47 protein-coding genes and 2 tRNA genes (1 of these 49 running past the window's edge) are annotated in these 57671 nt (G+C 50.5%); 24 read left to right on the forward strand and 25 right to left on the reverse strand.

The features are described from left to right. The first annotated feature begins 96 nt into the window (after nt 1-96). Genes IX84_RS21950 through IX84_RS21965 form a run of 4 tightly spaced genes read left to right on the forward strand, consistent with a single transcriptional unit; the run spans nt 97 to nt 4465 of the window. Nucleotides 97-1098, forward strand: coding sequence for a 5'-methylthioadenosine/S-adenosylhomocysteine nucleosidase family protein (locus tag IX84_RS21950; RefSeq protein WP_044225952.1), 1002 nt, complete (start codon nt 97-99; stop codon nt 1096-1098). Nucleotides 1099-1141: 43 nt separating this feature from the next. Further along, on the forward strand, nt 1142-2320 hold the full coding sequence (locus IX84_RS21955) for a hypothetical protein (protein WP_152605193.1): 1179 nt from the start codon (nt 1142-1144) through the stop codon (nt 2318-2320). A 14-nt stretch (nt 2321-2334) separates the two neighbouring features. Next, nucleotides 2335-3552 (forward strand): hypothetical protein, encoded by a 1218-nt coding sequence (locus tag IX84_RS21960; RefSeq protein ID WP_152605194.1) that lies wholly within the window; start codon nt 2335-2337, stop codon nt 3550-3552. Nucleotides 3553-3562: 10 nt separating this feature from the next. Further along, the gene (locus tag IX84_RS21965; protein WP_044225959.1) at nt 3563-4465 is read left to right on the forward strand and encodes a hypothetical protein; all 903 of its coding nucleotides are present in this window, start codon (nt 3563-3565) and stop codon (nt 4463-4465) included. A gap of 160 nt (nt 4466-4625) precedes the next feature. Here the strand turns inward: IX84_RS21965 and IX84_RS21970 are convergent, their stop codons facing one another. The 3 genes from IX84_RS21970 to IX84_RS21980 all read right to left on the reverse strand — a co-directional run bounded on the left by IX84_RS21970 (nt 4626) and on the right by IX84_RS21980 (nt 8832). Then, the gene (locus IX84_RS21970) at nt 4626-5534 is read right to left on the reverse strand and encodes a sulfatase-like hydrolase/transferase (protein WP_052516299.1); all 909 of its coding nucleotides are present in this window, start codon (nt 5532-5534) and stop codon (nt 4626-4628) included. Between the two features lie 203 nt (nt 5535-5737). Next, on the reverse strand, nt 5738-7288 hold the full coding sequence (locus IX84_RS21975; protein ID WP_044225960.1) for a glycoside hydrolase family 28 protein: 1551 nt from the start codon (nt 7286-7288) through the stop codon (nt 5738-5740). Next, on the reverse strand, nt 7285-8832 hold the full coding sequence (locus tag IX84_RS21980; RefSeq protein ID WP_044225962.1) for a sulfatase family protein: 1548 nt from the start codon (nt 8830-8832) through the stop codon (nt 7285-7287). The genes IX84_RS21975 and IX84_RS21980 overlap by 4 nt, the downstream gene beginning before the upstream one ends. Before the next feature lie 264 nt (nt 8833-9096). Between IX84_RS21980 and IX84_RS21985 the strand changes: the two genes are divergently transcribed. From IX84_RS21985 to IX84_RS22000, 4 genes are all read left to right on the forward strand, one after another. After that, nucleotides 9097-10575, forward strand: coding sequence for a Gfo/Idh/MocA family protein (locus tag IX84_RS21985; RefSeq protein WP_044225964.1), 1479 nt, complete (start codon nt 9097-9099; stop codon nt 10573-10575). A 27-nt stretch (nt 10576-10602) separates the two neighbouring features. Continuing rightward, nucleotides 10603-11418 carry a 3-keto-disaccharide hydrolase gene (locus IX84_RS21990; RefSeq protein WP_044225966.1) on the forward strand — a complete coding sequence of 272 codons (816 nt, stop codon included), beginning with the start codon at nt 10603-10605 and terminating at the stop codon, nt 11416-11418. A 300-nt stretch (nt 11419-11718) separates the two neighbouring features. Then, complete coding sequence (locus tag IX84_RS21995; RefSeq protein ID WP_044225969.1) at nt 11719-12219, forward strand: hypothetical protein; 501 nt, start codon at nt 11719-11721, stop codon at nt 12217-12219. Further along, nucleotides 12216-13037, forward strand: coding sequence for a tetratricopeptide repeat protein (locus IX84_RS22000; protein WP_044225972.1), 822 nt, complete (start codon nt 12216-12218; stop codon nt 13035-13037). Before IX84_RS21995 ends, IX84_RS22000 begins: the two co-directional genes overlap by 4 nt. 54 nt (nt 13038-13091) lie before the next feature. Here the strand turns inward: IX84_RS22000 and IX84_RS22005 are convergent, their stop codons facing one another. Next, the gene (locus IX84_RS22005; protein WP_238578321.1) at nt 13092-14312 is read right to left on the reverse strand and encodes a vanadium-dependent haloperoxidase; all 1221 of its coding nucleotides are present in this window, start codon (nt 14310-14312) and stop codon (nt 13092-13094) included. 442 nt (nt 14313-14754) lie between these two features. Here IX84_RS22005 and IX84_RS22015 point away from each other — a divergent pair, with 442 nt between their 5' ends. Beyond that, nucleotides 14755-15141: a GxxExxY protein gene (locus tag IX84_RS22015; protein WP_044225977.1), complete on the forward strand. Its 387-nt coding sequence runs from the start codon at nt 14755-14757 to the stop codon at nt 15139-15141. Between the two features lie 163 nt (nt 15142-15304). On the opposite strand, the gene IX84_RS33085 is transcribed toward IX84_RS22015, so the two are convergent. The 6 genes from IX84_RS33085 to IX84_RS22045 all read right to left on the reverse strand — a co-directional run bounded on the left by IX84_RS33085 (nt 15305) and on the right by IX84_RS22045 (nt 27026). After that, the gene (locus tag IX84_RS33085) at nt 15305-19693 is read right to left on the reverse strand and encodes a GH92 family glycosyl hydrolase (RefSeq protein WP_052516300.1); all 4389 of its coding nucleotides are present in this window, start codon (nt 19691-19693) and stop codon (nt 15305-15307) included. After that, the gene (locus IX84_RS33090; RefSeq protein ID WP_052516301.1) at nt 19630-19974 is read right to left on the reverse strand and encodes a sulfatase-like hydrolase/transferase; all 345 of its coding nucleotides are present in this window, start codon (nt 19972-19974) and stop codon (nt 19630-19632) included. Before IX84_RS33090 ends, IX84_RS33085 begins: the two co-directional genes overlap by 64 nt. 145 nt (nt 19975-20119) lie before the next feature. Beyond that, nucleotides 20120-21700: an MGH1-like glycoside hydrolase domain-containing protein gene (locus tag IX84_RS31375; protein WP_052516302.1), complete on the reverse strand. Its 1581-nt coding sequence runs from the start codon at nt 21698-21700 to the stop codon at nt 20120-20122. Further along, complete coding sequence (locus IX84_RS22030) at nt 21670-22827, reverse strand: alpha/beta hydrolase family protein (RefSeq protein ID WP_052516303.1); 1158 nt, start codon at nt 22825-22827, stop codon at nt 21670-21672. Before IX84_RS22030 ends, IX84_RS31375 begins: the two co-directional genes overlap by 31 nt. A gap of 11 nt (nt 22828-22838) precedes the next feature. Beyond that, complete coding sequence (locus tag IX84_RS22035) at nt 22839-25349, reverse strand: alpha-galactosidase (protein ID WP_044225980.1); 2511 nt, start codon at nt 25347-25349, stop codon at nt 22839-22841. Between the two features lie 462 nt (nt 25350-25811). Further along, on the reverse strand, nt 25812-27026 hold the full coding sequence (locus IX84_RS22045) for an arylsulfatase (RefSeq protein ID WP_202965283.1): 1215 nt from the start codon (nt 27024-27026) through the stop codon (nt 25812-25814). 188 nt (nt 27027-27214) lie between these two features. Here IX84_RS22045 and IX84_RS22050 point away from each other — a divergent pair, with 188 nt between their 5' ends. The 9 genes from IX84_RS22050 (at nt 27215) to IX84_RS22090 (ending at nt 38798) form a co-directional block, all read left to right on the forward strand. Next, entirely contained in the window at nt 27215-28543 is a 1329-nt protein-coding gene (locus IX84_RS22050) for a M16 family metallopeptidase (protein WP_044225986.1), read from the forward strand. 45 nt (nt 28544-28588) lie between these two features. Next, complete coding sequence (locus tag IX84_RS22055) at nt 28589-30679, forward strand: insulinase family protein (protein WP_052516305.1); 2091 nt, start codon at nt 28589-28591, stop codon at nt 30677-30679. 228 nt (nt 30680-30907) lie between these two features. Further along, a complete protein-coding gene (locus IX84_RS22060; RefSeq protein ID WP_044225989.1) occupies nt 30908-31402 on the forward strand; it encodes an asparaginase domain-containing protein in 495 nt (164 codons plus the stop codon). Between the two features lie 4 nt (nt 31403-31406). Further along, a complete protein-coding gene (locus tag IX84_RS22065; protein ID WP_044225992.1) occupies nt 31407-31631 on the forward strand; it encodes a hypothetical protein in 225 nt (74 codons plus the stop codon). Between the two features lie 165 nt (nt 31632-31796). Continuing rightward, on the forward strand, nt 31797-33419 hold the full coding sequence (locus IX84_RS22070; protein WP_044225994.1) for a CotH kinase family protein: 1623 nt from the start codon (nt 31797-31799) through the stop codon (nt 33417-33419). Between the two features lie 121 nt (nt 33420-33540). After that, nucleotides 33541-35175 (forward strand): CotH kinase family protein, encoded by a 1635-nt coding sequence (locus tag IX84_RS22075; RefSeq protein WP_152605195.1) that lies wholly within the window; start codon nt 33541-33543, stop codon nt 35173-35175. Further along, nucleotides 35162-36130, forward strand: a complete 969-nt coding sequence (locus IX84_RS22080) for a YheT family hydrolase (RefSeq protein WP_044226000.1) — start codon at nt 35162-35164, stop codon at nt 36128-36130. The genes IX84_RS22075 and IX84_RS22080 overlap by 14 nt, the downstream gene beginning before the upstream one ends. A 71-nt stretch (nt 36131-36201) precedes the next feature. Further along, nucleotides 36202-37359, forward strand: coding sequence for a galactokinase (gene galK / locus IX84_RS22085; protein WP_044226003.1), 1158 nt, complete (start codon nt 36202-36204; stop codon nt 37357-37359). A 5-nt stretch (nt 37360-37364) separates the two neighbouring features. Continuing rightward, nucleotides 37365-38798, forward strand: a complete 1434-nt coding sequence (locus IX84_RS22090) for a pyridoxal phosphate-dependent decarboxylase family protein (RefSeq protein ID WP_044226006.1) — start codon at nt 37365-37367, stop codon at nt 38796-38798. A 42-nt stretch (nt 38799-38840) separates the two neighbouring features. On the opposite strand, the gene IX84_RS22095 is transcribed toward IX84_RS22090, so the two are convergent. The 5 genes from IX84_RS22095 to panB all read right to left on the reverse strand — a co-directional run bounded on the left by IX84_RS22095 (nt 38841) and on the right by panB (nt 44451). After that, nucleotides 38841-39824 carry a potassium channel beta subunit family protein gene (locus IX84_RS22095; protein ID WP_044226322.1) on the reverse strand — a complete coding sequence of 328 codons (984 nt, stop codon included), beginning with the start codon at nt 39822-39824 and terminating at the stop codon, nt 38841-38843. A 76-nt stretch (nt 39825-39900) separates the two neighbouring features. Continuing rightward, a complete protein-coding gene (locus IX84_RS22100; protein ID WP_044226009.1) occupies nt 39901-40599 on the reverse strand; it encodes an outer membrane beta-barrel protein in 699 nt (232 codons plus the stop codon). A gap of 36 nt (nt 40600-40635) precedes the next feature. Then, nucleotides 40636-42486 carry a patatin-like phospholipase family protein gene (locus IX84_RS22105; protein ID WP_044226012.1) on the reverse strand — a complete coding sequence of 617 codons (1851 nt, stop codon included), beginning with the start codon at nt 42484-42486 and terminating at the stop codon, nt 40636-40638. Between the two features lie 80 nt (nt 42487-42566). Next, nucleotides 42567-43601 carry an endolytic transglycosylase MltG gene (gene mltG, locus IX84_RS22110; RefSeq protein ID WP_044226014.1) on the reverse strand — a complete coding sequence of 345 codons (1035 nt, stop codon included), beginning with the start codon at nt 43599-43601 and terminating at the stop codon, nt 42567-42569. 34 nt (nt 43602-43635) lie between these two features. Beyond that, the gene (gene panB / locus IX84_RS22115; RefSeq protein ID WP_044226017.1) at nt 43636-44451 is read right to left on the reverse strand and encodes a 3-methyl-2-oxobutanoate hydroxymethyltransferase; all 816 of its coding nucleotides are present in this window, start codon (nt 44449-44451) and stop codon (nt 43636-43638) included. Between the two features lie 204 nt (nt 44452-44655). On the opposite strand from panB, the gene IX84_RS22120 reads away from it, so the two are divergent. From IX84_RS22120 to IX84_RS31380, 4 genes are all read left to right on the forward strand, one after another. Beyond that, nucleotides 44656-45666, forward strand: coding sequence for a DUF4249 family protein (locus IX84_RS22120; protein WP_044226021.1), 1011 nt, complete (start codon nt 44656-44658; stop codon nt 45664-45666). A gap of 102 nt (nt 45667-45768) precedes the next feature. Next, on the forward strand, nt 45769-47955 hold the full coding sequence (locus tag IX84_RS22125) for a hypothetical protein (RefSeq protein ID WP_044226025.1): 2187 nt from the start codon (nt 45769-45771) through the stop codon (nt 47953-47955). Nucleotides 47956-48069: 114 nt separating this feature from the next. Then, nucleotides 48070-48636 carry a hypothetical protein gene (locus tag IX84_RS22130; RefSeq protein ID WP_044226028.1) on the forward strand — a complete coding sequence of 189 codons (567 nt, stop codon included), beginning with the start codon at nt 48070-48072 and terminating at the stop codon, nt 48634-48636. Between the two features lie 19 nt (nt 48637-48655). Next, entirely contained in the window at nt 48656-48826 is a 171-nt protein-coding gene (locus tag IX84_RS31380; RefSeq protein WP_052516306.1) for a YqaE/Pmp3 family membrane protein, read from the forward strand. Between the two features lie 63 nt (nt 48827-48889). Here the strand turns inward: IX84_RS31380 and pgm are convergent, their stop codons facing one another. From pgm to rseP, 6 genes are all read right to left on the reverse strand, one after another. Continuing rightward, nucleotides 48890-50530 carry a phosphoglucomutase (alpha-D-glucose-1,6-bisphosphate-dependent) gene (pgm, locus tag IX84_RS22135; RefSeq protein WP_044226031.1) on the reverse strand — a complete coding sequence of 547 codons (1641 nt, stop codon included), beginning with the start codon at nt 50528-50530 and terminating at the stop codon, nt 48890-48892. 151 nt (nt 50531-50681) lie between these two features. Beyond that, nucleotides 50682-51107 carry an HNH endonuclease gene (locus tag IX84_RS34700; RefSeq protein WP_044226036.1) on the reverse strand — a complete coding sequence of 142 codons (426 nt, stop codon included), beginning with the start codon at nt 51105-51107 and terminating at the stop codon, nt 50682-50684. Continuing rightward, nucleotides 51100-51513 (reverse strand): hypothetical protein, encoded by a 414-nt coding sequence (locus IX84_RS22145; RefSeq protein ID WP_044226038.1) that lies wholly within the window; start codon nt 51511-51513, stop codon nt 51100-51102. The genes IX84_RS34700 and IX84_RS22145 overlap by 8 nt, the downstream gene beginning before the upstream one ends. A 111-nt stretch (nt 51514-51624) precedes the next feature. Continuing rightward, nucleotides 51625-51708, reverse strand: a tRNA-Leu gene (locus IX84_RS22150). Nucleotides 51709-51861: 153 nt separating this feature from the next. After that, a tRNA-Leu gene (locus tag IX84_RS22155) sits at nt 51862-51945 on the reverse strand. Nucleotides 51946-52090: 145 nt separating this feature from the next. Beyond that, nucleotides 52091-53431, reverse strand: a complete 1341-nt coding sequence (rseP, locus tag IX84_RS22160; protein WP_044226041.1) for an RIP metalloprotease RseP — start codon at nt 53429-53431, stop codon at nt 52091-52093. 153 nt (nt 53432-53584) lie between these two features. Here rseP and IX84_RS22165 point away from each other — a divergent pair, with 153 nt between their 5' ends. Further along, complete coding sequence (locus IX84_RS22165; RefSeq protein ID WP_044226043.1) at nt 53585-54289, forward strand: 16S rRNA (uracil(1498)-N(3))-methyltransferase; 705 nt, start codon at nt 53585-53587, stop codon at nt 54287-54289. Nucleotides 54290-54292: 3 nt separating this feature from the next. Further along, a complete protein-coding gene (locus IX84_RS22170) occupies nt 54293-54958 on the forward strand; it encodes a DUF4159 domain-containing protein (RefSeq protein ID WP_052516307.1) in 666 nt (221 codons plus the stop codon). Nucleotides 54959-54961: 3 nt separating this feature from the next. Here IX84_RS22170 and IX84_RS22175 read toward each other — a convergent pair whose 3' ends face one another. The 4 genes from IX84_RS22175 to IX84_RS22190 all read right to left on the reverse strand — a co-directional run. After that, complete coding sequence (locus IX84_RS22175; RefSeq protein ID WP_044226048.1) at nt 54962-55177, reverse strand: PspC family transcriptional regulator; 216 nt, start codon at nt 55175-55177, stop codon at nt 54962-54964. 230 nt (nt 55178-55407) lie between these two features. Continuing rightward, complete coding sequence (locus IX84_RS22180) at nt 55408-55599, reverse strand: hypothetical protein (RefSeq protein ID WP_044226051.1); 192 nt, start codon at nt 55597-55599, stop codon at nt 55408-55410. 731 nt (nt 55600-56330) lie between these two features. Further along, a complete protein-coding gene (mltA, locus tag IX84_RS22185) occupies nt 56331-57524 on the reverse strand; it encodes a murein transglycosylase A (RefSeq protein ID WP_052516308.1) in 1194 nt (397 codons plus the stop codon). A 41-nt stretch (nt 57525-57565) separates the two neighbouring features. Further along, nucleotides 57566-57671: the final stretch of a methyltransferase domain-containing protein gene (locus IX84_RS22190; RefSeq protein WP_044226054.1), read on the reverse strand. Its footprint extends 773 nt past the window's final position; only the last 106 of its 879 coding nucleotides appear in the window; its start codon lies beyond the right edge, outside the window; its stop codon occupies nt 57566-57568.

The raw sequence follows: 57671 nt of genomic DNA on the forward strand, positions 1-57671 counted from the left end.
CGCTGTTCCAGCCGTATTCTTTCGGCCTACGGCCTACAGAATACGGCTGGAACAGCGTGACAGAATAACTAGTTTTTAACCCAGAGACACACATTATTGAACATTACCAATCGACTTTGGATAGAGAAAGCGGAACAGCAGGCACTACAAAAAACATGGAAGCTTGACCTCCCTCCTTCAGCTGCCTCAACCCCCAAAGTATTCTTTGGCCCTGTGGCCAGTGGTGACAAAGTTTTACAATCTAACACAGCGCCTCTTGCACAGATGCTTAGAGAAAGATTTAATGATGCAATAGCACTGGAGATGGAGGCTTACGCTTTTTTATACGCTGCCAGTAAGTATCCAACTGTTGATACCTTAATGATTAGGGGTATTGCAGACCGGCTTGAAGACAAAGTGGATGCCAACGCTAATAATTCCAGAGAACTGGCTGTAGCTAATGCGGCTGTATTTTTAAAGTGTTTATTGGAAAAAAATCCAAAATGGATCCCTGTTATTCCTTTGGGTGTATACAGCCGAAATTTAGCTTGGGTAGTTTTTTCAGTAGGGGCATTAATTACTGGGGTTTTAGTATTTCCTGATTTGCAAAAACCGGTGGTTACTCTTGGTGCTTTTCCAATGGCAACGGAGGTGCTGGAACGAGATACGATAAAGGCTGAACCCATAAATAAGACAGAAAGAACCGCGGTTTTAAAAACGAAAGCTGAGCCAGTTGTTTCGAGGGATACAACTGCACTATTAGAGGAGGTTGAGGAATTGAAGTCCGATACAACTATTAATTTTGCTGAAGCAACAACAGATAATGTAAAGCCTGATTCAATAAGGACTGCACCGCCACCTCTCCCAACTGATGAAAAACCGGAAGATGAAAAACTATTTCTATACAAAATTTATGTTTTTAACTCAGCAGGCAGACGGATTCCTGGGGCTTCTTATATTATTGATGGCGAGCCCGCTTTAAGAGTCGGGAATAAATTCAGGCTATCTGCTGGCAAACACGAACTTGAAATTATTGCCGGACAACAGCCACCATTCAGAACAATTATAAATGTACCCTCTCGTGACAATGGACAAACTATTATTAATTGGGAGTTTTAGGAGAATTAGGGCAGTCTTAGGAATCCTATTATTCCTAACCTCGATGCCTGATACCATTATTGCCCAATCGGATAGCTTATCTGAAAGCGTCAAGCTGTTGGTCGTTGATTTTGAGGGAGGAAGTGGATATGATCCATTTTTGCTCAGGCAAATGGGGCAGATGCTCTCCTATGAATTGGAACAGTTTGCGTTGCCGGTTTTGTCATTGGAAGAACGTAATCGGCGGATCAATCTGCTTGCCCATTATCAAGATGATGTACCTGACTCCACGAAATGGGATGAATCTCATCCCAGGCCTGACTATCTTTGCAGGGGTATAGTAACGGAGGAGTACCTTACGGTTAATATTGTTCAATTTCGTGACGAAAAGCAAATAGCCAGAGCTATTATCCGAAACAGGGGCAGGCTCGAGCATAAAGTCAGTCGGTTGGCAGGAGAATTAGTCAGGGAATTATTAAAGACCAGGTATCAAAATCTATCGTTAGACCAATTAAGCCTTATGGGCGTGAGATTGCCAAAGGGGCAACAGTATAACTGGCTGGATCCTGATTTTAAAAAGTCCAGCGGGACAAATTGGATTGAGGTTGATCGTAACGTTCACGCATTAAGAATATTCTTAGAAACGCAGGGCGGCGATACGGTTCAAGTTGGGCCTTACCCCGGTCTGCAGCCAAATACGCATCAGCTATGGACGGTCAGGCCAAATCAGCTCGAACCTGGCAGTCTTCGGCCAAAAATTCATTCTTTAAGCTTGAGCAGCCAGTTTTTTACCTACCAGCAGCACGCAAGTGTAGGCCTGTCTCTCGATTATCACCTTGCTTTGACCGGGAAGCTATCTTTGGGAGCAGGAGTCAAGGGGCTGCGATTGCCTGTTGAAACCCGGGTAACTCCGCTTCCTGGCTTTGAGGCGGAGCCTGTGCTGGAAGAAGAATTGCTATTGCTCCCATCTGCTTCAGTGGTTTACAAACGCTATGCTTCTCAGAGTGGATTATTTTATGGTGCTGAACTGGGGGTATTTTTTCTTCATGCAGGGGGGCATGCTTCTTTCTTCGCTGGTTTTGGACGCTTCCCGTGGTTGCGGTTGAAAGCCGGGTTTAATTCATTCAATGCCAACTTGCCAAACCGGTCTTTTCGCCTTAATCATCAGAATGCTAACCTTGACTCAATAAAAGAGCGTGTATCCCTCTTTTCTGTTGGTTTACAGTGGAATATCTACCTTTAAAAGCTATTGATACTATGAAAATACCCCAAATTGTTTTTTGGTTTCTGGCTTTGTTCGCGTCGTTTGGACTGGCTTCATGTAGTGAGGAGCCCACAACTCCGGGTGAAAACTCTGCGCTTTTATATCCTCAATCCACAGAAATGAATATAATCCAACGATTAAGCCCGGAAGGGCAGATCCTCTTTGAGCTTTCAGAGCCGGGAGTTCAACTGGCTTTTGTTGGGATATTTGATTCGCCGCCTGAGGTGGAGGATGGGGTTTTAATTTCAGAAGAGGACATGATTTGGGAATGGTTTGGAGAGGTGGGGCCCAATTCAGAAATTCATTTAGAGGAAGGAGATTTACTAGATAGCACGTTGGTTTTTTCACAGGTGTTCTTTCAGTGTGATTCTTCAGATTATTTCTGGGCGGCTTGGGGCTGGGATGATACGGCCCAGTATATTACACATTCAACACCCAAAAGTCAAGCGCTTCAAGTACCCGATGAAAAACCGAAATTACTTTTGATAGAAACTACTAAAGTAGGGGTTGCTCCCAATGACACGCTCTTAGTTCCCGGGGCCGATATCAATTTAAGATTCGTTTTTGAAAATATAGGTGATGCGAAGGCTATTGACCCGGTAGTACGAATCACAAACAGTAGTATTTCGGAGTTCCCTGTCACCCTGGCTTTGGATGAATTGGAAGCAGGAGCTTCAGCCAGCCAGACTGTAAACTTTACTATTCCACCGGATTTTAGTTTTGCAGATACGCTGGTTTTGCAAATAGAAATGCTTTACAACAATTGTCTGAGCAGTCAGACGGAGGTTGCGTTGGTCGTCAATGCATTAAGCGTTTGTATTACGGATGTAAAGTTGATTGATATTCGTTATTTGCCGCCAACTATTTTATGGGACCCACTTGCAATATTGCCTATATATTTTCCTCCTGATATTTACTATGAAGTCATAGGACCAGGCGAAACACAGATGTACCTTTCTTCAATTATAGAGGATGCAGACGATGATTTTCCGAACACGCCCGTTATGGGAGATTGGCCTGATCTTTCCCCCTGCCTAAGTCTGAGCTTAGATTCAACTTACATCATCAAGTTTTGGGATGATGATTTTGATGATGATGATTACATCGGAACCTACAGCTTCAAACCAGCAGATTTTTTGAGCACACAACAAGAGCTGGTCGAGGTTATCAATGATGAAATACAGATGGAATTATATCTAAATTGGGAATAAACTTAAGCTTATGTCCATTCGTGAACAGCATCTTGAGCTCTTCAGGGCTGCTATGGTTCATCTGACCAGTCGGGAAGAAACACTTTATACTCAAGTTGTTATTTGCCAAAAGCTAAAAACGCTTGGTATCCAGGTTTCTACTTCTCTATTTAGTAAGATGGTTAATACCCCGAAGTCAGTTGGTTTACGTTCGGTACAGCGCATCAGTGAAGGGGTGCAGGAACTGTTGCGCCTTGAGTTAGGTTTGAGATATGATCATGCCCAGAAAGTGTTTGTTGAGACAACCAGGCATTTCTCTAAAAAAGTAGTGCCGACTCAAGATGGGAACCTTTTTTTAAACGGTACAAATGAGCTTCTCTTCCACGCTGACGGGAGGCGCTCCATTGCCGAGAAAGTTGAATTTATCAGTAAAGCACAGGAGGAAGTGATTTTTCTAGGCGTGCGGTTGCGTCAATTGGTCAGTTATTTCACGCACCGAAAAGATGCAGAGTTCAAAGAGCCTTTGCTTAAGCTGCTTGATTGTGGAGTACGGGTAAGTTGTTATTTAGCTGATCCTGACCACAATCCTGTACGATTTTATTTCAGTGATCTGGCTACGGCATTACCTGAAGAGCGCTTTGGAGAAAAAGCTATTCCTGGTCTGATCATGCACCTTCAAAAAGTTCAGGTCGAGATCAGGCAGATTTTACCAGGAGCTCCTTTCCATATCTTTAAATACAGGCATCTGCCAACCGCCCACTTCCTAGCCGTAGATACGGATAGTGTGTACGGTAAAATTTTGGTTTCCAATTATATTTTTGGAGTGCCCAGAAGCAAAGCGCCGGTAATTGAAGTACATCATAGTTCGAAACTATATGGTTATTATCAGTCAGCCCTTGAAGCACTTATTAAGGATGCAGTGGAAGTCGTTTAAGTGTTTATTCTTCTAGTGGTCTGTCAAGTGTTAATTTATGGGTTGAGTGGGAGCGAATTTTGAGGCTAATCAAGGCGGATGTTCCCGCGCATAGCAGCGCTACGCAAGGGGTTATCCAACGAAGAGTAGCCTCAAAAGTCGCCGCAGGCAACCCCTAGTTTTAGCCTTGACAGACCACTAGTTTCCTCCTTAGGGCATTTATAACTATTCGATACTCCTCCCGCCCCGCCAAATTATCCCACTGATAAACATCCCTCTTCAAATCATAAAGCTCCTCACCATGCTCCCCCCAGTCCATATAAGACCAATCCGGCGTGTAAACCGCTTTGCCCACCACACCCTGATGCCGGGTTTCCACAATAGCGTAGTTTTTCCAGCCCTGAGGCTGCCCCTGCATGAGTGCAGTCATGTCTCGCCCTTCCAGATTAGCCGGGGCATTTAGCTCTGCCATCTTCGCCAAGGTAGGGTAGAGGTCGAGCAATTCCAAGACTTTCTCTACGATGCCTGGCCCTATACCCGGATGGCGGATAATCATTGGCGCTATGGCCGATTCCCGGAACAGGAAATTCTTAAACCATAAGCCGTGCTCGCCCAGCTGATAGCCGTGGTCGCTTACTAAAACGACAATGGTGTTGTCGTATAATCCTTGGTTTTTCAGCGCAGCGATTAGTCGTCCCACCTGATCATCTACAAATGCAGTGCAGGCATAGTAGGCACGCATCGCTTCCCGGCGCTCGGTTTCCGGCAGATTGAAGTGCCCTGCCCAGGTGTCATAGGCGATTTTGGGCATATCCTCCCGATCGGTAGCAGGTACCGGTATGGGTTGGATATCCACACTGTCAAATTTTTCAAAGTACCGCTTCGGCGCTACCCATGGCACATGCGGCCGGATAAAGCCGGCGGCCATGAAAAAGGGCTGGTCCTTGGTTTCCTTCATCAATCGGATCACTTCCGTGGTTACATTGTAAACGTGATGGCGCTCGTCGCCCTTTTCTGCCCTCAACCAGGCCACAGCTCCCCCAGCGCCCACGCGGTGGGTTTCCCAGGGGGGCGTTGTAGTAATAGCCATTATTGTTCAACTCGTAGCCCGGTACATCAATTGCCAATTGATCAATGTGTGGAGTTTGTGCCAGCGAGTCGCCGTAGCAGCCCAGCCGGTCGTTGAGGTCGTCCACGTAGATGAGCAGCACATTGGGGCGTTGCTGCGCAATCAGAACCGAGTAAAAAAGGAGTGATATGATGGCAAAAATGTACCGCATCTTTCTGTTCTGGTTATTGATTAATCACCTCACAATCCTCCAGGTCATAGTAGGGCTGTTGACCATCTGAAGATTTGGCTAGCGGAGTGTTAAGTATAGCGTTTTTCAGCCCGCGGCCATATAGTACCTTAAGTTCCGCCTGCCGGGCTTCGGTCCGGGTAGGGTAGAAGGCTTTCAGGGTGCCGTTGGCGATCTTTTTAGGGAACTGCCAGTCCGCCGGGACTTCCTCCGTTTCCGGCCAGTTGATCATTACATTGTCCAGTACGAAGTTGTGGATATTTTCGGTGACAATTGCCGCTTTGGCAACTTTGGCAGCGCGCTTGACGGGTGCAAACTGCGAACTTGTGACTTCATCCACATGAGGTGCCGGGTCCTCAATCCAGGGATAAGTGAGGTTGACGTTACGGAGGGTCAGGTTTTCAATGGCGTACCCGTCGCCGGCGGTCATGAGGATGCGCCCGCCGGTTTTGGCGTGGAAATTGGTGATGGTCACATTGCGCAGGCGGGGTTTGCGGCCCTCGTAGTCGTACTGCTTTTTTTCAAGGTGCATCCAATCTCCATTGCGGCCGCCGGCACCGGGCTCCGGCAGGTAAAGACTCAGGTGGATGGGGCGGTTGTAAAGCAGCGGGGCACGGGAGTCGGTGATGATGTTGTCGACTACGATGTCCTCAACGGTCCCGGCGCTTTCGGCGTAAATGGCGAAGGCACGGGAGGAGCCATAAATCACACTATTACTAAAAGTTACTTGCTTAATATCCCGAAAGGTTTCATTACCAATCTTCAGGGCAGCGCAGGAGCACTCGATGACGCAGTTGGTGACGGTGACGCGCTTGCAGTCGCGGGTATCCACCATAGTTTTCAGGCAGATGGCATCGTCGCAGGTTTTGATGATGCAGTCGCTGATGGTCACATCGTGGCAGCCGGAAATGTCAATGCCATCCCCGTTCGGTGCAAACAGGTCATTGATAATTTTAACCCCCTGAACCTGTATGCGGTCGCTGTCGTACAAATGCAGGGTCCAGCCACCTCCGGTGAGCAGCAGGACATCCTTGATCCGCACATCCTGGCAATCCTGTATTTCCACCATCGGGCTGATCTTAAGTGGCTTGGCCATTTTCCACTGCGGGTCTTCTGCCGGGTCGAAGTCTTCCCAAAAAGCGAGCCCGTTGCCATCAATTGTGCCGCCGCCAATGATGGCGATATTGCGGGCGTCCTTCCCAACAATAAGGTGGCGGGGTTGCCGGTCTTTGTTGTGCCCCCAGATCATGACTGCATAGTCTTCGATATTGGGGGAGCCCAGTATTTTGGCGCCGGATTGGACATCCAGGGTGGTATTGTCCTTCAGGAAAATGGTACCGCTGAGGTATACCCCCGGTGGAACGGTCACCGTGCCGCCGCCCTGGGCAGCAGCAGAGTCAATGGCGCTTTGGAGGGCAGTTGTGTTCAGGGTTGAACTGTCGCCCAACGCCCCAAAATCCTTTACATTCAGGTAGCCATTGTAGTGCTGTGCATGGCTTAGCGTAGATACAGAAAAGAATAAAGCGAGAAAGGTAATCCTTGTCATTGGTCTAGGTTTTGAATGCGTTCGAGTTCGGCAGCCATGGCTTGCACTTTTTCAGGATAGGTGGCAGCGAGATTGTTTTGCTCCCCGGGGTCTTCCGACAGGTTGTACAACTGCGGCTCCGTAGAGATGCCACCTTCAATGTCCTTGATGCCCTTAATCCAGGGGAATTCTTTCTCGGTAGGGACGATGTATTTCCACTGCCCCTGCCTAAGCCCAAGGGTGAAGGCTTCTTCCAGCATCACCGACCGCCCTTCATCAGATTGCCCTGAGAGTGCGGGCCACAGGGCTTTGCTGTCTTTAGCCTCGGCTTCCTGCAGTTCATGCCCCAGCAGCTCCGCAATGGAGGCATAAAGGTCTACCTGATTCCAAAGGGCCGTACTGCGCCCTGGCGTGATTTTACCTGGCCAGCGCAAGATTGTCGGCACCCGGTTGCCACCTTCGTAGATGCTGTACTTGCCGCCCCTGTATGGGCCGGCGGGCTGATGATCGCCCAGCTTTTCCACGGCCTGGTCTGTGTAGCCGTCATCCAGTACAGGACCATTATCACTGCTAAAAAACACCAGCGTATTTTCGGCTATGCCAAGGGAATCCAGGGTTTTCATTAACTGGCCCGTTACCCAGTCCATTTGCAGGATGGCATCGCCTCTGGGGCCCATCTTACTTTTGCCTTCAAACCGGGGGTGGACAATGCGGGGCACATGGATGTCGTGAAAGGCATAATACAAAAAGAAGGGCTGGCCTTTCTCCTGAGCCATAAACTGTATCGCTTTTTCCGGAAAGGAATAGGGAAAGTCCTCATCACGGAAGTGCGCCGCTTCTCCGCCTGCCATAAAACCAATGCGGCTCACGCCATTAATTATGGTACCACTATGTTGCGTATCGGCCGGCATTTTCAATAATTCAGGATGGCTGAGCCCGGTGGGCGTGTCATAGGGGCTACCTCCTGACGGATCATCTGTAAAGCTGACTTGCAGCGGGTCGGCGGGGTCAAGGTTGAGGACTTCGTGCTGTTCAACATAAACGCTCGGTACCCGATCACCGGTAGACGGCAGCAGGAAACAATAATCGAAGCCAATCTCCAACGGTCCGGGTTTGATCTCCTCATTCCAGTCCAGGTCGCCATCGCCCAGCCCAAGGTGCCATTTACCAACCACACCGGTACGGTAGCCCTCTTCTTTAAGCATGGCAGGCAGGGTAGGTGTCCCCGGCCGGATCATCAATGGAGCATCCCCCGGCAATACCGCAGCTTTTTGCCGAAAGGCATAGTTGCCCGTAAGCAATGCATAGCGGGAAGGGGAGCAGGTCGCTGCCGCACAGTGGGCATCGGTAAACAACCGCCCTCCGGAAGCCAGGCGGTCGATATTCGGGGTTTGAATGTCGGTAGCGCCGTAGCAGCTCAGGTCACCATAGCCCAGGTCATCGACATAAATGAAAAGGATATTGGGTTGGGCATTAGCGGTTGGCTCTTCAGGCGCTGCACCAGAACTGCAACTTAGGCATAAGGATAGCAGGAAAAGACTATACAGCAAGGTCGGTTTTAACATCAGTGAATGCTTTGGGAACAGGAATCGTGCGGAAGTGGGGTGTAACCGGCTCACAGGTACAGCAAAAAATATTTTTAAAAAAGTTAGTGTAAAGATTACACCTAGCAGGGGTCGATAACTTGCTGTTGGATAGTAAGTTGTTGCCCGGTTTCCTAATCTGGCTGTACAATAATTCATAAATTGAGCCATCAAATCCTGCCCATAAAGTTGGGAATTGTACAGATTTGCTTATTTTAATTTCCAAAATCAAAACAATCAGATTCAATGAAAGAACCAGGAAAAAAAGGATCAAAGGGACTGGATCGCCGGACCTTTATTCGTCAGGCTGGTGTTGCTGCGGCTGGTATGACCATTGTGCCCAGCACCGTAGTTTCCGGACTGGGGCATGTGATGCCAAGTGACAAATTAAACATTGCAGGTGTTGGTGTAGGCGGTATGGGCCGTTCTAACCTGCGCAATATGAATTCTCAAAATATTGTTGCGCTTTGTGATGTAGACTGGAAGTATGCTGCCAAATGCTTTAACGATTATCCAGATGCTGCGGTGTACAAAGACTACCGCCGCATGATGGACGATATGGGCGATGAAATCGACGCCGTAGTGGTAGGTACGCCTGACCATACGCACTACGTAGTAACCGCCGATGCTATGCGTGCCGGCAAGCACGTCTACGTACAGAAACCACTGACCCACTCGGTCTACGAATCCCGTATGCTGGCTAAGCTGGCAAAAGAAACCGGCGTAGCCACACAGATGGGTAATCAGGGCAACTCCGGAGAAGGTATCCGTCAGGTTTGCGAGTGGATTTGGAATGGTGAAATCGGTGAGGTGAAGGAAGTCCACGCCTGGACTAACCGCCCGATCTGGCCACAGGGGCTGGAGCGGCCGACTGAAACGCCTTCTGTACCACCTACTCTGGACTGGGACCTTTTCATCGGCCCGGCTAAATGGCGCCCTTACCACCCGGCTTATACGCCATGGAACTGGCGTGCATGGTGGGACTTCGGTACAGGTGCACTGGGTGATATGGGATGCCACATCATTGACCCGGTATTCAAAGCGCTGAACCTTGGGCAGCCTACTGCTTTCGAGGGTAGTTCTTCACAGGTTAATACGGAGAGTGCACCGATTGCTGAAAAGGTAACGTACTACTTCCCTGAGCGCAAGAAGATGGGCAAAGTTAACATGCCAGCCGTTGAGTTTACCTGGTATGATGGGGGCTTGCTGCCTGATCGACCTAAGGGTATTCCTGAGGGTAAAATCCTTGGTGACGGTGGCGGTGGTGCTATGTTCGTAGGCTCCAAGGGCACACTCATTTGCAGTACTTACGCCCGTGATCCCTACATCGTAGGCCGGGAGAACGACCCTCCTAAGGCAACCAACGAGCTGCGCCGCGTAGAAACCAGCCACGAAATGGACTGGGTGCGTGCCTGCAAGGAAGACAAGAGCAGCCGTACGGAAGCCTCTTCTCACTTTGGCTACTCCGCTCCATTGAATGAGGTGGTGGTAATGGGTAACCTGGCGATCCGCCTGCAGGACCTCAAGCGTAAGCTGGAGTGGGATGGTGCGAATATGAAGATTACCAATATTGCTGATGACGAAGAAATCCGGGTGGTTTCTTCTGATAAGTTTACGGTAGTGGATGGCGACCCGCGCTTCGACACGCAGTACGCAACCATCAATGCGAAGCAGGCGATGGAAGAGTACATCAAGCGTCCGTACCGCAAAGGTTGGAACTATTAAGCATCAACGAAAAACAAAACTTCGATTATGAAATTCAAAATTCTTTTGTTCGCTGCTTTGGTGTTTGCCCTGGCTTCCTGTCAGAGCGGTGCCCCGGAAGCTACCGAAGGGGAAGCCACAGAAGCTGAGGCTACTGATGGAGCCACAGAGGCTGAAGCTCCGGCAGCGATGAATACGCTTTCCGAGAAGGAAAAAGCCGATGGCTGGATGCTCTTGTTTGACGGCGAAAGCACCGATCAGTGGAAAGGTTACTGTAAAGAGGGTTTCCCGGAAAAAGGCTGGGAAGTCGTGGACGGCATCTTAATGTGCAAAGCTTCCGGTCAGGGCGAAGCTGGTGGTGGTGGCGACATCATCACTAAGGAGGCCTTTGGCAACTTTGAACTGAAACTGGAGTGGAAAATTTCCGAAGGTGGCAACAGCGGAATCTTCTATCTGGCCCGCGAAAAATGTGGCGAAGATGGGCAGGCGATCTGGAAATCCTCTCCTGAAATGCAAATCCTCGATAATGAGAAGCACCCTGATGCCCGTCTTGGCAAAGATGGCAACCGGCAGGCTGGCTCGCTCTACGACCTGATCCCGGCGAAACCGCAAAATGCGGTACCAGCTAATAGTGGTTGGAACGAGGTGACCATTCTTTCCTACGATGGCACCATCGTACATACCCAAAATGGTGAGAATGTGGTAGAGTACCACCTCTGGACAGACGACTGGAAAGAGATGGTGGCCAACAGTAAGTTCAAGGATTATCAGGACTTCATTGACGTCGCTAAGGAAGGGCATATTGGCCTTCAGGACCACGGCAATGATGTTTGGTTCCGCAATATTAAGATCAAGAAGCTGTAAATCAGGCAGTGCTCTTGATTAAGTTTAAACCGGCTGTGGGCATTGGGCTTGCAGCCGGTTTTTTGTATAAATGCACTTAATTACCCTTTTATACTACGATATGTTTACCGCGCTAACACCAGCGGTATGGTTTAGACCGTACCTGAAGGAATGGTTTTTCATTTGATTTGAAAGTTATCTCCGAAAAACCTCAGGCATTATTGACATGCCCTTAGAATGACAAGTAGTAGAATTGAACCAGAGCCTAAATTGAGGTTATCATTTAATACTTGATCAATCGTACTGTCAAATGTCCTGTAAATGAAAAAAATAATCATCATAGCCATAGCACTTCTGGCAGGGTGTACCCGTAGCGACCAGGATTCTAAATACTTAAGATGGGTTGGCGACGCTGAGCCCGACCCTGAAATAGATGCCAGCGATTTCCAGTTGTGTGGCAGTGAGAAAATGGTTCAGCAGTACTTCCATTTCGGGCAGGGGCTTCAGTATGAAGGGGAGAAGATAGCGCTGCGCAAACGATTTGAAGAAGCGTACCGGTCAGTAGAAACCGCTCAAAGTGGTTGGATAAGAATCCGTTTTATTGTCAACTGCCAGGGACTGGCTGGAAGATTTAGAATGATAGGCTCCGATTTAGACTATCAGGAACAAATTTTTGATGAACGGATCACCGAACAGTTATTAAAGATTACCCAATCATTGGATGGTTGGGCCGTGCTCTCAAAAGGTGGTAAGCCCCGGGATTATTACCAATACCTAATCTTTAAGATCAACAACGGAGACCTAACTGATATTTTGCCATGAGAATGCTTCTGATTTTTGTTTTAGCCATCATGTCCTCTTGTTTAGCTGCTCAGCCCAACTGTAATGTCTATATGTACAACGGAGACGAGTTGAAATATAAGGCTTGTAGAGCATTGGAAAAAACAAGAGGGCATTATCAGTTCAGCAGAGCGTACCAGGAAGCACTGGATGAGGTTCTGGCGATCGACTCTACCTTTGCTTACGCATACAGGGTTAAATCCACCGCATATCTGAAGAGTGGTGATTTTATCACCTGGAAAAAGCTAATGGACAAAGCCGTGAAGTACGATCCGGAGGAAGAACTATTCTACCGGGCGTCGTGCCGCTATCAGTTTTTTAGAGATTATGCGGGAGCAATAGAAGATATTGAACTATTAGATAGCTTGGTTGACTACGACATTGGTTATTCCCAAAATGGGGATTATCACCTCAATATTATCAAAGCTTTGTCCTATAAGGCTATAGGGAAACTGAATGAGTCCTTACAGCTATTCGAGCGACAACTAAGTGATAGCATGTATAGCGTTGGTATTTACGATTATTTGCATTTGGGGGTTCTTTACCTGGAAATGGGAAAATTTTCATTGGCTCTGCGTGCTTTAAAGCAGCAGGCATTAGAAAATGATATCGCGGAAAACAGGTACTATATGGCTTTAGTTTATAAGGCACTGAGGGACGAAAAGAGGTATATGGAAAACATAAAACTTGCAAAAGAAAAATACGAAAATGGAGTAAAAATGTTTGACCCCTACGTTGAAAAAATGGATCAAATATTTCTAACCGACATCATAGATGCTATGAAAACCGAGGGCTTTTGAAAAGGTTAAAGCCTTTAAGTTGGCTGGATTTCAGATTATATCGTGCTATTCCATCTAATTTCCTTTTGAAGTAAATGCTTTGATCACCTGTCGGCCGACCTGATCACCTACTTCCAGCCCCACCTCATTGTCGGTGCGGAAATGCACGCCTCCCTCAAAGCGGGATTCTGAACACTCTTTTGCCAGTGTTTTAAACAAGGCTTTGTCTCCGGGGAACAGGAACGAGAGCACTCTGGCTATGGACCCGGCAACGGTCGTATGCCCGGCAGGATAGCCCGGGAAGTTCGGCGTGTCAATCAGAATAGGTTTAAAGGAAGGATCGTACTGAAAAGGTCGGATGCCCCAGTAGTGGTATTTCCCATCCCATGCCGCGATGATGGCATCGAATCGGGCGGTGTGGAAAACGGCATTTGCAAAGGCAGCTGCTAATGGGTTAAGGCCGTATTCCAAAATCTTGCGTTCGACCAATAGGTCCCATACCGGTTCACTTTTCCACTTCCAGGCTATGGTGCTGCTTTGGTGGGCGGCGTTGAATTGCCGGAGCTCCTCCATATCTGCAGTCCAGTCGGTGGGCGGTGGGCCGGGCCGGAACTGATCGGCTTGCTCGAGGGTGAGCGGCTTCCATTGCCTTTTCATCGGGTCCCAGGGGCTGGGGTTGCCTGACCACAGGCTATCCGCCTGAGGTACCTGCCCTTCCCACCGGCGGTCTGTGCGGTCGGTTTTCGCATATTCGATGTACTGTTGGGCTATATTCCGGCCAATTTCCAATCCTTTTTCAATATCGGAGGGGAATACCAGCCCTGTAGCCAGGCGGGCAGACTTGAAGGCAATGAGATGACTGTCCAGCATCGCCTGCTGCTCCGGAAAGTAATATCCGATAACCTGATGCGCCGCACCGGCTGCTGCACTCCATTCACAAAGGGAGGAGGAATACTCTGGTTCCGCCCCAAGCTTTTTCACCCTTTGGTCGTAATGGTAGGCTGCTTTCCGGAAATGTGCCTGTTTGTGTTCCCAAACTTCCACCGTAGCGTCATAGACCGCAAGGTGTAGAATGGCCACCCGGCCTCCATTTTTATGTCCTTTATGGTTCCGGCTCGCCTGCATAAGTAATTGGTGCCAGCGGTATACGGGATAGGCGTTGTTCCAGTACCGTACAGCCCATAAACTCTCCGTTTCCATCTGTTGCTGGGCTGCTGTGATATCTGGGATTTCATCCCGTAGTACTTCTTCACTGATTGGAAGAACAGGTTCGTCCAGTTCAAACTTGAAGGGCATGAATTCGGAGGCAGTCATTTGCCCGTACCCTGGGGATGGAGCTATCAGTATGATTATCAGGCAAAATGTGGGTGCGAATAGTAGGGCAGAGTAATGAGCAGATGTGTACATGAATCGTTTATTTTTTTTGAGAAAGGGGATACTTCATATTAACCAATACTGGGTGGAATGGCTTAAAATTCTTTTGGGAATTTTGGATATTTAGGATTGGAAATAGGGGGTGGGGTGACCACGGAATACTCGGAAAACACGGAAATGGGGGGTGGGGTGACCACGAAATATGCGGGAAACACGGAAATGGGGGGTGGGGTGACCACGGAATACGCGGAAAACACGGAAATGGGGGTGGATGACCACGAAATATGCGGGAAACACGGAAATGGGGGGTAACCACAGAATACACAGAATACACGGAAATTAGGGAGCTTTAAAAATATAGAATATGGACAATCACGAAGGATTATTATACAAGGAAGAAAGTTACCGGATTCGGGGTGCTGTGTTTGAGGTGTACAGGGAAATGGGTGCTGGTTTTTTGGAAGCGGTTTATCAAGAGTGCCTGGAAAAGGAATTGCGTAGTCAGCAAATCCCCTTTATTGCACAGCCTGCCCTTGATCTTTTTTATAAGCAGGAAAAGCTAGATACTACTTACAGGCCAGACTTGATTTGTTACGGCAAGATTATCGTAGAGCTGAAAGCGGTAAAAGAAATCGCGGATGAGCATCGGGCCCAGTTACATAACTATTTGAAGGCTACTGGTTTTCGGCTAGGGTTTTTGGTGAATTTTGGACATTACCCCAAAGCGACAATAGAAAGAATTATCAAATAGCCTACTGCCACCATAGCTAAAGCCTTCCGTGTATTCTGTGTCTTCTGTGGTAGAAAAAACAACTCCATGCCTTCCGTGTCATCCGAGTATTCTGTGGTAAAAAGAAAACTCCATGCCTTCCGTGTATTCCGCGTCTTCCGTGGTAAAAAAGAAACTTACCAACCTACAGCATCCCCATCACCTCCACCGCCGCCAGCAGAAAAGCACCCAGCCCAAAAGGCTCCGTATGATCAGTATCAATTTGTTCGGGGGCATGGCCTACGCGTTGTACGCTGCCGAGGCTGCCATCCGGACGGATATGCCGCAGCAAGCCTTCCCATGCCCGCTCCATGACCGGACGGTAGGTCGCCTCATCCAGATAACCATTGCGGATGCCATTGGCCAGGGCGTAACAGAACAGGGCTGTACCGCTTGTCTCCGGCAATGGGTAGTTTTGGGTATCGGTCAGACTGACCCTCCAGAGCCCGTCTTTGCCCTGTAAGGGAGCGATACCGGCTGCCATCTGTTGGAGTAATTCGATGTAGTACGACCGCCTCGGGTCACTTTCCGGCAGATGCTCCAAAACCCGGACAATGCCGCCCATTACCCAGCCATTACCGCGCGACCAGAATACCTTGCCGCCGTCTTTGCCGTGGGTTTCAGGTTTATCGGGGGCGTAGACGTATTTAGCATCCCGGAAAAAGAGACCGGTGGCGGGATCTTGCAGTGCTTTTGTGGCTTGCACCCATTTTTCGTGCATGAAATCGAGATATTTGGGATCACCGGTGATTTCGGTAGCCAAAGCGAAAGTAGGCGGTGCCATGAAGAGCGCATCACACCACCACCATTCGGTACGCCCTTCGTAGGGGAGGCGCATAAAGCGGTCGAGCTCCGTCAGGCTCGGTTCCAGGTAGGCTTTGTTTCTGGTTTCCTGATACATTTCCAGCCAGGTGTGGGCAGCAAGGTGATTGTTGGCAATGTCAGGGTCGTACTTTAGCGGGGTGAACCGCTCCCGCTTGCCCCAGTCAGCCATATGTTTGAAAAAAGGAGCATGTCCCGTTTTTTCATAAAGTTTCCAAAGCCCGGTATAAAAGGTGGCCGCATTCCAGTAAGCGTTCTTGGTCCAGGCGCCTTCCATGACCGGGACGTAATTGAGCTTTGGGTAAATCTCCCGCAGGTGGTAGTCCACCATATTCCAGCAAATGGCCTGAATATCTTCCGGAGCATAAGGGGATACTTGTGTTAGTGAGGGCGGTACCTGCACCTTTCCCCATTCGGAGGGCGCTGATCCCATGATAAGCTCCAGTGTGCCGCCCTGCATCAGCTCCCGGTGGCGAAACCACGCCCGGTCGATCGGGATACCATTCAGTTTGGCCGATTGTACATAAATGTTTTCAGCAGACCGGCGGTGTGCCACCACGCTAAAGGTCTTTCCATTTTCCAATCGGATACGGCTACGGTCAAACAGCGGGCTGCCGATGAGGTAAACATCCTGCCCGGCAACGGGGAAGAAGCCCATGCTGCTGAAGACGTACCAGGAAGAGATCGCACCGGAGTCGTCCTGTCCGGGAAGACCGTTATGCCCGGCAGCGTACTTCCTTCTCATTAGATGCTGAACGGCTTCAGCGGTTTTATCCGGCCTACCCGCATAAATGTACTGATAGGGCAACAGGAAGAGCGGTTCATTACCGAGGTCAAACCCGGGGTCCAACAGCAAGCGGTCCAGGTACTTGATATAGGCTTCCGGGCTCCCATGACGTTGGATAAGCCCCCGAATATCGTGGGGCACATAGCTGCTGTAGGCAAGGGGCGTAGCTTCGTAAAAGTAGGGATCATTCCAGTGGTCTTTGCGCAGGTTTTCGGTGGTGATGCCAGGTTGCCAGTTGCCGGTTTGGTCTTTTGCCCAAAAATGCCCGGCTTCTTTGTTAAATAGCTTGTAAACGCCCTGTGAGCGCTTCCTGTACTCCCGGGCAGTTGCCGTGTCCCCTGCTGCTTCGGCAACTTTGGCAATACAGAAGTCATTGTAGGCATACTCCAGAGAGCGGGAAGTCGCCCCTTTGGCAGATGCTGAAGTGACATAGCCCAGTTTTAGGTAATCTTCCAGGTGGCGGCCGTGTTTTTTGGGATTATCAGAGGGATGTTCGGCATGATGCCGCAGGGCTTTTAACGCCTGTTCCAGGTCAAATCCACCCAGTTCTTTGGCAACGGCATCCGCAAAGGCGACATCCACATTTGTCCCGCCCTGTATGCTGCCGAAGTCGCCGGCTATCCAGGCATCCGGCAACCAGCCCTCCTTTTCGTAAATGGCCAAAAGGCTCTGAAGTATGCCTCGTTGTTGCTCCGGTGCAATCAGCGTATGCAGGGGCATAACGGTGCGGAAAACATCCCAAATACAATAATGGTCCCAGTAATGAGGCTGGCTTTCGGACCAGTCTTCGGTAGCGCCAGTGACTTCGGTGGGCATGAGGAAGGTATTGCGAAGAGTAGAATAAAACATCCGCTGATGCTCGGGCAGCCCACCTTCCACCTCAATACGGGAGAGCCGTTTGTCCCAGGACTGATCGGCAGCAGCTCTTGCTTGGTCAAATGAATTTTGCTTTTCCTCATCCAGAAATTTCTTGGTATTTTTTATACTTTTAAATGAAAGCCCAACCCTTGCTTCCACCTGCTGCCGCTGCGGTCCTTTGAAGGTTGCCCATGCGCCCATGCGGCGGCTTTTGACCGGCTGATCGTCCGGGAAGCGGATTGATAAGTTTTGCTGGCTGGGTAGGAGGGTGGTGTCTTGCCAAACACCTGCTGCATCAAAGGGGCGGTCGAACTGGGCGAAGAAATATACCTTATACGGGTTTTGCCCGCCCCAGCCACCGGCGAAATGGCCCCAGCCCTGAATGGCGTTTTCTCCAACAATCTCCACTTCGGCTTCGAGGCAACGGCTATCTTCCAGCTCCGTCCGGCCAATGGCATGTGCGACATCAATAATCACCTGCCCTTCGATTTCCGGTGATTTATCCCAGGTGAAAAAAGTGTATCGATGGTAGCCTACTTTGGCAGAAGCCGTTAATTCCACTTCCACATCGCCGGGTTTTCGGGCAAGGGTGACAGCGTAGTACCCTGGTGCAGCCCGCTCATTGACCTGTTTTAGCGAAGCGTAATCTTTAAGGTTAAGCTCCTTCGTCAGTGGGGTGAAGAGGATATTCCCATACCGGCCACCTCCACCGGTCCCACTGGTATGAGTGTGGCTGAAGCCCGCGATAGGCTTGCCGGGGCGATAGCCGGAGGTGGGCTGCGGGGGCATAATGTCCGGGCTCAGCTTAACCATTCCAAAAGGGACGGAAGCACCCGGAAGCACATTACCATTGATACTCCCCAGGAATGGGTCAACAAGGGCGGTGGATCTGGCAGGTACCGGATGGCCTATATCAGTACGTGGGGCGGACCGGGGGTGGCGGTTGGCTTGTTTTGACGGGGTGGGGCCTCCAAAGTAGGGGCCTTTTTCGAAAACAGTACCCTGGCCATTGGTACGCGGGTCATGAGTTGCTGATTGCCATTCGTTGAGGGTGTTGTGCAGCTCTGCTTTTACCTGACTGTACTCCGGATTGGCGGCCTGATTTACCATTTGGTAAGGGTCTTCTGCAAGCACGTAAAGCTCCTCAGCAGGGCGTTTGCCGAAAGCCAGTTGCCTCAGGGGGCTGTCCTGCCCCTCAAGGATGGCGTCTTTCGTTACAGAATCATCGCAATCGCCGTAAGCACCTACCGCATAGATGTGCACAGGATCGCCCGCCGGATACCGGTCGGGTTCCAGGTTCCGGATGTAGAGGTAGTCTTTTGTCCGAACGGCCCGCATCGGATAGCTTTGGTTATCGGGGCGGACGTAGGCGTGGCGCTCTCGTTCCAGAAAGACTTGATCACGGTGCTTTTGGCTCTGCCCTTTGAGCAGGGGAAGCAAGCTTTGGCCTGACATTTCTCCGGGGACGGAAAGACCAGCGGCCTCCAAAAAAGTTGGCGCCAGGTCGATGAGGTTGACAAAGTTTTCCATTTCACGGGCGGGCTGTAGTTGCCCTTTCCAGTAGACCGCCAGAGGGACCCTTGTCCCGTAGTCGTAAAGATTCGCTTTTGACCGGGGGAAGGGCATGCCATTATCGCTGGTGATGACAATAATGGTGTTGTCCAGCAATCCACGTTTTTCCAGTTCCCGAACAGCGGTACCGATCCGCCGGTCGAAGCGTTCCACCTCATAGAAATAATCAAGGATATCATCGCGTACCTCAGGCAGGTCTGGAAAAAAAGGTGGCAGATCAATGGCAGAGGCATCCATGCCCTGATTCGCCCCGCTCCCCGGTTCATACACCCGGTGGGGATCATTGCTGCCATCCCAAAAGCAGAAGGGTCGGTCCGGGTCCCGCAGTTTGAGGAAATCGGTGCAACTATCGTAATTTGGTCCAGCAGGATTGTGCAGGTAACCGCCTGCTTTTTCATTTCCGGGTCCCCATCCCTTATTGGCTTTACCAGTTATATATCCTGCTTTTCCAGCAAGGCTACATAATTGGGGAACGTATCCGGCAGCAGGCTCCAAAGATTACCTCCCGGCCCCAGTTCGTGCGGGTATTTTCCGGTCAGCAGGGCCGCGCGGGAAGGGGTACAGGATGGGGAAGCGCAGTAGGCATGGTCAAACACAACGCCTTCCCGGGCAAGCCGGTCGAAGTTGGGGGTTTGTACCACCGGGTCGCCGTAAATGCCCGCGTGGGGGTAGGACCAGTCATCGGCGATGAGGACCAGAATATTGGGCGTGTTTTGTGCGGGGACTAAAAGAGGAAGGCACGCAGCAAAAATGATCCGAAGGTAACGTAGGAGCATATCCAAAAGCTTTTTTTAGGAGATACGCAGCAAGGGGGATTGTAATGCGCCAGGCTTATAGCAGATCTTTCATATAAGCCTTCGATCTCAGCCGGTACGATTGGCTGACGGGTAAATGCTGACCGCCGGGAGTCCGGTTGATGAATTAATCATAATACCCTTCCTCCATCAGCCCCATTAGCGCCAGCAAACCGCCCCAGGTATACCATGGCGAACTATTGAGCTGAGGCTCGGTGCAGGTGCCGTCAATGGGCGAGTAGTTTTCGCAAACGAACCCCTGTTCGGTCCAGTTGCGTACGAAAAGGTCTACAGATTTGTCTACCAATGCTTTCCGGGCATCTTTCAGCTCCGGATAGTCGCGCATGCCTAGGTAAACCAGGAAGTTCATAGGGGGCCAAATGGCGCCTTTCCAGTACCGCTGCTTTGGAAAAAGCGGATCGTTTTTGGCAATGGAAGGCAGCACCCATTCGCCCCAGAATTCTTCTTCATTGAGTAGGTGATTACTGACCATAGACTGCGCTTGTTCAGACGATGCGGTGCGGGTGAGCAAGGGATAAAAGGATGTTGGGGAGATTCGGTCTGAGAAAGTATTTTGAATCAGGTCGTAGTTTTGGAAAAGCTGGTTCCCCTCATTCCAAAGCGCCTGAAGGTACTGCTGTAAGCGGTCTGCACGTTTTCGCAGGCGTTGGGCGTCTTCTGATTGCCCCAGGACGTCCGCCATTTTGGCTAGTACCCGGCAGTCGGCGATGTACATGGCATTCAGGCCTACATCGTGCATTTCCATGAGATTTTTCTCCGGGTCAAACTGTGCATCGAGGTACATAGGGCTATCGTCAATGCCGGTCTCCAGCATGGCAGCCTGAAGGTTGTGGTACACTTTGTCATGGAAAGGGTTTTGAGCGGGATTAGAGCCCCAGGAGAGCAGGTCGCCATTCAGGCGGTTTTCCAACCACCACTCATTCCAGCGCAACAGCCGGGGATAGACCATTTCCAGGAACCATTGGTGCGGATGTTTTTGGTAGATGTCCCAGCAGGCCAGTCCGCCTACCGGTGGCTGAGAACGGTCCCAGGCTTTGCGCCCGTTGCCCTGACTGAGGTTGCTGACAAAGCCATCAGCAGTGGCTTCCCGGAGTGCCTCCACGGCATTAGCCATAGCCAGTTCGGGGGCATCAAGCCCAATCATGTGCGCCATAAAGAAGTTGTCCCAGCCGAAAAAGACGTATCCCCCCCGGTTGATGTTCCATTGACGGTCTACGGTAGAAAATACCCGGTCCTGAACGGGATCATAAATGGTATTCCAACCCAACCCGGCTGCCATGCCTGCGTAGGCTTCAGTGAGTTTGCCGAATTGCTTGAGGTAGGCTTCGTAATCGTTCCGTTTTTCGGTTACCTTCTTTTGAATCGCAGCCAAATTAGTAGTCGTGCTGCTAATGCCCACCGCACCGCTCAGTTCAATCGCCAAAAAAGGGCTGAGGGTATTAAAGAATGGGTGATTGCTCAGTGGAGCAGAGGACCGGAATTCCAGCTTTTGATCCGGGGTTGTTATCGTTAGCGCGTCCTCCTCCCTGGAAATCTGCCCGGGCCGGTTCCAAAGTAAGCCGCCTTCCACGAGGAGTGTCGAAGTATATTCCTCGTCCAGCTCCAGAGGCGTAATGAGCAGGTAGAGGTCGTTGCCGTAAGCTGCCGATTCGATCCTCAGCTTAACTTTCCGGTATTCCACCTCCATACTCGTATAATCGCCGGAGTAGCATGACAGGCAGAAAGGAACTCGCCTTTGGGATCGGCCCATTGATCCTCAACGGCACTGGCTATGTACACCGGGCGTGGTGCAATGAGCGCGATGAGTTCATGCTGATCTGCGGGAAGGGATGCTTCATTATTGCTGTAGGTATGGAAGTTCCTGCAAAACCAATGCGGGAAGTGGTTGTTAATCCGGGCAACAGTCTCTCCGTACTGCCGTTTGGAAAGTGCTGCTCCACCGCAACCGGAGTTGTTGGAGATGACCGCCGCAAAGCGTTGATCCATTGCGCCTGCCCAAAGTGCCGTTTTGCCGAGGCGAGAGTGCCCCATAACGATAACCTTTCCTGAATCTACATCCTGATCCTCTTCCAGGTAATCCATAACACGGCTTAGCCCCCATGCCCAGGCAGAGATAGCCCCCCATTCGTTCTTCGAAGGCTGCTGTTGGCCCGCTTCGTAGAATAATGGATGAATGCCATCCTGGAAGTTATTGCGGTCCGGGTCAATCTCTCCGTAGTAAATGGTGACCAGCCCAAATCCGGCATTGATGATTTCCTCAATCGCCCAGCGGTTCACGCGTACGCCCCTGGACCGGGCGGTGAGCTTATGGTCTTCCACACCGAAACTTGCATTGTTGCGCGACCAGGCCTGAGGGATGTAAACCATCGTGTCAGTGGTGACGGTATGGTTGCCGTAGAAGTTATAGCCGAGGAATACAGGAGCTTGACCAGTGCCTTTAGGTAAATACATGAGAACGTGGCAGTCCAGGCTGCGCCCGTTTTCCTTGAAAGTTAGCTTCATCTGCTTTCGGCGGGCTATTCCGTCTAAAGCATCAACGGAAGATTCGATAAGTTCCGAAGTTACAGATTCAGGTGAGCCTGGCACTTCGCCGTAGACTTGCTGGGTAAAAAAGCTCAGCAGCTCGGGCCGCCCTGTGGATTCCCAGTCGGGTTGATTGCGAATGCGCGCTCCTTCAAAAGTCTGAAGTGGGTCCGGCAAAGTGAATTTGGGCACCTTGCTTTCATCGTAATTGGGCACAAAGGCTTTTTCAGTTTGTGCATTTAAGCAATTGATTAGAAAAGAAAAGGAGATGACTAAGCAAAGCTTTTTCATAAAATGGTCTTTTAATTAGGGGCTTTAATCTTAACCTTATCACCGCTCTTGCTTTCCAGCTTAAACAGGAGGTGGGTTGAGTTTTTCGTTTTCTCTAATACTACAGCACCTGTAACCGTTGGAGAACCAAGCTCTTCAGGCCAGCGTATTGTTTGCACCCCATCGCCAGCCGTATGGTAGGCTACTCCTGCCGCTTCGACTTCCCAACTCAAAAGCGGGCTATTCGATGCTGTAATCTGAACACCTTTTTCTCCAATGGGTAGCAGGAACGCCGCTCCACTTGCATAAGGCTGGTCCAGCGTAAACTGTAGTCGGGCTTCCTGCTCACTCAGTTCAAACGGAGTATGAAGGATTGCCCCCACGTTTTCAGTATTGATCTTTACTTTTTGGTCTAAAGCCGGCACAGGCTCGGTAGTAAAGGTGAAGACTTGCCCGGCGCCAGCCTCCGCATTGATCATGCGGTAGATTTCCGGAGAGGCGCCTACTTTGCCTTCCGCTTCCGGAGCGATATCGGTGAGGTAAGGCAGCACTTGTTTGGACAGCTCAGTCTTAGCGCCAACTTCTTGCCGGCCTTCGGCGGTCGTCAGGTCGAGTTTGCCCCAGTAACCGTGCCCGGCAATCAGGGAAGTGTGGATGTTGTAGTCCTGCGAGTCTTCCAGATCATGCGGATAATTGGCGTAGGTGAAAAGCTCCAGCGGGATAATGCCCGCAAATTCATTGGGGATGGTGCGCATCGACTGTGCCCGGTAGGGGCCATAGTCGTTGTACCCACTTGCGCCGTTGTTCATCCAAAACAGCTTGCCTTGGCTCAGTGGTGCCAGCCCGGTCATCACCCGGCGGGCTTCCGTCAGATCGACCTCAATGATCAGCTCGGGCTCATACTCGGTTAGGATGCGCATGGCTTCGGTCACATAAATAGGCAAAAGGTACTCGTACCGGGCACGTCGCTCCGAAGCAGTGTAGGTGGAATCGCCATGGTGAAGGCCGGGCAGATCGCTAAAGAAGGTATTGATGGCATCCCACTTGAAGAAGCGGGCACCCTGATCAATCAGCCGCTTACAATCTTCAATAAAAACCTGCTGAAAGGGGCCAACCATATCGAAGGCGCAGTGGTCCCATTGTGCTGTAATAGGATTACCTTCTGAGTCTTTGATGACCCACTCGGGATGGGCGCGGTAGCGTGCGCTTGTGCTGTCTACCGTAGCCGGGGATAGCCATATCCCCATCTTCATGCCGTGCTGCTCCAGTTTTTCACGAATCGGGTCAAGCCCATCGGGGAGTCTTTTAGTATTGGGCGTCCAATTACCGAATTTTTCCTGCCAGCCATCATCCAGCACAAATATATCAGCGCCAAGGTCAGCAGCGTGTTCTATTTCCCGGAAGAGATTCTCATAGGTCAGTACATCGCGCAGCTCTTCGGATGCCCGCTGCATGCCCCAGGTGTTGTAGTAAAACTCCGGTTTGCGGGAAGCCGGGTGCTCACAGATTTTGTTCAGGAGGTAGTCCCTGATAAGAGCTTTGCTGTCTTCGAGTGCAGGACCGGTATGATGAAAGTGGGCCGTCCAAACCGAGGCGTAGGGGCGCTGTGCGTCAATGGGCTCTCCATCCAGATAGGCGCCGCGCATGGCTTGCACGCTGGCGTCTATGCCTTGTGCCTGTGCTACGGCACCAATGCCCAGAAACTGAAAATCCTCGTCTTTGATTTCAAAGTTGAATACCCCTTTGGTGCCCTGCATGGCATCAACGATCCGGCCGTCTTCCGCTTTCTTTTTGATGTCGAGCAACCCGTTAGTATTGTCCTGCGAGGCGTGCTCGTAAGCCAGCCCAAAGCTCCAGTCGCTGTTATGGATAATCCGGAAAGGGCCTTTGGCAGGGCGGTCGCCGGGGGCATCAGGTGCGGCTGTCCGGACATCCGGGTAGTACATGTGATTGGACTTGCCGGGCGCGTCACCGGCTTTAGCAAAGGTGATGGGCTTATGATTCCAGCTGGCGATGCGGATTTCGGTGGTTTGGGGCTCGCCTGCCTGCTCGGTCCGTAGCCGGTACTGCGGAAAGCGGAAGTGCAGCTCCCCATCCTTTTCATTCAGGGTGAAGCGGTTTTCGGCATCGGCCAGTAACTCGAGCTTTTCCCGTACAATCGGGCTTCCGGGGAAGAGTTGCTGATGGATGAGGACCACCAAGCCTTCGGCAGGGCCGGTGGCAGCCCGGTACCGCAGTTCGTATTCGGTGCCCCCGTTGCCTATGGATCGCGATTGCTGACTTTCAAATACCCAAACCGGATCGGCAGCAGTGAGTAGCTGCCCGTTGATGACTGCTTCGAAATAGGGAAGTCCGGCAGGGTCGTTAAGGAGGGCGGCCTGTTCCTTGTCGTACAGCTCTACAGAAATGGCATCGGGCTGCCGGGGCTGGGAAAAGGTTTTGCGCAGGGCTTCGTTCTCAAACTGAAGCACAGTTGGCTCTTTGGGAGCACAGCTTTGCAAAAGAAGTAAGGTAAGACCAAACTGGAGTAGGATGTTTTTCATGTTTTCAAGTCAACTCAAGGGTGAATTAAAGATGTAGATTCGATTAAGAGTAGCATACTCATAGGTGATACTTTACCCCAAATTTGAGCAATCTATAGCTCCCATTCGAACTGATCTGCTCCCGTTTTATATCTCCCCCGTTTATCTGGTAGGCGATATCTATTTCGAATAGTTGATCGGTACCGAACAGATAATTATAATGGCCAAAGAGAGATACTTTGTCGCCAAAAAACAGTTCTAATCCCAGCCCGAGTTCGAAGAGGTTGAACGTTCTGCGGAAGCCGTAGTTGCTTTTGGTCTCTTCATCATAGGTCAATGTGGTTCCCTGCCTTGTAATTGAAAAGCTGGACTGATACAGGTCTGGTTCTTCGTATGAAGTGTTAATCCCAAAATGATAGCCTAGTACGCTTTTCAGGAATAATTTACTTTTGAAGAACTGCTTGAAGATGGGGAAATTGGTATTCAGGCGCAGGGGAATCTGGTAGACCGTAGCCCGGGGTCGGCATTCATATCAAACAACTGTCCGTCATGGCTCAGCCGGGAATGCTGACTGCGCACGCTGATTCGGTCGCCCCATTGGTTGATGATCAAACGCTCGGGCCAATGCGTGTTCTTCTCCAAAAACAAAGATTTCAGGCTTTTGCCGTCCAGGGGCTTTGGGGGATCGAAGGGAATGCCTGCAAGGTCGGCTAAAGTCGGCAGCAGGTCATGCACGCTGGCAATGGGTTGGATGGTCTTTCCGACAGGGAGCTGCCCTTTCCATTGTATCAGCAGTGGCGAACGCACCCCGCCTTCATCGGTTTTGGCTTTCCGCCCTTTCATATCACCGTTCCAGCGCCAGGAGTTAGGGCCGTTATCTGTGAGGTACAATATTATGGTGTTTTCTTCCAGGTGCAGCTTGCGGAGATGTGCGATGAGGCGCCCCACGTTCCAGTCAATATCCTCCACCATGGCGAGTGCGGCCCGGGTAAAAGTGGTGTCTTCACGTTCCGGATTTCGGTGCCGGTTTAGGAGCGGGCGGTCTTTCACCTTTTCCCACCAGTCATCCGGTACCTGCATAGGCGCGTGTGGGGTGGGGAAGGGGAGGTAGACCAGAAACGGCTTGTCCTGATGTTGTGTAATGAAATCCATAGCCCGGTTCGTCAGATCGTCAGGCAGGTAGCCATCGCCTTGAATGATTTGCCCGTTATGTTCCAGCATAGGGCTGAAGTAGCTGCCCCAGTGCCCGGAGCAAAAGCCGTAGAACTCGTCGAAGCCCCGGCAGTTGGGGTGATAGGGTGGCTGCATGCCGTTGTGCCATTTGCCAAAAGCACCGGTGGCATAGCCGACAGATTCAAAGTACTCAGGCAGCGTCTTTTCATCCAGGTCGAGCCGTTCACCACCGGCAGAAGTGGCATAAACGCCACCCCTTACCGCATATCGTCCGGTAAGTAAAGCGGCCCGTGTCGGAGAGCAAACCGGGTCAACAAAAAACCGGTCGAACTGAACCCCATTCACTGCTAAGCTGTCAATGTTTGGAGTGCTGAGATTGACATTCCCATGCAGGCTAAGATCGCCCCAGCCCTGATCATCTGCCATAATGATGATGATATTGGGCGTAGATTGGGCCTTTAACACCTGGACCAAGCAGCATGACCAGGCTATCATAAAGATAAAACCAGCGATTGTTCGGGACATCTTTAAGGGGCTTTGCAAAGATTTAATATAGAAAAAAACTATAAAATTGAGCATTGCCATCTCTGTATGTAATCAAAAGCACGGGTTTCGTCGTTGGTTATCGAAGACTACTCTATTGCACTTCGTGATGTGCAATACGTTTTGCAACTTGCACCTTATTGAAAAAATGTATCAAACCAAATATCAATATGACGCTCAGAAAGCTATTTTTTCTACTTAGCGGCGTACTTCTCGGGACCGGACTGCTGGCCCAGGACCGCGCCATTGAATTTGAACAGCTCACGCTGGATAACGGGCTGGATGTGATTCTGCATCAGGATAAAACCACACCCATTGTTGCCATTGCCGTGATGTATCATGTTGGAAGCAAAAACGAAAACCCTGACCGTACCGGGTTTGCCCACTTTTTTGAGCACCTCTTGTTTGAAGGTTCGGAAAACATCGAGCGCGGCCAGTTTGACAAGTACATTCAGGACGCTGGCGGTACGCTGAATGCCTACACCACTTCAGACGTTACCTGCTACTTTGAGATTCTGCCTTCCAATCAGCTGGAGTTGGGCATGTGGCTGGAATCCGAGCGCATGCTGCACGCTAAGGTAGAGGATAAGGGTATTGAAACCCAACGGGAGGTGGTCAAGGAAGAGATGCGGCAGCGCTACGATAACCGCCCCTACGGTACGTTCCGCATGGAAGCACTTAAGCGGGCGTTCAAAAAGCACCCCTATCAGTGGCCGACGATCGGCTCCATGGACCACCTGAATGCGGCAACGGAAGCGGACTACGTCAACTTTTACAAAGATTTCTATGTGCCTAACAACGCTGTGCTGGTCATCGCCGGAGACTTCGAAACCAAGCAGGCTAAGAAGTGGGTGAACCAATACTTTGGTACTATTCCGGCTAAGAAAGGGAGTTTTTACCGCCCGGAAATTAAGGAGCCGGCTCTGAATGGGGAAGTGCGGGACACTGTCTACGACCAAATCCAGTTACCGGCCGTTATCCATGCTTACCGCATTCCATCCATAACCGAAGATGATGCCTACGCGATTCAAATGCTCAACCGGCTGTTGTCGGAAGGGGAGAGCTCCCGCATGCGCCGTGCGCTGGTAGACGAACAGGAAAAGGCACTGGCCGTTTACAACTTTGCAGATGGTACGGAAGATCCGGGTTTATCTATGACCTTTGCCATAGCGAGTGCCGGCACAGATGCCAAAGCGCTGGAAGAAGCGATGGACGCCGAAACAGCAAAAGTCCGGGAAGAACTTATCTCTGAGCAGGAATACCAAAAGCTGCAAAATCAGATTGAAGCCAGCTTCTTTACCGATAATGCTTCTATGTTTGGTATTGCCAATAGCCTGGCCACTTACCATACCATTTACGATGATGCCAACCTGATCAACACCGAGCTGGAGAAATACAAGGCAGTAACCCGGGAGGACCTCCAACGGGTAGCAAAAAAATACTTGGTGCCCGGCAACCGGGTTGCGCTTTACTATTTGCCCAAGCCGGCTCAGCCGTAAGCAGTCCCCAAAACCTAATTGTTAAGTCAAAATCTGAATCAAGATATGAATTTCAAATCCCTATTATACCTCGTTATCGCGCTATTGGGTACGACCGCTATACAGGCGCAAGACGAAGACTTTCGTAAGAAAGCACCGGAAGGCGGCCCACCGCCCCGGATTGAGTTTGGCGAATACCAGCAATTTAAGCTGGACAATGGCCTGGAAGTGATCGTAGTGGAAAACCACAAGTTGCCTAAAGTGACTTTCCAGCTTCTGGTCGACGTGCCCCCAACCGCCGAAGGCGACAAGGTAGGTATGGCAAGTATGGCTGGCGAAATGCTGAGCCGCGGTACAGCAAACCGTACCAAAAATGAAATCGATGAAACCGTTGACTTTATGGGGGCAAGTCTCTCCACAAGCAGCGGAGGTGCCTATGCTACAGCCTTGAGCAAGCATAAGGAAACCCTCATAGAGCTCATGGCGGATGCTGTGCTCAACCCAAGCTTCCCGGAGGCAGAATTTGAGAAGCTGCTACAACAGCGGCTTTCTGCACTTGCTCTTCAGACTTCTGATCCCAGCTATATTTCTTCCACCGTCTCGGATGTACTCACCTTTGGTGAAGACCATCCTTACGGTGAAATAGAAACCAGGGAAACGCTGGAAAATATTAAGCTGGAAGACCTGAAGGAATACTATAACGAAAACTTCAAGCCTAACATTAGTTACCTGGCTTTTATCGGCGACATCAACGCGGATGAAGCCAGGGCGCTGGCCGAGACCTACTTCGGGAAATGGGAAAAAGGTAATGTAGCCCGGGCGTTTTACCCCCGTCCTAAAGCGCCGGATGCCACTCAGGTGGCGTTGATAAACAAAGATGGCGCAACGCAGTCGATCCTCAATATCACCTACCCGGTCAATCTGAAGCCCGGCACGGATGATGCGATTGTCGCAAACGTATTGAACACCATTTTGGGCGGAGGGCTGCTGTCCAGCCGTTTGAATCAAAACATCCGCGAGGATAAAGGGTATTCTTACGGCGTACGCTCAACGCTGCAGTACGATAAAATCATCGGCTACTTTGCCGCCGGCGGTAATGTTCGTAATGAAGTGACAGACAGCGCAGTGGTCGAGATGTTAGGCGAGCTCGAAAAGCTGCGCACCGAGGCTGTGCCGGAGCAAGAGCTCAACAGTGTGAAAAGTTTCATTTTTGGCAGTTTTGCCCGAAGCACGGAGCGACCGGAGACCGTTGCCCGTTTTGCACTGAATATTGCCCGGTACAAGCTTCCGAAAGATTACTATGCTACCTATCTGGAGCGCGTACAGGCTGTTACGCAGGCAGACCTCACAGCGGCTGCTCAGAAATATTTGCTGCCGGGCCAGGCCTACGTCGTTGTCGTAGGGAATGCCGGCGAAGTGGCTGAGCCGCTAGAGCGTGTGGCTCCCGTGATAATGTACGACAATCAGGGGCGCCCACTCGACAAAGCCGGCCTGAGTGTGCCAGAAGGCCTGAAAGCTATGGATGTGATTGCGCAATATATTGAAGCGCTCGGTGGCCGTGAAAAGCTGGAAAGCGTGGAAGATATGAGCATGACCATGGGCGCTACTATTCAGGGTATGGCCCTGACCATGAAAATGAAGCAGAAAGCAACCGGCAAAATGGCCATGACGGTAGAGATGAACGGGTCTGTAGTCAACGAAACCCGCTACGACGGTGAAAGAGCGATGGTCAGCGCTATGGGGCAAAAGCAAATCCTCGAGGGAGAAGATGCCGATGCATTCAAATCGCAGGCGATGATCCACCCGGAACTGGCGTACGACAAAAAAGGCTATGAGCTCAAACTTACGGGAGCAGAAAAAGTGGATGGCGAGCCAGCTTATAAAATTGAAATTATCAGCCCTGATGGGAGTAAGAGTACTGAATATTTTTCAATCGAAAGCGGGCTGAAGCTAAAGACGGTAACCACGCAGGATGGGCCGCAGGGTTCAGTTACTATCACTAACCGATTTAGTGACTACCGGGAAGTGGAGGGGATGATGGTCCCGTTCCAAACCGAATCAGAAGGCATGGCCCCTGTACCACTGACGATGAAAGTGGAGGAGGTAAACATCAACACAGGGCTTGAAGACGACTTCTTCAAGGTGGACAAGGAATAGCATTATCCTTATTATACTCCCTCCGGTTACGAGAGGTGTAATTTGTAAGGGGAGTATATACTAGGTGCGAATAACCCTGGTTGCCTCATGGTGGCAGCTGGGGTTATTTTTATTGTAACCAAAGGTAATTGTTGCATTCTGGTAAAGAAGCTGTATTTATCCCAGGCTTGCACTTTGTGGCAGTAGGCATTTGTCGTATAATTGCCGCTAAGCGCAAAAACAGCAATAATGATTCAGGTCTACGTCACCGGAGGTACTTTTGATAAAGAGTACAACTATATATCAGGGAGTCTCTTTTTCCGGGATACCCATTTACCCAGTATGTTCGAGCGGGGCAGATGTACGCTTGATGTGAATATCAAGACGCTGATGATGATCGACAGTATGGAGATGATGGAAGAGGACCGGGAAATTATTGCCTACAACTGTCAGCGTTGCCCGTATGATAAAATTCTTATTACGCACGGTACCGATAAGGTAGTGGAAACGGCACAATTTCTGGCCGGGCGGAATATCGAAGGGAAAACCATAGTGCTTACCGGTGCAATGATTCCCTATGCTTTCGGGACTTCTTCGGATGGCTTTTTCAACTTGGGCAGTGCCCTGGCTTTTGTACAAACGTTGCAGCCGGGCGTATATGTATCCATGAACGGGCGGTATTTTCACTGGGATAATGTCGTGAAGAATAAAAAGACTGGTTTTTTTGAGGAATTAAACAACTAGTAAAATGGATTATTTGGGCTTGCTCATGGAGTTGATATTCCTGGCTTTTGGTATTTACCTTTACCTGTTTAGCATAGGCCGGGTACAGGCGGGCGATCCTGAGTCCAGGAAAAAAGCAGAAGCATTCCGGCAGCGCAATGCCTGGTGGATGCGGATCGGTGCCCTCGCAATCATCGCGATTATGGTGGTCAATCTTTACTTGCATTTCCTGCAACTCAGCGGGAAGTAAGTAAAAAATAAAGGGCGTTTCCTAAAGGGTTTGCCAGAAGAGAGCCCTCCATCGTCAGCATAATTTCTTAATATTGCAATGAAAAAAGTATAATTTGTCAGCGTTCAGGAGCCGCTGGCGATTATACCCAAAACAAAATCCTGAAAATCACATCACACCTTCAATATGAAAAAAACAACGCTGATCCTACTAAGCCTTTTTTGCTTCGGGGCTTATACAACACTATGGGCTCAAGATGATGCTTCCGGTTTTTATGATACCGGCACCATTCAGGAAATCAAAATCAGATTTGAGCAGGAGAACTGGCGCTATGTACTGGATTCTCTGCGCTTCAACGGTGACGGCTTGCTCTTCGGCAGCGTTGAAATTAACGGGCAAAAGTTTGATGATATTGGGGTACGTTACCGTGAAAGCCGTTCCTTCCAGCCAGGGAACAAGCGCAATAGCCTCTACCTGAAGCTCAATTATATCGACAAGGAACAGAATTACCAGGGGCGGGGCACCGTCAAACTTTCCAGTGCACTGAGAGACCCTAGCATGGTGCGTGAAGTATTTGGCTATGAAATTGCACGCCGTTACATGCCTGCACCACTTGCCAATTATGCGCGTGTGATGGTCAATGGCGAGTACTATGGCTTGTTTGTGAATGTGGAGCCGATTGATGATGCTTTTCTCAAGCGCAACTATGGCACAGATGAGGGTACTTTCATCCGCTGCGCGCCAAATCTTGTGGAAAATGAACCTGCTGGGTGCAAGGCAGATGTGTTCGGCAGCCTGCAGTTTGACGAAAGTGCCAAGTGTTACCTTCATAACTTCCAGCTACTCTCGGAAAGCGGGTGGGATGACCTCATTGAGCTGACCTACCTGCTGAACAAAAAGCCGGATGAGGTGCATCGTGTGCTTAACGTAGACCAGGCCCTTTGGATGCTGGCCTACAATAACGTATTGGCTAACCTGAGCAGCTACACCGGCCGTTACAGCGAAAACTATTACCTCTACCGCGATGATCAGGGGCGGTTCAATCCTATAGTATTTGACCTTAACCTCTGTTTCGGCAGCTACAAAAACACAGGTGTAGGCTCCGACCTTAAGCTGAAATACCTGCAGGAGATGGACCCTCTGCTGCACGTCAATAATGCAGATAAGCCACTGATTAGTCAGCTGCTCAAGGATGAGCACTACAGGAAAATGTACCTCGACCACATCCGTACTATCGTGAATGAGGTCTTCCGCAAAGACCAGTACCTGGAGCGGGTTAAAGAACTGCAAGCCCTTATCCGGGAAGACTTTGAAGCAGACAAAAACCGGTATTACTCCATGGAAGACTTCGACAACAGCCTCACCGAAACGATTGGCAAGCGCAGCCGTATTCCTGGTTTGCAGGAACTAATGACGCCCCGTACGGATTTCCTCAAGCAGGACGTTGTTTTAGCTGTTATCCCTCCAATGGTTAGTGATGTTACGGTCAGTTCCCGCGAGCAATTTTCTGCTGAACGGGTCACAGAGTTTAAAATCCAGGCCAAAGTAGAGAAGTTTCCCACGGAGGTGGCTTTATTTTACCGTCACGACGCTGCTCAACCCTTCAAGCGGGTAGACATGGCAGACGATGGCCGGCATAATGATGGCGAAGCGGGGGATGGTGTCTTTGGGGCGGTTGTGAATCCGGAAGGGGGAGCTACCGCAATCCAATACTACATCTACGCCGAAAATGCCCGGGCGGCAAACTTCAGCCCGTCCCGCTATATGTTTGAGCAGCACACCGCTACCTTAGAAGAATTAAATAACTAAAGCTTACGAATAATTTGGTGCATGCCTGTAGGTTTTGCCGCCAGAATTCCTGAATTTGCGAAGCAAGCAGCTACTGTTTGCTTCGCAATTTTCTTTTGATAGGGTTCAATTGACCAAATCTATGCAACAACTTCTCTTACTTTTTCTGTTTGCTTTGATATACGCGGCTCCGGTTATCGGGCAGGATACCGAAATCGATATTTACGACCCGGACTCCATCCGGGAGGTCCGCATCTATTTTGAGGAAGACAACTGGGACGATATCCTTGACTCACTCAAACAAGCCGGGCTGGATCAGCGCTTGATTGCCACAGTAAAGTTTGCAGGGGAAACCTATGAGGGGGCAGGAGTCCGCTATAAGGGCAACAGCTCCTACTTCAACGTCAGGAAAAATGACTACGCCAAGCTGCCCTTTAATATTGATGTTAATGAGACCCACAAAGACCGGAAAATGCCCGGGGGCTACGATAAGCTCAAGCTGAGCAATGTTTTCCGGGACCCTTCCTTTCTTAGGGAAGCATTGTCCTACAAAATCGCCAACCGGTACATGGTCTCGCCACGGGCCAATTACGTTCGCGTGTTTATCAATGATGAGTACTTTGGGCTCTACAACAACACGGAGTCTGTTGACGAGGAATTGCTCGAACGCTTCTTTGGCAGTGATTACGAAGACGAGACTGGGGTACTGTTTAAATGTGACCCGGTTTGGAGCTATGAAGCACCCGAAGGCTGCGCAGAAGGGGAAAAGTCGTCCCTGGAATACCTCGGCCCTGATCCGGATTGCTATAAAGGTAATTATGAGATCAAATCGGATTCCGGATGGGCACAGCTGGTAGCCCTTACAGATATACTGAATAATCACCCTGAAAAAATCGACTCTGTACTCGCGGTGGATGAAGCACTCTGGATGCTGGCGTTCAATATCACACTGGTCAATCTGGACAGCTACACCGGGCGTTTTTGCCACAACTATTACCTCTATCAGGATGAAGACGGTGTCTTCCACCCCATCATCTGGGACCTCAACCTTTCATTTGGCGGTTTTCGCTACGATGGACTGGGCAAGCCCCTTGGGCTGGAGGACATGCAGACCCTGAGCCCATTTATCCACTATAAGCAAAAAAATAAAAAGCGGCCTCTTATTACGGAACTGCTCGGCAATGACTTGTACCGCAAAATGTACGCTGCTCATATCCGAACCATCGTTCAGGACTTCTTCGCCGACAGCACTTACCTTTACGAGGGCATGCGCATTCAGGAACGGATCCGCCCATTTGTAGAGGCGGATTCCAACAAGCTCTATAACGTGGAAGCTTTTGAGAAAAACCTCTACGAGTCAGCAAGGGCCAATAAAGTCAACATCGTGGGGATCACAGAGCTTATGGAGCCCCGGGCTGAATATTTGCAAAATCATCCTCTGATAGGACATGAGCCCCCAAAAATTGATACCATTGAGTATATCGATGTGGGGGACGAGGCCATTTTTGCCACTCGCCTGGAAGGGGCAACACGAGCCTGGCTGTTCTACAGGAACGGTACCCGGGGCAACTTCAGGGCGGTTGAAATGTTAGACGATGGAGCGAGCGGGGATGAAATGGCCGAGGATCAGGTCTTCGGCGTCATTGTCTCCCATCAGGATAAAGAGCAGCCCATTCAGTACTTTGTGGTTGCCGAAAACGACCGGACGGCTGCCCTTTCGCCTGAGCGCGCTTCATTCGAATACCATACAACGGCTACCACAGATGCCACTGATTAAAGAATCGACTTACAAGCGGGCGCCCCGTTATCAGTTTAACGGGCACCTTCAGACGGTGCTCCCTGCTATTTTGCGCAGGGTGCAGACGACCTATGAGCGGGAGCGACTAACGCTCTCTGATGGTGATTTTGTCGACCTCGACTGGGTGGACAACAGAAGCCGCAATTTGGTGCTCTTGTCCCACGGGCTGGAAGGCAACAGCGAACGCCACTACATGATGGGTATGGCCAATCGATTTTCGGAGGAAGGCTGGGATGTGCTGGCCTGGAACTGCCGCTCTTGTTCCGGAGAGATGAACCGGAAATTCCGCCTCTACAATCATGGCGAGATCGGTGACATTGGCGAAGTAATCGGACATGCGCTCCAAACCAAAAACTACGAAAAAGTCCTGCTCATTGGCTTCAGCATGGGAGGGAGCATTCTTATGAAATACCTTGGCGTTCATGGTAAAGCAGTTCCGGAAGCCGTAATTGGCGGAGTTGCCTTTTCTTCCCCCTGTGACCTTAAAGCCAGTGTAGATGCTTTGGAACTCCCTGGCAATGGCTTCTACAAGCGCCGCTTCTTCAAGAGTCTGAGCAGGAAGGTAACAGATAAGGCTGCGGATTTTCCCGGCCGCCTGGATATATCAAAGTTGGATGAAGTGGGGCACTGGCGCGACTTCGATGAGCACTATTCCGCACCCCTTGGCGGTTATGAGGACGCGGCAGATTTCTACCGGCAGGCCTCCGCTAAAAACTTCATGGGCGGTACCGACCGGCCCATTTTGCTGGTCAATGCCGGTAATGATCCAATTTTGCCCCCGGCTTGCTCACCTGCAGAACTTTGCAAAGACCACCCCAAGCTCTTCCTTGAGCGTCCGGGAAGCGGTGGCCACGTTGGATTTACGCTGCCCGGAAAACCCTATGCCTGGTCTGAGTACCGGGCAATACAGTTCTTGCAGGATCACTTAAACTGACCGGGGGCTAAATTTCGGGTATTTCTTTCAGGTCAATGCCCGGAGTTCTCTATCTTGCGCAAAAAATTGGGATGAACACCCTCGAAAATATAGCTTCCGTATTTCGCGATACATTCTCTTCACAACCTTTGCTGGTGCAGGGCTGCGGGCGCATCAATATCATTGGTGAGCACACCGACTACAACGAAGGCTTTGTGCTGCCCGCCTCCATCAACAGATATATTTACTTCGCTATAGCCGAGAACGGGACCAATGAGTGCCATTTTCATGCGTTGGACATCAATGATTCCTATCAGTTTTCGCTAAGCGATATCAAAAAGTCAGACAAAAGTTGGGCAAATTACCTTATGGGTATTTTGGATCAGCTTCAGAAGGAAAACATCCTTCTTGAAGGCGTGGATGTTGTTTTTGGCGGCAACCTGCCTATAGGCTCCGGGATGAGCTCTTCCGCAGCACTCGAAGCCGGATTTGCACTGGGTATTTGCAGCCTGTTTAATCTTCAGAAAAGCCGTCAGGAACTGGCACAGCTTGCCCACCGGTCTTCGAACAATTTTATTGGTATCCCTTCAGGCATTATGGACCAGTTTGCCAGCTTGCTGGGGCAACGGGGGCAGGCGATCAAGTTGGATTGCCGCTCCCTGCAGTATGAGTATGTACAACTGGACCTTAAGGACTACGAACTGCTGCTCATCAATACAGGTGTATCGCACGCGCTGGCTAATTCTGCCTACAAAGACCGGGTACGCGAGTGCCGTGAAGGGGCGGAAGCAGTGGCCCAAAAGTTTGAAGGCATTCAATCCCTGCGCGACGTATCTCTGGAACAGCTGGAGGCCTGCCGGGAAGACATGACGGCTGTCGTTTACCAGCGGTGCCGCTATGTCATCGAGGAGAACGAACGCCTGCATCAGGCGCTGCACCTGCTGACGAACGGCGAAATGGAAGCCCTCGGTGAGTTGTTACTCGGCACCCACGAAGGGTTAAGCAAAGAGTATGAGGTCAGCTGCCGCGAGCTCGACTTTCTGGTGGAGCTGGCAAAAGACCACGAAGGCGTTGCCGGTGCCCGCATGATGGGCGGAGGTTTTGGCGGCTGCACCCTTAATCTGGTGAAAAAATCAGCTAAGGAGGACTTCCTGAAGTACGCAAAAAAGGAGTACTACCGGGCCTTTTCCGTACAGGCGGAGCACTACGAGCTCGAAATCGTAGATGGCACTGATATTGTCAGAGGTTAAAAACTATGATCTCAGGAACAGATATTTTACAGTCGGCCTACGACCCGGAAAGGTTCAGGGCCGTAGGGCACGAGCTGATTGATATGCTCGCCGATCATTTAAAATCCGTTCAGGGCCGGGAACAGCAAGCCATTGCTTATTTGCCTCCGGGAGAGCAAGCCACTTTCTGGCAGGATGATCTGATCAACGGAGCGGGTAGCCCCGCCCATTTTTTTCAGGAAATTTTATCGCGCAGTGTGCAGGTGCAGCATCCCCGGTATATGGGGCATCAGGTTTGCCCGCCGGCTCCGCTTGCTGCCCTGAGTAGCTTAGTGGACGGGCTGCTCAACAACGGTATGGCTGTTTACGAAATGGGGATGTCTGCTACCGCTATAGAGCAACAGGTTCTCGCGGTGGTGTCAGGGAGAATGGGCTTCGGCCCGAATGCTGGTGGTGTACTGACCTCGGGAGGTACCCTGGCTAATCTGACTGCGCTGCTCGCTGCCAGGGCAGTGAAAAGCAAACGGGCCATATGGACGGAGGGCGGGCATGAGACGCGCCTTGCCCTTCTGGTATCAGAAGAAGCGCATTATTGCGTAGACCGGGCGGTCCGGATAATGGGCTGGGGTGAAACGGGCATCATCAAAATCCCTGTGGACGACCACTACCGCATGCGGCACGAATGCCTGCCTGAGTATCTGGCTCATGCCAAAGAAGAGGGACTGGAAGTTATCGCCGTCGTAGGCAGCGCCTGCTCCACCTCCACAGGCTCTTTTGATGATCTGAATGCGCTGGCTGATTTTTGCGAGGCGGAAGGGCTTTGGTTGCATGTTGACGGGGCACACGGTGCGGCATTGTCACTCTCTCCACAGTACAAGGCTGTTGTGGACGGTTTGGAACGCGCAGATTCAGTGGCTATGGACTTTCACAAAATGCTGCTCACACCTGTTTTAGCCACCGCTTTAATTTTTAAAAACGGGCCGGACAGCTACCGGACGTTTAGTCAGCGGGCACAATACCTCTGGTCCGGACAAACCGAGCAGGAATGGTACAATCTGGCCAAGCGTACCTTCGAGTGTACCAAGCTGATGATGGGTATGAAGGTACATGCCCTGCTACGTACCTACGGTTTTGAATTGTGGGAAGCTTATCTGGGCAAAGTCATGCAAAACGGCGCTCTTTTTGCGGACCTGGTCCGTGCCCATCCGGACTTTGAGCTGGCGGTTGAGCCGGCTTGTAATATTGTTTGTTTCCGTTACGTGAAGCCTGGCGCCGATCTCAATGAACTGAATGCCCGCATCCGGCAGTCCCTGCTGGAGGATGGCCGCTTTTACATTGTGCAGACCCAGCTCAAAACCGGGCTTTTCCTTCGGGTCACCCTTACCAACCCGCACACTTCGGGTGAAGATATAGAAGCCTTGCTGACGCTGATTGCCAGCAAGGCTCCGGAATTAGGGTGACAACCCACCGCTTTGGGGCGGTCTTCGCTCTTTTAGGCTGGTTTAGAAAGTCGGATGAGCAGGCTTGTTGCCCAGCACCTCCTCAATGCGGTTCAGCACTTCCTCACTCAGCTGGGAGACCAGTTCCAGAGCATCAATATTCTCTTCCAGGTGGTTGACTTTTGAGCCACCGAGTATTACAGTGCTTACATTGGGGTTGGTCAGGCACCATGCAATAGCGAGTTTAGGCATAGAGGTGCCCAGATCATTAGCGATTTTACTGAGTTTCCGGACTTTTTCCAGACGCTCCTCAGTCAGGCTAAGGTCTTTGAGCCACTCAAGGCCTTCCATGCCCAGACGGGTGCCTTCCGGAAATTTATCCAGGTACTTGCCGGTCAGCACACCGGAAGCGAGGGGAGACCAAATAGTGGTACCTAACCCTACGGTTTTGTAAATCTGACTGAATTCCACCTCTACTTTCTCCCTGTGAAACATATTGTATTGCGGCTGCTCCATCGTCGGCCCGATGAGGTTGAGGCGTTGTGCGACCATGTGAGCTTCCATGATTTCCTGAGCAGACCACTCAGAAGTACCCCAGTACAGGATTTTTCCCTGCTGAATGAGGTGGTTCATAGCCCAGACGGTTTCTTCAATGGGCGTATTCTTATCCGGGCGGTGGCAGAAAAACAGGTCGAGATAGTCGACTTGCAATCGCTTCAGGGCAGCATGGCAGGCTTCGAAGATATGCTTTCGGCTAAGCCCGGTCTGATTGGGCTTCTGGCCGCCATCCCCGAAGAACACTTTACTGGAAACGATGTAGGAGCTGCGGTCCCAGTTTTGCTTAGCGAGGATGTTGCCCATCACAATTTCGGACTTGCCCTGAGCGTAAGCCTCTGCATTATCGAAGAAGTTGACGCCCCTTTCATAGGCCGCTACCATGAGCGATTCTGCTGTCTCATCACTGATTTGCTTGCCAAAAGTAAGCCAGGAGCCCAGCGAAAGTGCGCTCACTTGTAGTCCGGATTTTCCGAGCCGGCGGTATTGCATTTCCATAGATTGTATTTGGTTGGTTATTCTTCCAAAGCAACCCGTGCCGGAAAGGGATTGTTTAGGAGGGCGCCACCTAAAACTTCACAGCCGTTCTAATCCCAACGGAGTAGAGATTGCGATTATACTGTTCAAGCGGATCATTGAGCAGCCCGCTGAGCCAAAACTGAAAGGTCGGCTGAATCATAGTGGTGAAACCATCGAAGTGGTGCTCCCAGCCGAGCCCGGAAATAAAGCTGTAGCCCAGCCCGGAGAAGTTATCGCCTTCTGGCTTCTCTGTTACCTGTTCTGAGATATCATCGGTATAGTAAGTGATGCGCTCCCGGTTCGCAATATTGACCGCCATGGAAATTCCCATGGAGAAGAGAAAGTCGTTTTTATCGTCCAGTGTTTGGTAGAAGAGGAGTTCAGCGGGGATTTCAATAAAGTAGTGGACGTAGTTGGTGCGCTGATCTTCGGCACCATCCGGGATGTCATCGCGCAGGTCAACTTCTGTACGCCGGGTTTGGTAACCGCTTTCCACAAAGTAGGCACCGGTTTTGAACGCAATGCGTTCGCTGCGCCACTGCGCCATCAAGCCCGCAGAAAAGGAAAACCGGGATACTTCGAGGTTCTCCAGGCGTTGCGTCTCAGCCGGGTCTACATCGTTGAGTTGGGCGACGAGCCTGCGGTGGCTGATATTCGGGAACAGCTCCACACCAACTTTGAGCTCTGATTGTGCGAAAAGGCTGCCGAAGAGGCAACAGGCGACCAGAAGCAATCCGATTCTCTGCATAAACAACTTTTATGGAAAAACTCAATTCTCCCGGGATTATTGCCCGTCACGGTCCAGAAGGTTGCGTTTTTGAAAATCGGTTAGGATGGTCTTCAGCACTGCATTGGTGGCCCGGTTGGCAGCGATGCCCGCACCCCATTGTTTCCAAACGCCCTTCAATACCCAGGTAATGAAGCTACCGAACAGGCTGGGCTTTACCGATTTGTGATTGTGGTGTTGCAGGATTTGGTGTACCTCTGCCTTCAATTTTTCCTGCTCAGGTATAGGCTCCGGCTTTTCGTATTTATCAGCATTTAGGAAGACCTCACGCAGGCGGTGGCGGATATTGCCCTCAATGCTGAGTAGCTCAGAGGGCTTGAGGCGCTGACGTTTCGGTAGTGGAATCTCCGGGTTGTCCGCTTTTTGGCGGTCAAAGTTCATATCTGGTACAATGGGGTATCCATCTACGGATTCGCTGTAGAACCGCTTGTGGCGCTCATCGCTTGCATCCCAGTCCCGGAAGACGCTATCCCGCTCAGCTGCCTTAGAGGTAGGGATGCAGAAGTAATTGCGCAGAAAACTCTGGCAGTTGCGGCGGCCCAGCTCAAAATCATGTTCGCGGAAGCCCCGGCTGAAAAATCCGCCGAAACCATCAAGCGAACCACAGGAAATGGGGTAGGGGTCCTTCTGATCACCTTCCCGGCGGGAAGGGAATATCATGCGCAGGGTATGGTCAGAAGACAAACCGCCGACCAGGTCGCTTTCTTTCATCATGGCCTGCCCCCGGATTGCGCCCAGGACTTTAGGGACCAGCTCAATCAGCTTTGGGGTTTCCTCCCGGTCCTGCTGAGTTTCCCCTTCAAAGTTGGGGAAAGGGTCAATCATGAGTACGGCATAATTCTGACCTGGGTCGTCCTTGCTTTTTTCTTCGAGTGCCCGGATCACCTCACCGAAAGGTTCATTGTTCACCGTGCCACCATCAACGGCGTAAAAGTCAAAAGTGTCTTCTTCAATTTCAATGCGCAGCCCCTGCGTAGGCAGCTCCCCCTCCTCGTGCCGCTTGGGCGAAAACATGCGGTCTACCATCGCTTTGATATAGGGAGTTTGGGTATTGGTGAGGTGCCGTGGGGCCAGGCCAAGTGGGAAAGCCCCCGTAGCTTTGGCACACTGCAGGAGCGTTTCCCGGTCTAGTGCCTCTTCAGGGTTAAAAGGTAGGGTGTGGTCGTAGTGCTGTGTTCCGGCTGTATTGACTTTAAAATGTGCAATACCTTTATGTAGGTACATACGGTGGGCCGGCTTGGGCGGTTCGCTAAATGCTCTTTCCTTTTTTACTTCATCGAAGAAGTTCACAGCCAAAGGAATTCCCCTAAGGCTGGTAATGGTAAGGATAATCTCCAAATCCTGTGCAATGTAATCTGGCAGCTTTGTGATCCTTTTGAGCTCGGCAGCACGGTCAGCGATTTGATCGATAGGCTGGGAGTTGAGCAGGGAAATGACCCCGCCGTGTTCTTCAATGTCCCCGGTTTGAAGCATTTGCAGGAGCGTAGACATTTTGCCGTCTCCCTTATCGTTGAGGTTGACCCAGGCTTCGTACAGTTTGTTCTGCTCTTTATTCGGGTTGTCGTCGTTGATGGGGCGCAGCCCTTCGAAAAGGCCAAGCGCAGTGATTGCTGCTGTCATCCCTCCGGCAGAAGAGCCGCCCATGACCTCAATAACCACATCGTGCATTGGGACGCTGTGGTCATACTCGGGGTGGTCTTTTCCTAATTGTTTGTTACGCTCCTTGGCGCCTTCCCATTTGGACAGGGTTTCGAGTAAATAGTCGATGACACCGGCTGTGTAGGCACCTGCGGAGACTGCCCCCGCCATTGCAATTCCGATTTTGAAGACTTTCTGTTGTTCAGCCATGATCGTATTTGAGGTTTAGGCGGCGGGTCAACGACCCGCCTCACCAAAGCTAGGGCTTTTTTGTAAATGCAGCAACCGAATTATCGAAGGCCCCGCTTTCGCAGGTTTTCCCGGTAGATAGCGGCATTGCGGTTGTGTGCCGATAGAGTCCGGGCAAAGGAATGAAGGCCGGATCCATCACCTTTGGCACAGAAGTAAAGGTATTCGTGGCCTTCGGCATTAAGCACCGCATCAATACTCGAAATGGACGCCATGGAAATGGGCCCGGGAGGCAGCCCTGCGTACAGGTAGGTGTTGTATGGCGAGTCAAATTTGGTGTGGTAGTCGGTTACCCTGGGCGTACTAAAATCGCGCCGTGCAAAAACGGCAGTGGGGTCTGCCTGTAGGGGCATTCCGATGCGCAGGCGGTTGAGGTATACACCAGCCATTCGGGGTTTTTCGGAACTGACCAGGGTTTCGCGCTCTACGATGGAAGCCAGAGTGTACACCTCGGCGGGCGTCATTTCCTTTTTGGCTGCTTTCGCCTGTCGGTCCTTTTGTTTCCAAAAGCGGTCATGTTCTTTAATCATGCGGTCCATAAAGGCTTCCGGCACAGTATTCCAGTAGAATTCATAGGTATTGGGGATGAACAGGCTCATCAGTGTTTCCGGAGTATAGCCGATGGAGTCGAGGTAGACTTCGTTTTGCATCAGATTCAAGAAAGCCAGGGAGTCCTGCTCTAAAAAACCGGCAACTTTCCCAGCCACCTCTTCAATGAGCCGCTCGTTGTGCAGCACGACATTTACTGGAGCTTGAGGCCCATTGCGCAAATGCCGGATGAGCTCAATATGGTTCCAGCCGGGCTGCAGTTCGAACCGTCCGGGGCGCATGGGGTCGCGCTCGTAGGCCATGCGGTCTGCCAGTACCCGGAACACCTGCTCATCCTGAATGAAATCATGAGCTTTCAGCAAAGTGACAACTTCCTCAAAAGTAGAGGGGGTGGGGATTTTTACGATGTAACTGCCGAGCCCCTCCGGCACAGCGACTTTCGCCAGAAAGGCATTGTAAAGATACAGCCCCGTTCCTATGATGGCTACTGTCAGGAGCAGCAGCGTGGTCTTCACAGCTCTTTTCATAGTGTTCGTCTTTTAATATTGGCCCGTTCCTCTTCTAATATTGCTCTTTTTCATTAGGGAAATTCCCAGAGCGTATATCATCGCCATACTGCTCAGCCGCGCGTTTGATCTCATCAAACAGGTTGAGGTAACGCCTAAGAAAACGCGGCTTAAAGTCTTTAGTGATGCCCAGCAGGTCATGGGAGACCAGGACCTGTCCGCTAACATCAGGGCCGGCACCAATGCCAATGGTTGGGATATCGATGCTTTCTGTTACCCGCTTTGCGAGCTTTGCCGGGATTTTCTCGAGCACAATAGCGAAGCAGCCCAGTTCCTGCAACAACTTCGCGTCTTCTATAAGCTTATTAGCTTCGGCTTCTTCCTTGGCCCGCACGGTGTAGGTGCCAAATTTGTAGATTGACTGCGGGGTAAGCCCAAGGTGCCCCATCACCGGCACTCCAGCCGACAGAATACGTTTGATGGATTCCTGGATTTCGGCACCCCCTTCCAGCTTGACTGCGTGAGCACCGGATTCCTTCATGATTCGGATGGTGGATTCCAGCGCAATGCGGGAATTGCCCTGATAGGAACCAAAGGGAAGGTCTACGACTACCAGCGCACGTTTGACCGCCCGGACCACTGAAGAGGCATGGTAGATCATTTGATCGAGTGTAATGGGAAGGGTCGTTTCGTGCCCAGCCATAACGTTGGAAGCCGAGTCGCCCACCAGCAATACATCGATATTTGCTGCATCAAGGATGCGGGCCATTGAAAAATCATAGGCGGTGAGCATAGTGATTTTCTCATCCCGCTCTTTCATTTCCTGAATGACGTGAGTGGTCATTCGTTTGATATCTTTATTAACGGACATGCGTTCCAGTTTTTTTGGAGCCACAATATAGGCTCAATTCCGTTTGACAAACAAATATTGAGCTGCCTTTGGTTGAATATGGCGAGAGTCAGCAAAAAACAATTCCGTCTTTTAAACGTCAATGCCCGTTTTCATCGTTTGTGAATTTGGAGGTATTTAGATTACCTTTGCCATGCTTTACAGATTACTGCATAATAGTTGAGAATGAAATTAATTAAGCCTTTTGTTCTACTGCTGATTTTGGTTATGGGTTGGAGCGCATGTTCCACCGAAGTGAACCTTGAAGCAGAATGGAAAGACATTCCTATCGTATATGGCTTCCTGAATATTCAGGATACAGCTCATTATATCCGTATACAAAAAGCTTTTCTGGAGCCGGGTGGAGACGCCCTTCAGATCGCTCAGGTGAGTGACTCGCTTTACTACGATGAGGTTAATGTCGTGCTTGAAAACCGGACGCAGGGTACCTCTTTCGTGCTGCAGCGCGTCAATGGAGAAGATGAAGGCTACTTCAAGGAGGAGGGGCTGTTTGCCAACTCTCCAAACATCCTGTACAAACTTGATGCAGAAGAGGCCGGTCTGGAAGGCGGTGATGAGGTGTCGATCCGTGTGGAAAGGGGGGATGAGTTGCCGCCGGCTACCGCTGAGACCATTATTCTGAATGAAATAGACTCCGTAGCGACCTCTCCATCAAACACCATCAACCGCTGGCGCTATAATCAAATGCTTGCTGTAGCCTGGAGCCCCGGGCCAGAGGCACAGATTTTTGATGTCCGTTTTATTATCCACTACCGGGAAGTTACGCCCGGTCAGGGGCAGGACCCGGTAGAAAAAACGCTGGAGTGGGTCGTCAATAAATCTATACTTCGGCAGGATTCTGATAGTCAGCGGGAAAAAGTGGACATACCCGGGCAGGGCTTTTACTCCTTCCTTGGCGCTTCTATCCCGCCTAGTGAGGGTGAGATTCGATTGTTCGACTATATCGACATCATCATTACAGGAGCCGGAGAAGAATTTAGAGACCTTGTGTTAGTGGAACAGGCGAATACCGGTATTACATCGGCGCAAAATATACCCGTTTACACTAATATTGAAGAAGGGCTGGGTGTATTCACCTCACGTTTTCAGCTTGTTCGCCGCGGTATCCGAATCGGCAATGAAGCCCGGGATAGCCTTCAGAACGGCATCTTTACCAAAGACATTAATTTCAATTAGCCAAACCTGCTCTGGCAAATAAGTATCGCGCAGTAACGTTTTGGTTTTTGGGCTGATCAATGGGTGATAATCCCATTAGTTAATCTCCCAAAAACCAAAACCATGGCCAAACACCATGAAACCCAGCCAGAAAATCAGCAGCCGTTAGCAGCATTCGCTTTCCGCCGTGATGGCAGCCTGCTCTGCAAAGGAAAAATCGAAGACGGCAATACTGTTTACTTTGATGCTGATAGCAGATCACTAAGGCACTCCCGGGTTTTCATCCTCCCTGAGCCCGAAACAGGCATTCCGCTTACCAGCCTCAGCATCGAGCGGTTAGAAAGGCGTCAGGCCTTCGAACCTCGTCTGCGATTTAATGAAAATGGCGGATTGATCTTTGAGCGTATTCCTGAACGCATTCGTGAAATCTGGTGGTGGCGCCGTTGCTGTATCCGGGGCCGTATCACCAACCGGGCATCTGTAGAAGGGCAGCTGGAAACCTACCCGGCCTGCAATGCCATCGTGCACATTTGCGAAGTAGACCGTATCCGATGGTGGATTGACCGCATTGACTCCGATTTGCTCGAACGGCTGCGAGGCGATTTGCTGGAGCGCATTCCTATCCCCATTCCAGAGCCACCCCGGCCATTGCCTGACCCACCGCCATTCCGGCCTGAATTTGGGCTGGAGCTGTTGCAAAATGCTAGTTCAAACATTTCTGTCAACCGGATGCCACAAGCAGCCCTGGAAAGCCCCGCTCAGCTTCAGCTGCTGCATCAGCAAATTCAGCGGGTGGACGCAGTGCAGTTCAGGAATATCCTGGCAGATCATTTCGCCCACTTTTTTCCTTATTTCTGCACTTTTCCTTACCTCTGGCCATGGCTGTACCGTTGCGATGAAGTAGCTGTAGTGGAGACTGATCAGAACGGGCGGTTTGAAGCCTGCATTTGGCATCAGGGCGATCAGCCGGATGTCTATGTGTGGTTGGAATATCCTTTGGATGGTGGAAACGTCACGGTGCACCGCCCTCGCGTACCCTGTGCTACGTACTGGGACTACGACTGCGGAGAAGACATCAATATCCAGCTTTCAGATAGCCGCATTCCGCCGGTATGTGGAGGTATTCTGGAGGGAACCTCAGTGGCTATCCGGAGTATTGGCACGCATGTTTCGCCTTTGCATATTGACCAGAGACTTACTAATACCATTACTTTGCCAGGAGACGGTAATTTCCGGACCGTTGGGCTAACCAGCTATGCAACACAGGGACTGGGGAGCTATAGCCCTCAACTCACTAACCAATTTGTTCGCCCCTTTACGGGTAATATACCCATCTACGCGCAGTTTGGAGAAGGGCTTCCCGCCACTAATATTCACTATTTTCAGGTGCAGTACCGGCGGACACATAATGCGGGGTTGCTTACCCTTATCAATCCTTCAGATCTGAATTCAGGTTGGAAGACATTGGAAAGTGGTGCGCTCAATCGGCGCTATGTTTTGCAGGATGGTTTGGACTTCAAATATGAATACTATAATCTCGGGCCTTTTGAGGTTAACGGAGCGCGGGTATACCGCATCCCGCCTCTGGACCCGAAACTGCCTGGCATAGATGGTCAGCCGGCTTCTTCAGACCCTACGGCACGTTGGTCGCGTTATGACAGCGTGGCTATTGCACGGATTAACACCAACCTCCTTGAAGAGGATGGCCTGTATGAATTCCGAGTCCGTTTTTTGGATCAAAATGGCGACCTGGCCAATGTCAATCCATACTTTTTCCGGGTTCCAGATCCTGAAGATGTTAACGCTACCATGGCAGCGCCCAATCTATACATTCGTCAAATTGGGGCCGATGCAGTTTTCCAGTTTAGGATGAGGGTGGATAACCTTAGACCGGCATTGGGTATTTTCGGGGTTTCGCTGGATGGCGATTTCAGCGCAATGACCGATTGTGGCTTTTTGGCCTATCAGTCTGTAAGCCAGCAGGTGGGCCTTTCCTTTAGGGCCAGCCACCCCCGCGGGTTCGGGCTCTTTAACTTCAATGTAGAACGAGGCCGGCGAAACAGCCTGTTCAACCATTTCACTCTTGGCGATGCCAGAGGCGTGGTCACTGGAAGCAAAGCACCATATACCCTTGGGCCAGATGGCATTTACCGGGCTTCCTTCTCTATCGCGGCATTACTGGCTGGTTGTGGAGACAAAGCTGCTTTTTCGGAAAGCTTAACTGCAGTGGGACTGCACACAGATGGCACCCACGCCGGCAACTTCTACCGCAACACCGTAAGCAATGCTTTTGCCATAGCGCCTCAGTAGGATTGCAACACTACTGGCTGGCTTCACTCGCTTCCTGCTTTCGAACATGGTAGTATTTAGTAGGTTAAGAGGGTGAAGCCATTTTGGCTGTAACACCAAAAAACAGAAACGATTATGAAAACAATGATTAAAATGTTGTTTACCCTTGCATTGATCAGTCTGATCAGTTGCGATGTAGACCAAACCCAGGAAGGCGAAATGCCTGATGTGGATGTAAACGTTGAGGAAGGTGAAATGCCGGAATACGACGTAGACTGGGCAGATGTTGATGTGAATACCACCACCCGTACGATCGAAGTGCCCAAGGTGGTCGTTGTTATGGAAGAAGAACACGTAGAAGTACCCGTTGTGGACGTTGACATGCCCAATGAGGAAAAAGAAGAACGCACTATTATGGTGGAAGCTCAGGTAGCGGAAACCAGCCATGAAATAGAGATTGAAGGCATTTATGCCTCCAAAAACCGCTTGATAGTAGTTTCTGAACTGGAAAGTACCGGCCAGGATCTGCAAAAACAGACCATGCGTGTTTCAGACCAGATTGTGCTGAATGCGCCAGACCTTGATGTGAAGCACTACATCATTGGCGAAAAGCCGCGGGGAGATTTTAACAACCAGTACACTTATATCTCCAGCAAGTCTGAAATTGCTGATAAGTTAAGCAAAGCAACAGAAATATTGTAAACCCCAAAACGAAATAATTATGTCAACCCTCTCCGGCAACAAAGTACTACTGGTTATTTTGGCCATCATATTCCCTCCACTTGGCGTAGGGCTTCATACCGGGCTTGCCTCAGCGTTTTGGATAAGCCTGGTGCTGACGCTGTTGTTTTACCTTCCGGGGTTCATTTACGCGCTGTGGGTCATTCTTTAAGAAGAAATAATCCATGAACATATTGGACTGCCGCCAGCTTTGGAATCAAGGCTGGCGGTTTTTTTAACTAATGACGCCATTTACCACGCTTTGTGCTTCCTCCTGCAGCTGCTTCAGGTGGCCCTCGCCTTTGAAGCTTTCCGCATAAATCTTGTAGATATTTTCGGTTCCGGAAGGGCGTGCGGCAAACCAGCCGTTCTCAGTAGCTACCTTTAGCCCGCCGATTGCAGCACCATTGCCTGGTGCTTCTGTCAGTATGGCATCAATAGGTTCACCCGCTAATGTGGAGGAGGTGATCTGATCGGCTGATAGCTTCTTCAGCTTGTCTTTTTGATCCGGCGTTGCTGGCGCATCAATGCGTGCATATACCGGCGCACCGTATGCTGCTGTGAACTCATCGTATATTTCACCCGGATCCTTGCCAGTTGTAGCCGTGATTTCACCAGCCAGCAGCGCAGCGATGATGCCATCTTTATCAGTAGACCACACCTTGCCGTTGCGGTCCAGAAAAGAGGCACCGGCGCTTTCTTCTCCACCGAAGCCCAGGCTGCCGTCAAACAATCCGTCCACAAACCATTTAAAGCCTACAGGGACTTCCACCAGTTTTCGGCCAAGTTTCTTCGCCACACGGTCTATCATTTGGCTGCTCACCAAGGTCTTCCCAATACCTGTATCTGGCGACCAGCCGGGTCGGTGCCGGAAGAGGAAATCTATAGCCACAGCGAGGTAGTGATTGGGCTGTATCAATCCCTGGCTGCGGGTCACGATACCATGCCGGTCGTAGTCGGTATCACAGGCTACGGCTACTGCAAAGCGGTCTTTGAGTGCGAGCAGCCGCTGCATAGCGTAAGCAGAGGAGGGGTCCATACGCACCTTCCCATCCCAGTCCAGCGACATAAACCGGAAAGTTTGGTCTACTTGTGTATCGACAATATTCAAATTGATATTGTAACGGTCGGCAATGCGCTCCCAGTAGCGGACACCAGCGCCGCCCAGGGGGTCCACACCGATTTCCAGTCCTGCGCTCCGGATAGCCTCCAGGTCAATTACCTGATCGAGATCGGCGGTGTAGGCATCCAGGTAGTCGTAGGTCTTCGTTGTGGAGGCTTTCAGAGCTTTCTGCAAAGGTTGCCTTTTGACTTCCTTAAGACCGTTTTCCAGAATTTCATTGGCTTTAGCCTCAATCCATGCGGTGACGCTTCCCTCCGCTGGCCCGCCGTTGGTCATATTGTATTTGAATCCTCCGTCCTGTGGCGGGTTGTGCGAAGGCGTTATAATGATCCCATCTGCGAGTCCGCTTGTCCGCCCGGCGTTGTAGGTCAGAATGGCGTGGCTGACCGCAGGGGTAGGCGCATACTCATTATTGGCGGCAATCATCGTTGGCACTTCGTTGCCCGCCAGGACCTCCAGGGCGGTAGCCTGCGCGGGTTCCGAAAGTGCGTGCGTGTCCATGCCCATAAATACGGGTCCGGTGATGCCCTCCTTATGGCGATAGAGGCAGATGGCTTGTGTGGTCGCCAGAATGTGGTCTTCATTGAAAGAGGCTGTAAGCGAGGAGCCCCGGTGGCCAGAGGTGCCAAAGGAAACCCGCTGCGTACGTTCTGCGGGGTTCGGCTTATCCGTAAAGTATTGGGTAATCAGGCGGGGGAGGTTAACGAGTTCGCCAGTGGTGGCCGGCTTACCGGCATTAGGATGGAGTGCCATGAGCTGGTTTGGGTTTGGTTGAGCTTAAAAATAGGGGACAGGGGGCGGGTGTGCAAGTTTTTCTGAATGTCGGCGCTTTTAATTTCTGCGCATACCATCAATTAAGGTATGTACTTGCTCGGAATTTGAAATGAAGATCTATTTTTAAAAATTACCTCGGGGGATGCATGTGTATTTGTTGCAGGATTCTTCGTACACTAATGAGTTGAGCTCGATTTAATTTAAGGGCCTGTATTGTAGCTCTGCCGGTAGGTGTTAATCCCTTTAGGTAGAGAGGGTTTCTGTCCCATGCAAAATGAGTTTTCCACTGATCTGCCCTCGGGTTATAAATAGGGACTTTTTTATCTGAAATATTGTCTACAGCCTCTGTTTTGTTGTATTTATGGCTATTGCAGCCTCTGCATGATAGGGCTAAGTTTTCCGGAGTCGAAAGTCCTTTTTTTGAAAGCGGAATAATATGTTCTATCTCGAAAGGTTGAGTGGAGATTTCCATAGGTGTAAGGCAGTATTCACAACGACTTACAGCTCTGGTTTCCACCAACTGGCGCAGTTCATGTGAGTGAGAATTTCTACTCATCTGTTAATGAGGGATTTTCAATACCCAAGTCCTGTTTTAGCTTTTTTATGGTAATTCCACGCAGAGCGGCTAGTTCAGCGATTGCCTCCAGCCAATCAGCATTATGTTTTTCGGTTTGCTCTACCAGTCTGGTCAACTCTGCATGCTCTTCCGGAAGTATGGTCTCGTCTTGTAGTTTCTTATATAAGTCATCATAGCGGCGCTGTGCTTTGATAGGAAACCCCTGGTAAATTTTATCCAATAAAGCTAATTCTTTGTCTGAGGGTTTAGGGGATTTACGGCGGGCTATGATATGATTAAGTGCCTCAGAGAACTTTTCAAGGCTATCTAAATCCATTTCAGATAGCCCTTTAAGCAGTTCGTCTGCTTCCAGCTTAATATCCTTTTTAATCTCAATAGTACGCATCAATTCATTTTAGGTAAAAATACGGTTTAATGGGCTAATTGGCAAGGGCTCAATTTTATTGAACTAATCAAATAAAAAAGCCCGGCTGCAACTGCAACCAGGCTTTCGGGGTGCCCGCGAGAGGACTCGAACCTCCACGTCCGTAAGGACACATGAACCTGAATCATGCACGTCTACCAATTCCGCCACGCGGGCTTATAATTATTATCAACGGGATAAATTGCTCTTCCCGCCTTACACTACTTCGTACCGACGGCGGTCATTCCCGTTAGTGCATCCGTAAGGTCGCTGCGCTTCCAACAGCTGCAACAACGGGATAAACTTCTCTTCCCGCCTTACACTACTTCGTACCGACGGCGGGAATCGAACCCGCACTCTGTTGCCAGAACTGGATTTTGAATCCAGCGCGTCTACCAATTCCGCCACGTCGGCATAAGATTGCCGATCAATCGGCGCTGCAATGCTTTAATTGCGGATGCAAATATAGAGCGGTATTTTGAATTTGTAAAGCAAATGGAGCGAAAAAAGTTTCAATAATAACGCTCCATTTGCTTTACGTCTGATAGTCAGTGTGTTCCTAACTAAAAAAACTGCGGATAATATCGAGCCCATTGGCATATAGGACCAGCCCAATTACAATCACAAACCCGACGATGGTGGCTCGCTCCAAAAACTTGTCACTGGGCTTACGGCCAGTGATCATTTCATAAAGGAGGAACATGACATGTCCGCCATCGAGTGCCGGGATAGGCAGGAGGTTCATAAAGGCCAGGATCAAAGACAGCACCGCGGTCATTGTCCAAAAGCGCTCCCAGAGCCATTCGTTGCCAAACATGGAGCCAATGGTACCAAACCCACCCAGACTTTCCGATGCCTTGATGCGGCCACGGAACATTTGCCCGAAGGCTTTTACCTGATCGCCCAGGAAAGTCCAGCCTTTTTGTACACCGGCTGGCATAGCTTGGGCAAAGCTGTATTCCTTACGTTTGGTGCCGAATAGCTCGCCTGCAAGTACCCGCTCTACCCCGATCATGCCGTTTTCCGTAGTGGTCAGGCTGAGCTGCAGGGTGTCAGAGGTATTCCGCAAAACAGTAAGATCTACTTCCACCCCATCTTTACCACGGATAGCTCTTGCAAAGTCGATAAACCAGGGCGTGGGCTGCCCATCCAGCCCTATAATCTGATCTTCGGGTTTGATGCCTGCTTTTTCTGCCGGGCCATCCTCCATTATATCTTTGATTTTGAAGGGCATACGTGGGTAAAAGAGCGCCTTGTTCTTGTATTCGTAGCTTGAGAGCAGCGTAACGTATTTGGGATCAATCGGGACTTCCACTTCCCGGCCTTCCCGCTCCACCGTGATCTTGTCGGCATTATTGATAATGATTTCGCGGACCACCAATCGGTCGTTGAATTGCTCATAAGGCTTACCAGCTATGCTAAGGATGTGGTCTCCATCGCGCAGCCCCATTTCCTGCCCCAGCGAATCTACCTGAATACCGTATTCGAGGTTCTCGTTGGGCAGGTACTCTTGTCCGTATACCCAAAGCACAAAACCATAGAGCAGGAAGCCGAGAATAAAGTTAACTGTCACACCGCCCAGCATAATAATTAGCCGTTGCCAGGCCGGCTTGGAGCGGAACTCCCATGGCTGCGGTTCCTCGCTCATTTGTTCGGTATCGAAGCTCTCATCGATCATACCGGAGATCTTGACATAGCCGCCCAGGGGCAGCCAGCCGATCCCGTACTCGGTTTCTCCAATTTGTTTCTTGTACAATTCAAACCATGGATCAAAAAAGAGGTAGAATTTCTCCACACGGGTGCCAAACAGGCGAGCCGGTAGAAAGTGGCCCAGCTCATGCAGTACAATCAAAATAGAAAGGCTAAGCATCAACTGCCCGCCCATAATTAGATAATCCATAAATTATTTTCTTCCTTGCAGGATGGTTAGTTTATCGAACAAAAGAACAGCTTCGTTCCGGTTATGTTGTTTAGGAGCGGGCAAAGGTAGTTAAATATTATATTAGCGCCGCAGATTTCAGGACGAAACGGACCGGAACAGCAAAGTTAGAACATGAATATTTTTTTTACAGATCAGGTGAGGGGAGAGGTGGCTGCGCTTCCTGAAAGTGAAGCCCGGCATTGTATTCAGGTGCTTCGCCATAAAGTCGGCGACCGCATCCGCTTTATAGACGGGCAGGGCGGGCTATACGAAGGGGAGATTGCTGAGGCAGGCAAAAAGACATGCCTGCTGAAGGTCATTTCTCATAAGGAAAACCACGGCAAACGCTCTTACCGGGTACACCTTGCAGTTGCTCCGACCAAAAACATCAGCCGGATGGAGTGGCTGCTGGAAAAAGCCACTGAAATTGGGTTAGATACCTTCACGCCCTTGCTATGCAGTCATTCCGAACGCCGGGTGCTGAAGATGGAGCGGCTGGAGAAAATTGTACTCTCCGCTGCAAAGCAGTCCGTTAAAGCCTATTTGCCCCAACTCAACCCCCTGATCGGGTTTGACGATTTTTTGGCAGAAACAGACCGGGAAGCTGACCGTTTCATCGCTTATTTAGGCAATGGCGTTAAGGGGGCCTTAAAACAAAACTACAAAGCCGGGCAAGACGTTTGTTTGTTGATTGGCCCGGAAGGCGGTTTCAGCCCGCAGGAAGCCGAGGCTGCTGCCGAGGCAGGATTTACCCCTGTTACTTTAGGCGAAAGCCGCCTGCGGACTGAGACGGCAGCCCTTGTTGCCTGCCATACTATTCATCTATTAAATGCATAATCCATGTTGAGAATTGGAATGGGGCTTATTGCGATCTTTTTGATATCATTTACTACACCGGCCGACCCTGGTGCAGGAACTTTGAAGATGGGCCTGCTTAAGTATAACGGAGGGGGCGACTGGTACGCCAACCCCACTGCACTGCCTAATCTTGCCGCCTTTTGTAATGTGCAATTAGGTACTGACTTCGATACGGAATATGAAGAAGTAGAAGTGGGGAGCGTAGAGTTGTACAACTTTGCTTTTGTACACATGACCGGTCATGGAAATGTAGTCTTCTCAGATGCAGAAGCAGAAAATCTACGCAATTATCTGTTGGGAGGCGGTTTCCTTCATATCGACGATAACTACGGCATGGACCCTTACGTGCGGGTAGCTATGAAGAAGGTATTCCCGGAGCAGGAATTTGTAGAGTTGCCATTTGAGCACCAGGTTTTTCACCAGAAGTTTGAGTTTGAGAATGGGTTGCCGAAAGTGCATAAACACGATGACAAGCCAGCACAAGCCTTTGGTTTGTTTCACGAAGGCAGGATGGTTTGCCTGTATTCTTTCGAGTCAGACCTGGGCGATGGCTGGGAAGACGAAGACGTGCACAACGACCCGGAGCCTATTCGTCGCCGGGCCCTTCAGATGGGGGCTAACATTATACAATTCGCTTTTCAGCAGTAGGAATTACTGCCAGATCACAGACCGTTTGCGCCGGATATAGTTCCGTACATTAAGCCAGAAGGCTACGAAAATGTACAGAATTACCGGTGACCCCAGGGCCACGAACGAAATGTAAATAAAATTGATGCGCACGCGGGCAGAAGCGATCCCCATTTTGTCTCCGAGATAGCTGCATACACCAAACGCTGATCTTTCCATTAAGTCTTTTACGTATCGCATAAGCCATTTTTTGGTCAGGCACTTCACTTCCGTGCAATGCCGGGCAGGCCACCTCAACCTGTCATCAGGTATAACGTTTAATCCGGTTGAGGCGTTGCCGGCAAGCGGGATTCCGGTCAAAAAGCATAGCAATGCCCGCTATTGTTCTGGAACAAATCCCTAACAATAAAATAGGTAAATGGATTACACAACCGGCAAAAAAATTACGTTACCGGAGGCAATGCCCATGATTATTCTGCGATAGCCGTCATGGCATCGTTCATAGACACCTGCTCATAAACGGCAGCACCGTTTTCCAGAGAGTGTCCAGGTTCTTGCATATTGCCTTCCGAGCCGGAAAAAAGGAAAAACGCACCGGCGGCGCCAAAAACGAGAAGCAATGCGATAATAATAGTTTCGATGTTCGACTTGTTACGTGCCATGATGTTTGGTTGTTTGTTGCAGCAGCAGCACTGGCAGGGCTGAAAGCTGCGGTTTAGGAATGCGGGGGGCTTTCCCGTCGGGGCAGCAGAGCGCTCCGACGCGGCATAGGAATGCCATGGCAAGTGCGGGGCACTTTACCGGGCAAAAGGTTTCGACAAGGCACAGCAAGGGCTTTCAGCTTCCATTGCAATGGAGGCTGTTACTCAGGAGCGGGCATAGCTCGCCCCTTTAGCGGCGTGCGGTCAGGCACGTGCTATTCAGGCATAGGAGTAGCAGGGCAAGCGGATACACTTGCCAGAGGTACAGGCATACATTGGACACAATGATAGCCTGGTGTTTGCCGGGCTATCAGGCAAAAAATGTAAAGGGCCTGCGGGGTACGCTACCGCACCTGGCCAATACTGTGTTTGAAATCGGTGGTTGTAGATGGCCTGCGAATTGCAAGCGTAGGAGTGTTGTTTAAGGAGGAGATGGTGCAGTGCAGCCTTTGGGGCAGTAGTTGCCCAGGCAGTCTGCACCCGGTTTGTAAGGGTTCTGCATAGGTTGTCTTGGTTTACTGAATGATTATGATTGCAGGCATACAGTTTTCCGACTGTGCCTATGCAAATATTATAAAAATTATCTATATATGTATGGTTTGACTGTGTTTTATTAAAAAAAATCTTCATTTGTTTTTCTGTATTGTGTTCATATACAGAGCTGCAAAATATATGCCAAAAATAGTATGTGTTTATTTTAAGCTTGTACTTACAGGCTTAGGCTCGCTTAAAGGCGGTAGCAAGAGCCACAGTTTACCGTAGGATTTGAGGTTGCCGGCTTCCTGTGCAGCTGCATCTCCAATACCGGTGTAAAAGTCGACATGCCCGGGGCCACGGATAGCGCCGCCGACATCCTGCGCAATTAGCAAGCGGTAATCATGTCCGATCACGCGCTGTTTGCGGTTGTCGAAAATGGGGAAAGCCGCGAGGAGGCAGCTTCCCAGGGGGATATACCTGCGGTCGACAGCTATGGAGTAGCCGGGAGTGAGGGGCACGTTGCCGGCTCCGGATGGTACTGTTTGCTGACGGATGAAAAAAGTATAGGAAGGGTTTTGAAACAGAATGGTGTCAGTCAAGGTAGGGTTTTTGAGCAGGAACTTGCGGATGCCGCGGATAGAAAGGTCGGGGATATTAAGGTCCGGCTGTTCCATGATATATTTTTCAATACTCAGATAGGGGTGTCGGTTGCTGCCATTGTATGAAAAGAGCTCCCGGGTGCCATCCGGGTATTCCACATAACCGGAGCCCTGAACCTGCATATAGTACAGGTCCACCTTATTGGCGGCATAAGCAAGCTCGAGCCCCATACTGTCGAGCACCCCTTCCCCTTCAATCTGAGCGCGGGTAGGAAGAGCGCCTTCCCAGTCAAGTGGGCGGCTGTAAATCGGATATTTGAACGGCCCGGAAGGTTCCCGGGATACTTTTATTACCGGTGTGAAGTACCCTGTGAACTGTACATTCCCACGCTGGTCCCTCCCCCAGATCTGATAGGCGTTCAGATACTTCTCCATGCCAAAGGGTTGTGCGTGCTGCCATGCGGCGAGCATTTCAGTGACTTCACGGAGCGCTTCGTGCCGTATTCTCAGGTTTCCTACCTGATAATTGCTTCGGCTTCGGGCAAGGTCCAGTAATTTAAGGTTGTGCTGTAGGGCTTCTACTGCTTTCCCATCAATGATGGGCAGCGTGAGGGAATCCAGAGGGATAGGAGTGTAAATATCCTGCTGTCTGGGTTGTCCCTGCACCCTTCCGTATCTGTCGATTTTCAGCTTTTTTGGCTTATGGCGGGCATCAGGGGTATCAACTGGAAGTTGCCCGGACTCGGGAGAAGGCCCACAGCCAGTCAGAGCAGTGAGCGCCAGGCAAATGACAGCCGTGCGTATTTTCATGAGGAGATAGGTTGATGCCACCAACAATTATACTATAAAAATTAGTGACTTCCAAAGGGCTTTTGGGCAGTGATCAGCCCATAATACCAAAGCCCCTGTCTCAGTGCCTGGAACTGTCGTATACTGCCAAGGATATTATTGTGCTGT

It is taken from the genome of Phaeodactylibacter xiamenensis (genome assembly GCF_000759025.1).
GTDB classification, from domain to species: Bacteria; Bacteroidota; Bacteroidia; order Chitinophagales; family Saprospiraceae; genus Phaeodactylibacter; species Phaeodactylibacter xiamenensis.

Bases quoted from the DNA above. Each gene is read 5' to 3' on its own strand.
- IX84_RS22015 (WP_044225977.1), top strand. From the start codon at position 14,755: ATGGACAATCACGAAGGATTATTATACAAGGAAGAAAGTTACCGGATT.
- IX84_RS22175 (WP_044226048.1), bottom strand. From the start codon at position 55,177: ATGCGATACGTAAAAGACTTAATGGAAAGATCAGCGTTTGGTGTATGC.
- IX84_RS22095 (WP_044226322.1), bottom strand. From the start codon at position 39,824: ATGCAATACCGCCGGCTCGGAAAATCCGGACTACAAGTGAGCGCACTT.
- IX84_RS22165 (WP_044226043.1), top strand. From the start codon at position 53,585: ATGAATATTTTTTTTACAGATCAGGTGAGGGGAGAGGTGGCTGCGCTT.
- galK (WP_044226003.1), top strand. From the start codon at position 36,202: ATGAACACCCTCGAAAATATAGCTTCCGTATTTCGCGATACATTCTCT.
- rseP (WP_044226041.1), bottom strand. From the start codon at position 53,431: ATGGATTATCTAATTATGGGCGGGCAGTTGATGCTTAGCCTTTCTATT.
- IX84_RS22170 (WP_052516307.1), top strand. From the start codon at position 54,293: ATGTTGAGAATTGGAATGGGGCTTATTGCGATCTTTTTGATATCATTT.
- IX84_RS22145 (WP_044226038.1), bottom strand. From the start codon at position 51,513: ATGCGTACTATTGAGATTAAAAAGGATATTAAGCTGGAAGCAGACGAA.
- IX84_RS22005 (WP_238578321.1), bottom strand. From the start codon at position 14,312: ATGCCCTTCAAGTTTGAACTGGACGAACCTGTTCTTCCAATCAGTGAA.
- IX84_RS22030 (WP_052516303.1), bottom strand. From the start codon at position 22,827: ATGAAAAAGCTTTGCTTAGTCATCTCCTTTTCTTTTCTAATCAATTGC.
- IX84_RS21995 (WP_044225969.1), top strand. From the start codon at position 11,719: ATGAAAAAAATAATCATCATAGCCATAGCACTTCTGGCAGGGTGTACC.
- IX84_RS22055 (WP_052516305.1), top strand. From the start codon at position 28,589: ATGAATTTCAAATCCCTATTATACCTCGTTATCGCGCTATTGGGTACG.
- panB (WP_044226017.1), bottom strand. From the start codon at position 44,451: ATGTCCGTTAATAAAGATATCAAACGAATGACCACTCACGTCATTCAG.
- IX84_RS22120 (WP_044226021.1), top strand. From the start codon at position 44,656: ATGAAATTAATTAAGCCTTTTGTTCTACTGCTGATTTTGGTTATGGGT.
- IX84_RS21960 (WP_152605194.1), top strand. From the start codon at position 2,335: ATGAAAATACCCCAAATTGTTTTTTGGTTTCTGGCTTTGTTCGCGTCG.
- IX84_RS22035 (WP_044225980.1), bottom strand. From the start codon at position 25,349: ATGAAAAACATCCTACTCCAGTTTGGTCTTACCTTACTTCTTTTGCAA.
- IX84_RS22080 (WP_044226000.1), top strand. From the start codon at position 35,162: ATGCCACTGATTAAAGAATCGACTTACAAGCGGGCGCCCCGTTATCAG.
- IX84_RS31375 (WP_052516302.1), bottom strand. From the start codon at position 21,700: ATGGAGGTGGAATACCGGAAAGTTAAGCTGAGGATCGAATCGGCAGCT.
- IX84_RS34700 (WP_044226036.1), bottom strand. From the start codon at position 51,107: ATGAGTAGAAATTCTCACTCACATGAACTGCGCCAGTTGGTGGAAACC.
- IX84_RS22090 (WP_044226006.1), top strand. From the start codon at position 37,365: ATGATCTCAGGAACAGATATTTTACAGTCGGCCTACGACCCGGAAAGG.
- IX84_RS21975 (WP_044225960.1), bottom strand. From the start codon at position 7,288: ATGACAAGGATTACCTTTCTCGCTTTATTCTTTTCTGTATCTACGCTA.
- IX84_RS22125 (WP_044226025.1), top strand. From the start codon at position 45,769: ATGGCCAAACACCATGAAACCCAGCCAGAAAATCAGCAGCCGTTAGCA.
- IX84_RS33090 (WP_052516301.1), bottom strand. From the start codon at position 19,974: ATGCTCCTACGTTACCTTCGGATCATTTTTGCTGCGTGCCTTCCTCTT.
- IX84_RS21990 (WP_044225966.1), top strand. From the start codon at position 10,603: ATGAAATTCAAAATTCTTTTGTTCGCTGCTTTGGTGTTTGCCCTGGCT.
- IX84_RS22130 (WP_044226028.1), top strand. From the start codon at position 48,070: ATGAAAACAATGATTAAAATGTTGTTTACCCTTGCATTGATCAGTCTG.
- pgm (WP_044226031.1), bottom strand. From the start codon at position 50,530: ATGGCACTCCATCCTAATGCCGGTAAGCCGGCCACCACTGGCGAACTC.
- IX84_RS22060 (WP_044225989.1), top strand. From the start codon at position 30,908: ATGATTCAGGTCTACGTCACCGGAGGTACTTTTGATAAAGAGTACAAC.
- IX84_RS22105 (WP_044226012.1), bottom strand. From the start codon at position 42,486: ATGGCTGAACAACAGAAAGTCTTCAAAATCGGAATTGCAATGGCGGGG.
- IX84_RS21980 (WP_044225962.1), bottom strand. From the start codon at position 8,832: ATGTTAAAACCGACCTTGCTGTATAGTCTTTTCCTGCTATCCTTATGC.
- IX84_RS22045 (WP_202965283.1), bottom strand. From the start codon at position 27,026: ATGTCCCGAACAATCGCTGGTTTTATCTTTATGATAGCCTGGTCATGC.
- IX84_RS22075 (WP_152605195.1), top strand. From the start codon at position 33,541: ATGCAACAACTTCTCTTACTTTTTCTGTTTGCTTTGATATACGCGGCT.
- IX84_RS22100 (WP_044226009.1), bottom strand. From the start codon at position 40,599: ATGCAGAGAATCGGATTGCTTCTGGTCGCCTGTTGCCTCTTCGGCAGC.
- IX84_RS22050 (WP_044225986.1), top strand. From the start codon at position 27,215: ATGACGCTCAGAAAGCTATTTTTTCTACTTAGCGGCGTACTTCTCGGG.
- IX84_RS21965 (WP_044225959.1), top strand. From the start codon at position 3,563: ATGTCCATTCGTGAACAGCATCTTGAGCTCTTCAGGGCTGCTATGGTT.
- mltA (WP_052516308.1), bottom strand. From the start codon at position 57,524: ATGAAAATACGCACGGCTGTCATTTGCCTGGCGCTCACTGCTCTGACT.
- IX84_RS22070 (WP_044225994.1), top strand. From the start codon at position 31,797: ATGAAAAAAACAACGCTGATCCTACTAAGCCTTTTTTGCTTCGGGGCT.
- IX84_RS21955 (WP_152605193.1), top strand. From the start codon at position 1,142: ATGCCTGATACCATTATTGCCCAATCGGATAGCTTATCTGAAAGCGTC.
- IX84_RS21970 (WP_052516299.1), bottom strand. From the start codon at position 5,534: ATGGCTATTACTACAACGCCCCCCTGGGAAACCCACCGCGTGGGCGCT.
- IX84_RS31380 (WP_052516306.1), top strand. From the start codon at position 48,656: ATGTCAACCCTCTCCGGCAACAAAGTACTACTGGTTATTTTGGCCATC.
- mltG (WP_044226014.1), bottom strand. From the start codon at position 43,601: ATGAAAAGAGCTGTGAAGACCACGCTGCTGCTCCTGACAGTAGCCATC.
- IX84_RS22000 (WP_044225972.1), top strand. From the start codon at position 12,216: ATGAGAATGCTTCTGATTTTTGTTTTAGCCATCATGTCCTCTTGTTTA.
- IX84_RS22180 (WP_044226051.1), bottom strand. From the start codon at position 55,599: ATGGCACGTAACAAGTCGAACATCGAAACTATTATTATCGCATTGCTT.
- IX84_RS21985 (WP_044225964.1), top strand. From the start codon at position 9,097: ATGAAAGAACCAGGAAAAAAAGGATCAAAGGGACTGGATCGCCGGACC.
- IX84_RS22065 (WP_044225992.1), top strand. From the start codon at position 31,407: ATGGATTATTTGGGCTTGCTCATGGAGTTGATATTCCTGGCTTTTGGT.